The organism is Klebsiella pneumoniae subsp. pneumoniae HS11286 (genome assembly GCF_000240185.1).
GTDB lineage: Bacteria > Pseudomonadota > Gammaproteobacteria > Enterobacterales > Enterobacteriaceae > Klebsiella > Klebsiella pneumoniae.
Genome location: NC_016845.1, coordinates 172,521 through 230,191, shown reverse-complemented (window position 1 = coordinate 230,191; position 57,671 = coordinate 172,521). Strand labels below are relative to the sequence as shown.

At 56.0% G+C, this 57,671-nt stretch carries 50 protein-coding genes and 3 rRNA genes (2 of these 53 cut by a window edge); 9 read left to right on the top strand and 44 right to left on the bottom strand.

Annotation, left to right across the window (positions count from 1 at the left end; all coding sequences use genetic code 11):
* The 8 genes from KPHS_02010 to KPHS_01940 all read right to left on the bottom strand — a co-directional run.
* Nucleotides 1-2,838, bottom strand: partial view of a DNA-directed RNA polymerase subunit beta gene (locus KPHS_02010; protein YP_005224501.1) — the 5' portion only. Its footprint begins 1,191 nt before the window's first position; only the first 2,838 of its 4,029 coding nucleotides appear in the window; it begins with the start codon at nt 2,836-2,838; the stop codon falls past the left edge of the window.
* A 324-nt stretch (nt 2,839-3,162) separates the two neighbouring features.
* On the bottom strand, nt 3,163-3,528 hold the full coding sequence (locus tag KPHS_02000; protein ID YP_005224500.1) for a 50S ribosomal protein L7/L12: 366 nt from the start codon (nt 3,526-3,528) through the stop codon (nt 3,163-3,165).
* Nucleotides 3,529-3,594: 66 nt separating this feature from the next.
* Nucleotides 3,595-4,092, bottom strand: coding sequence for a 50S ribosomal protein L10 (locus KPHS_01990; RefSeq protein ID YP_005224499.1), 498 nt, complete (start codon nt 4,090-4,092; stop codon nt 3,595-3,597).
* A gap of 413 nt (nt 4,093-4,505) precedes the next feature.
* Complete coding sequence (locus KPHS_01980; protein YP_005224498.1) at nt 4,506-5,210, bottom strand: 50S ribosomal protein L1; 705 nt, start codon at nt 5,208-5,210, stop codon at nt 4,506-4,508.
* Between the two features lie 3 nt (nt 5,211-5,213).
* The gene (locus KPHS_01970; RefSeq protein YP_005224497.1) at nt 5,214-5,642 is read right to left on the bottom strand and encodes a 50S ribosomal protein L11; all 429 of its coding nucleotides are present in this window, start codon (nt 5,640-5,642) and stop codon (nt 5,214-5,216) included.
* A gap of 156 nt (nt 5,643-5,798) precedes the next feature.
* Nucleotides 5,799-6,344: a transcription antitermination protein NusG gene (locus KPHS_01960; protein ID YP_005224496.1), complete on the bottom strand. Its 546-nt coding sequence runs from the start codon at nt 6,342-6,344 to the stop codon at nt 5,799-5,801.
* Between the two features lies 1 nt (nt 6,345).
* On the bottom strand, nt 6,346-6,729 hold the full coding sequence (locus tag KPHS_01950; protein YP_005224495.1) for a preprotein translocase subunit SecE: 384 nt from the start codon (nt 6,727-6,729) through the stop codon (nt 6,346-6,348).
* A 336-nt stretch (nt 6,730-7,065) separates the two neighbouring features.
* Nucleotides 7,066-8,250, bottom strand: coding sequence for an elongation factor Tu (locus tag KPHS_01940; RefSeq protein ID YP_005224494.1), 1,185 nt, complete (start codon nt 8,248-8,250; stop codon nt 7,066-7,068).
* Between the two features lie 1,069 nt (nt 8,251-9,319).
* Here KPHS_01940 and KPHS_01930 point away from each other — a divergent pair.
* Nucleotides 9,320-10,186, top strand: a complete 867-nt coding sequence (locus tag KPHS_01930) for a pantothenate kinase (protein ID YP_005224493.1) — start codon at nt 9,320-9,322, stop codon at nt 10,184-10,186.
* A 25-nt stretch (nt 10,187-10,211) separates the two neighbouring features.
* On the opposite strand, the gene KPHS_01920 is transcribed toward KPHS_01930, so the two are convergent.
* The 9 genes from KPHS_01920 to KPHS_01870 all read right to left on the bottom strand — a co-directional run bounded on the left by KPHS_01920 (nt 10,212) and on the right by KPHS_01870 (nt 22,065).
* The gene (locus KPHS_01920; RefSeq protein YP_005224492.1) at nt 10,212-11,174 is read right to left on the bottom strand and encodes a biotin--protein ligase; all 963 of its coding nucleotides are present in this window, start codon (nt 11,172-11,174) and stop codon (nt 10,212-10,214) included.
* Nucleotides 11,171-12,199, bottom strand: a complete 1,029-nt coding sequence (locus tag KPHS_01910) for a UDP-N-acetylmuramate dehydrogenase (protein ID YP_005224491.1) — start codon at nt 12,197-12,199, stop codon at nt 11,171-11,173. Before KPHS_01910 ends, KPHS_01920 begins: the two co-directional genes overlap by 4 nt.
* 416 nt (nt 12,200-12,615) lie before the next feature.
* Nucleotides 12,616-12,730 (bottom strand): 5S ribosomal RNA (locus KPHS_r00040).
* Nucleotides 12,731-12,829: 99 nt separating this feature from the next.
* Nucleotides 12,830-15,728, bottom strand: a 23S ribosomal RNA gene (locus KPHS_r00130).
* A 435-nt stretch (nt 15,729-16,163) separates the two neighbouring features.
* Nucleotides 16,164-17,690, bottom strand: a 16S ribosomal RNA gene (locus tag KPHS_r00210).
* Together the 16S, 23S and 5S rRNA genes form the textbook arrangement of a ribosomal RNA operon.
* Nucleotides 17,691-18,084: 394 nt before the next feature.
* Nucleotides 18,085-18,618: a protoporphyrinogen oxidase gene (locus tag KPHS_01900; protein YP_005224490.1), complete on the bottom strand. Its 534-nt coding sequence runs from the start codon at nt 18,616-18,618 to the stop codon at nt 18,085-18,087.
* A gap of 11 nt (nt 18,619-18,629) precedes the next feature.
* Nucleotides 18,630-20,081, bottom strand: a complete 1,452-nt coding sequence (locus KPHS_01890; RefSeq protein YP_005224489.1) for a potassium transport protein — start codon at nt 20,079-20,081, stop codon at nt 18,630-18,632.
* A gap of 38 nt (nt 20,082-20,119) precedes the next feature.
* On the bottom strand, nt 20,120-20,734 hold the full coding sequence (locus KPHS_01880) for an IMPACT family protein (RefSeq protein YP_005224488.1): 615 nt from the start codon (nt 20,732-20,734) through the stop codon (nt 20,120-20,122).
* Nucleotides 20,734-22,065 carry a proline dipeptidase gene (locus tag KPHS_01870; protein YP_005224487.1) on the bottom strand — a complete coding sequence of 444 codons (1,332 nt, stop codon included), beginning with the start codon at nt 22,063-22,065 and terminating at the stop codon, nt 20,734-20,736. The genes KPHS_01880 and KPHS_01870 overlap by 1 nt, the downstream gene beginning before the upstream one ends.
* 191 nt (nt 22,066-22,256) lie before the next feature.
* Here KPHS_01870 and KPHS_01860 point away from each other — a divergent pair, with 191 nt between their 5' ends.
* Both KPHS_01860 and KPHS_01850 read left to right on the top strand, forming a co-directional pair.
* Complete coding sequence (locus tag KPHS_01860) at nt 22,257-24,446, top strand: 3-hydroxyacyl-CoA dehydrogenase/3-hydroxybutyryl-CoA epimerase/delta(3)-cis-delta(2)-trans-enoyl-CoA isomerase/enoyl-CoA hydratase (RefSeq protein YP_005224486.1); 2,190 nt, start codon at nt 22,257-22,259, stop codon at nt 24,444-24,446.
* Between the two features lie 9 nt (nt 24,447-24,455).
* Entirely contained in the window at nt 24,456-25,619 is a 1,164-nt protein-coding gene (locus KPHS_01850; RefSeq protein YP_005224485.1) for an acetyl-CoA acetyltransferase, read from the top strand.
* A gap of 107 nt (nt 25,620-25,726) precedes the next feature.
* Here the strand turns inward: KPHS_01850 and KPHS_01840 are convergent, their stop codons facing one another.
* From KPHS_01840 to KPHS_01820, 3 genes are read right to left on the bottom strand one after another with little or no spacing between them, the layout of a single operon-like run.
* Complete coding sequence (locus KPHS_01840) at nt 25,727-26,428, bottom strand: FMN reductase (protein YP_005224484.1); 702 nt, start codon at nt 26,426-26,428, stop codon at nt 25,727-25,729.
* Between the two features lie 49 nt (nt 26,429-26,477).
* Nucleotides 26,478-27,953: a 3-octaprenyl-4-hydroxybenzoate carboxy-lyase gene (locus KPHS_01830; RefSeq protein YP_005224483.1), complete on the bottom strand. Its 1,476-nt coding sequence runs from the start codon at nt 27,951-27,953 to the stop codon at nt 26,478-26,480.
* 19 nt (nt 27,954-27,972) lie between these two features.
* Nucleotides 27,973-28,092, bottom strand: a complete 120-nt coding sequence (locus KPHS_01820) for a hypothetical protein (protein YP_005224482.1) — start codon at nt 28,090-28,092, stop codon at nt 27,973-27,975.
* A gap of 39 nt (nt 28,093-28,131) precedes the next feature.
* Between KPHS_01820 and KPHS_01810 the strand changes: the two genes are divergently transcribed.
* Nucleotides 28,132-28,620, top strand: coding sequence for a transcriptional activator RfaH (locus KPHS_01810; RefSeq protein ID YP_005224481.1), 489 nt, complete (start codon nt 28,132-28,134; stop codon nt 28,618-28,620).
* Here the strand turns inward: KPHS_01810 and KPHS_01800 are convergent.
* From KPHS_01800 to KPHS_01720, 9 genes are all read right to left on the bottom strand, one after another.
* Complete coding sequence (locus tag KPHS_01800) at nt 28,617-29,420, bottom strand: deoxyribonuclease TatD (protein ID YP_005224480.1); 804 nt, start codon at nt 29,418-29,420, stop codon at nt 28,617-28,619. The two genes, KPHS_01810 and KPHS_01800, sit on opposite strands and share 4 nt — an antisense overlap.
* Nucleotides 29,421-29,452: 32 nt before the next feature.
* Nucleotides 29,453-30,232, bottom strand: a complete 780-nt coding sequence (locus tag KPHS_01790; protein YP_005224479.1) for a TatABCE protein translocation system subunit — start codon at nt 30,230-30,232, stop codon at nt 29,453-29,455.
* A gap of 2 nt (nt 30,233-30,234) precedes the next feature.
* A complete protein-coding gene (locus KPHS_01780; RefSeq protein ID YP_005224478.1) occupies nt 30,235-30,771 on the bottom strand; it encodes a sec-independent protein translocase TatB in 537 nt (178 codons plus the stop codon).
* Between the two features lie 3 nt (nt 30,772-30,774).
* Nucleotides 30,775-31,026: a twin arginine translocase protein A gene (locus KPHS_01770; protein ID YP_005224477.1), complete on the bottom strand. Its 252-nt coding sequence runs from the start codon at nt 31,024-31,026 to the stop codon at nt 30,775-30,777.
* A 129-nt stretch (nt 31,027-31,155) separates the two neighbouring features.
* On the bottom strand, nt 31,156-32,796 hold the full coding sequence (locus KPHS_01760; protein YP_005224476.1) for a putative ubiquinone biosynthesis protein UbiB: 1,641 nt from the start codon (nt 32,794-32,796) through the stop codon (nt 31,156-31,158).
* Nucleotides 32,793-33,398, bottom strand: a complete 606-nt coding sequence (locus KPHS_01750) for an SCP2 domain-containing protein (RefSeq protein ID YP_005224475.1) — start codon at nt 33,396-33,398, stop codon at nt 32,793-32,795. Before KPHS_01750 ends, KPHS_01760 begins: the two co-directional genes overlap by 4 nt.
* A 13-nt stretch (nt 33,399-33,411) precedes the next feature.
* Nucleotides 33,412-34,167 carry a ubiquinone/menaquinone biosynthesis methyltransferase gene (locus tag KPHS_01740; RefSeq protein ID YP_005224474.1) on the bottom strand — a complete coding sequence of 252 codons (756 nt, stop codon included), beginning with the start codon at nt 34,165-34,167 and terminating at the stop codon, nt 33,412-33,414.
* Nucleotides 34,168-34,237: 70 nt separating this feature from the next.
* Nucleotides 34,238-35,686 (bottom strand): DNA recombination protein RmuC, encoded by a 1,449-nt coding sequence (locus KPHS_01730; protein ID YP_005224473.1) that lies wholly within the window; start codon nt 35,684-35,686, stop codon nt 34,238-34,240.
* A 135-nt stretch (nt 35,687-35,821) separates the two neighbouring features.
* Nucleotides 35,822-36,583: a uridine phosphorylase gene (locus KPHS_01720; protein ID YP_005224472.1), complete on the bottom strand. Its 762-nt coding sequence runs from the start codon at nt 36,581-36,583 to the stop codon at nt 35,822-35,824.
* Nucleotides 36,584-36,855: 272 nt separating this feature from the next.
* Between KPHS_01720 and KPHS_01710 the strand changes: the two genes are divergently transcribed.
* Nucleotides 36,856-37,668 (top strand): putative dienelactone hydrolase, encoded by an 813-nt coding sequence (locus tag KPHS_01710; protein ID YP_005224471.1) that lies wholly within the window; start codon nt 36,856-36,858, stop codon nt 37,666-37,668.
* 58 nt (nt 37,669-37,726) lie between these two features.
* Here KPHS_01710 and KPHS_01700 read toward each other — a convergent pair whose 3' ends face one another.
* From KPHS_01700 to KPHS_01670, 4 genes are all read right to left on the bottom strand, one after another.
* Entirely contained in the window at nt 37,727-39,991 is a 2,265-nt protein-coding gene (locus KPHS_01700) for a 5-methyltetrahydropteroyltriglutamate/homocysteine S-methyltransferase (RefSeq protein YP_005224470.1), read from the bottom strand.
* A gap of 1,088 nt (nt 39,992-41,079) precedes the next feature.
* On the bottom strand, nt 41,080-41,979 hold the full coding sequence (locus KPHS_01690) for a putative transport protein (protein YP_005224469.1): 900 nt from the start codon (nt 41,977-41,979) through the stop codon (nt 41,080-41,082).
* An 88-nt stretch (nt 41,980-42,067) separates the two neighbouring features.
* Nucleotides 42,068-42,868, bottom strand: a complete 801-nt coding sequence (locus tag KPHS_01680; protein YP_005224468.1) for a putative sugar phosphatase — start codon at nt 42,866-42,868, stop codon at nt 42,068-42,070.
* A gap of 44 nt (nt 42,869-42,912) precedes the next feature.
* Entirely contained in the window at nt 42,913-43,905 is a 993-nt protein-coding gene (locus KPHS_01670) for a lysophospholipase L2 (protein YP_005224467.1), read from the bottom strand.
* A 109-nt stretch (nt 43,906-44,014) separates the two neighbouring features.
* Between KPHS_01670 and KPHS_01660 the strand changes: the two genes are divergently transcribed.
* Both KPHS_01660 and KPHS_01650 read left to right on the top strand, forming a co-directional pair.
* Nucleotides 44,015-44,635 (top strand): homoserine/homoserine lactone efflux protein, encoded by a 621-nt coding sequence (locus KPHS_01660; RefSeq protein ID YP_005224466.1) that lies wholly within the window; start codon nt 44,015-44,017, stop codon nt 44,633-44,635.
* A gap of 162 nt (nt 44,636-44,797) precedes the next feature.
* Nucleotides 44,798-45,706, top strand: coding sequence for an ISNCY family transposase (locus KPHS_01650; RefSeq protein ID YP_005224465.1), 909 nt, complete (start codon nt 44,798-44,800; stop codon nt 45,704-45,706).
* A 44-nt stretch (nt 45,707-45,750) separates the two neighbouring features.
* Here KPHS_01650 and KPHS_01640 read toward each other — a convergent pair whose 3' ends face one another.
* The 3 genes from KPHS_01640 to KPHS_01620 all read right to left on the bottom strand — a co-directional run bounded on the left by KPHS_01640 (nt 45,751) and on the right by KPHS_01620 (nt 49,187).
* Nucleotides 45,751-46,371 (bottom strand): threonine efflux system, encoded by a 621-nt coding sequence (locus KPHS_01640; RefSeq protein ID YP_005224464.1) that lies wholly within the window; start codon nt 46,369-46,371, stop codon nt 45,751-45,753.
* 61 nt (nt 46,372-46,432) lie between these two features.
* Nucleotides 46,433-48,259 (bottom strand): ATP-dependent DNA helicase, encoded by a 1,827-nt coding sequence (locus KPHS_01630; protein YP_005224463.1) that lies wholly within the window; start codon nt 48,257-48,259, stop codon nt 46,433-46,435.
* 67 nt (nt 48,260-48,326) lie between these two features.
* Complete coding sequence (locus KPHS_01620; protein YP_005224462.1) at nt 48,327-49,187, bottom strand: phospholipase A; 861 nt, start codon at nt 49,185-49,187, stop codon at nt 48,327-48,329.
* A gap of 152 nt (nt 49,188-49,339) precedes the next feature.
* Here KPHS_01620 and KPHS_01610 point away from each other — a divergent pair, with 152 nt between their 5' ends.
* Together KPHS_01610 and KPHS_01600 are read left to right on the top strand one after the other, a co-directional pair.
* Nucleotides 49,340-49,804: a thioesterase family protein gene (locus tag KPHS_01610; RefSeq protein YP_005224461.1), complete on the top strand. Its 465-nt coding sequence runs from the start codon at nt 49,340-49,342 to the stop codon at nt 49,802-49,804.
* A 48-nt stretch (nt 49,805-49,852) separates the two neighbouring features.
* The gene (locus KPHS_01600; protein ID YP_005224460.1) at nt 49,853-50,746 is read left to right on the top strand and encodes a chloramphenicol resistance; all 894 of its coding nucleotides are present in this window, start codon (nt 49,853-49,855) and stop codon (nt 50,744-50,746) included.
* 42 nt (nt 50,747-50,788) lie between these two features.
* Here the strand turns inward: KPHS_01600 and KPHS_01590 are convergent, their stop codons facing one another.
* From KPHS_01590 to KPHS_01520, 8 genes are all read right to left on the bottom strand, one after another.
* Complete coding sequence (locus KPHS_01590; RefSeq protein ID YP_005224459.1) at nt 50,789-51,739, bottom strand: magnesium and cobalt transport protein; 951 nt, start codon at nt 51,737-51,739, stop codon at nt 50,789-50,791.
* A 242-nt stretch (nt 51,740-51,981) separates the two neighbouring features.
* Nucleotides 51,982-52,134 (bottom strand): 50S ribosomal protein L15, encoded by a 153-nt coding sequence (locus KPHS_01580; protein ID YP_005224458.1) that lies wholly within the window; start codon nt 52,132-52,134, stop codon nt 51,982-51,984.
* A complete protein-coding gene (locus KPHS_01570) occupies nt 52,095-54,257 on the bottom strand; it encodes a DNA-dependent helicase II (protein ID YP_005224457.1) in 2,163 nt (720 codons plus the stop codon). Before KPHS_01570 ends, KPHS_01580 begins: the two co-directional genes overlap by 40 nt.
* Before the next feature lie 63 nt (nt 54,258-54,320).
* A complete protein-coding gene (locus tag KPHS_01560; RefSeq protein ID YP_005224456.1) occupies nt 54,321-55,037 on the bottom strand; it encodes a flavin mononucleotide phosphatase in 717 nt (238 codons plus the stop codon).
* Nucleotides 55,037-55,939 carry a tyrosine recombinase gene (locus tag KPHS_01550; protein YP_005224455.1) on the bottom strand — a complete coding sequence of 301 codons (903 nt, stop codon included), beginning with the start codon at nt 55,937-55,939 and terminating at the stop codon, nt 55,037-55,039. The genes KPHS_01560 and KPHS_01550 overlap by 1 nt, the downstream gene beginning before the upstream one ends.
* Nucleotides 55,936-56,643, bottom strand: a complete 708-nt coding sequence (locus KPHS_01540; protein ID YP_005224454.1) for a DUF484 domain-containing protein — start codon at nt 56,641-56,643, stop codon at nt 55,936-55,938. The genes KPHS_01550 and KPHS_01540 overlap by 4 nt, the downstream gene beginning before the upstream one ends.
* Nucleotides 56,640-57,464, bottom strand: a complete 825-nt coding sequence (locus KPHS_01530; RefSeq protein YP_005224453.1) for a diaminopimelate epimerase — start codon at nt 57,462-57,464, stop codon at nt 56,640-56,642. The genes KPHS_01540 and KPHS_01530 overlap by 4 nt, the downstream gene beginning before the upstream one ends.
* 35 nt (nt 57,465-57,499) lie before the next feature.
* Nucleotides 57,500-57,671: the 3' portion of a lipoprotein gene (locus tag KPHS_01520; RefSeq protein ID YP_005224452.1), read on the bottom strand. The gene runs 32 nt beyond the window's last position; 172 of the gene's 204 nt are visible here — the last part of the coding sequence; its start codon lies beyond the right edge, outside the window; it ends in the stop codon at nt 57,500-57,502.

The following is a 57,671-nucleotide window of genomic DNA, read 5'->3' as shown; positions in this document are numbered from 1 at the left end:
CAGAGCACGTTTGTCTTTTTCTACGCCGTCACGGGTAAAGACCTGAACGTCGATAACGGTACCAGAGACACCGTTCGGTACGCGCAGAGAAGAGTCTTTAACGTCAGACGCTTTCTCACCGAAGATCGCGCGCAGCAGTTTCTCTTCCGGCGTCAGCTGGGTTTCACCTTTCGGCGTTACCTTACCAACCAGAATGTCGCCGCCGGTCACTTCCGCACCGATATAAACGATACCGGACTCATCCAGTTTAGAGAGCGCAGCTTCACCCACGTTCGGGATATCAGCGGTGATCTCTTCCGGCCCCAGCTTGGTGTCACGGGACACGCACGCCAGTTCCTGAATGTGGATAGTGGTGAAACGGTCTTCCTGGACAACACGCTCGGAAACGAGGATGGAGTCTTCGAAGTTGTAACCGTTCCACGGCATGAACGCTACACGCATGTTCTGACCCAGCGCCAGCTCACCGAGGTCGGTGGACGGGCCGTCTGCCAGCACGTCGCCGCGCTCAATAGGTTCGCCCAGGGACACGCAAGGCATCTGGTTGATGCAGGTGTTCTGGTTAGAACGGGTGTACTTGGTCAGGTTATAGATGTCGATACCTGCTTCGCCCGGGTACATCTCGTCTTCGTTAACTTTGATAACGATACGGGAAGCATCCACGTACTGAACGGTACCGCCACGTTTAGCCACGGCAGTAACACCGGAGTCAACGGCAACAGCACGTTCCATACCGGTACCAACCAGCGGCTTATCAGCGCGCAGAGTCGGAACCGCCTGACGTTGCATGTTCGCACCCATCAATGCACGGTTGGCGTCATCGTGTTCCAGGAACGGGATCAGGGACGCACCGACGGATACCACCTGCTGGGTGGATACGTCCATGTAGTCAACCTGGTCGCGGCTGAACAAGCTGGATTCGCCTTTGCTACGGCAGGTAACCAGATCTTCTACGAAGTGGCCGTTTTCATCCAGGTTGGAGTTCGCCTGAGCGATAACGTAGTTGCCTTCTTCGATAGCAGACAGGTAGTGAATTTCGTCAGTAACCACACCGTTGGTCACTTTACGATACGGCGTCTCAAGGAAGCCATATTCGTTGGTCTGCGCGTACACGGACAGGGAGTTAATCAGACCGATGTTCGGACCTTCAGGCGTTTCGATCGGACATACGCGACCGTAGTGGGTCGGGTGTACGTCTCGAACTTCGAAGCCTGCGCGCTCACGGGTCAGACCGCCTGGGCCGAGTGCGGAGATACGACGTTTGTGCGTAATCTCAGACAGCGGGTTGTTCTGGTCCATAAACTGAGACAGCTGGCTGGAACCAAAGAACTCTTTCACTGCTGCGGAAATCGGCTTGGCGTTGATCATATCCTGAGGCATCAGGGTATCCAGATCGCCAAGAGACAGACGCTCTTTCACCGCACGCTCTACACGTACCAGGCCAACGCGGAACTGGTTTTCCGCCATTTCGCCAACGGAACGGATACGACGGTTGCCGAGGTGGTCGATATCGTCCACTTCGCCTTTACCGTTACGGATATCGATGAGCTTCTTCATCACTTCGATGATGTCGTCTTTGCTCAGGATACCGGAACCTTCGATTTCGTCGCGCAGCAGAGAACGGTTGAACTTCATACGACCAACCGCGGACAGATCGTAGCGGTCTTCAGAGAAGAACAGGTTCTCAAACAGACTTTCAGCGGCTTCACGAGTCGGCGGCTCGCCAGGGCGCATCATGCGGTAGATTTCTACCAGCGCGCTCAGACGATCGTTAGTCGGGTCGACGCGTACCGTTTCAGAGATGTACGGGCCGTGGTCCAGATCGTTGGTGAACAGCGTTTCGATACGCTTGTGGCCAGACTGGCTCAGCTTAGCCAGCAGATCCAGACTCAGCTCCATGTTCGCCGGGCAGATCAGTTCGCCAGTCGCTTCATCGATATAGTCTTTAGCCGCCACTTTGCCCGCGATATATTCAACCGGCACTTCGATATGCTTGATATCGTCTTTTTCCAGCTGACGGATATGACGAGCCGTGATGCGACGGCCTTTCTCAACGTACACTTTGCCGTTGGCTTCGATATCGAAGGAGGCAGTTTCACCGCGCAGACGCTCCGGAATCAGCTCCATCTGCAGCTTGTTGTCGCGAATTTCAAAGACCACTTTTTCGAAGAACAGGTCAAGGATCTGCTCAGTGGTGTAATTCAGCGCGCGCAGGATGATGGTAGCCGGCAGCTTACGACGACGGTCGATACGAACGAACAGGTTGTCTTTCGGGTCGAATTCGAAGTCCAGCCAGGAACCGCGGTAAGGGATGATACGTGCGTTATACAGAACCTTACCGGAGGAGTGGGTCTTACCTTTGTCACTGTCAAAGAAGACGCCCGGGCTACGGTGCAGCTGAGAAACGATAACACGCTCGGTACCGTTGATAACAAAGGTACCGTTGTCGGTCATGAGCGGAATTTCGCCCATGTAGACTTCTTGTTCTTTAATGTCTTTGACGGTGCCTTCTGGCGCTTCGCGCTCGTAGATCACCAGACGCAGTTTTACGCGCAGCGGTGCAGAATAAGTCACGCCACGGATCTGACATTCTTTAACGTCAAAAACCGGTTCGCCCAGACGGTAGCTGACGTATTGCAGCTCGGAATTACCGCTGTAGCTCTGAATCGGGAATACGGAACGGAAAGCAGCTTCCAGACCATACTGCCCTTCAGGATCTTGCTCGATAAACTTCTGGAACGAGTCAAGCTGGATAGAAAGGAGATATGGCACATCCAGAACTTGTGGACGTTTACCAAAATCCTTACGAATACGTTTTTTCTCGGTATAGGAGTAAACCATAGGGTTCCTCAGCTCGCTGACAAGTCGACCCATCTGCCCGCAGAGGGCAGTTTTTTATGCAACACTATTTTGTTGACCGGAAAATGGAACACTTTCCGCAATGCCTGTTGCTATCACGCTTAAACCATTTCATTGCGATTTACACAGCCCAGGAACCCTAACCTGTCGCAGTATATTAAGTCGTCGATAGAAACAAGCATTGAGAGGCAAACCAGTAGTCAAACAGCGTGAAACGCTACTGGCGCCTTACAGCGCAAAAAGGCTGGTGACCAAAAAGTCACCAGCCTCAGCCTGATTTCTCAGGCTGCAACCGGAAGGGTTGGCTTATTTAACTTCAACTTCAGCGCCAGCTTCTTCCAGAGATTTTTTCAGAGCTTCAGCGTCGTCTTTGCTGATGCCTTCTTTCAGTGCAGCCGGAGCAGATTCTACCAGGTCTTTAGCTTCTTTCAGACCCAGGCCAGTTGCGCCACGTACTGCTTTGATAACAGCAACTTTGTTAGCGCCAGCAGCTTTCAGAATTACGTCGAATTCAGTTTTTTCTTCAGCAGCTTCAACCGGGCCAGCAGCTACAGCTACAGCAGCAGCAGCGGAAACACCGAATTTTTCTTCCATTGCAGAGATCAGCTCAACAACGTCCATTACGGACATAGCGGATACTGCTTCAATGATTTGATCTTTAGTGATAGACATTTAAATTGTTCCTGAATATCAGAATAAGTTTATACGTAAGCGAATGCTTTACAAAGATAACTGCGATTAAGCAGCTTCTTTCGCATCGCGTACAGCAGCCAGAGTACGAACCAGTTTGCCAGCCGAAGCTTCTTTCATGGTTGCCATCAGGCGTGCAATTGCTTCTTCGTAGGTCGGCAGAGTTGCCAGGCGGTCGATCTGCGACGCCGGGATCAGCTCACCTTCAAAGGCAGCGGCTTTGACCTCAAATTTTGCATTCGCTTTCGCGAACTCTTTGAACAGACGAGCAGCAGCGCCCGGGTGTTCCATAGAGTATGCAATCAGGGTCGGACCAACAAACGTGTCTTTCAGGCACTCGAACTGAGTACCTTCAACGACGCGGCGCAGCAGGGTGTTACGAACAACACGCATGTATACGCCAGCTTCACGACCTGCTTTACGCAGTTCAGTCATTTTATCTACAGTTACGCCACGGGAATCCGCAACTACTGCAGACAGCGCGCCTTTGGCTACTTCGCTGACTTCAGCAACAATCGCTTGTTTGTCTTGAAGATTTAAAGCCATTAGCTTTGCTCCTGGATGTTTGCCAGAGCCTATGCTCTGGAACTCACTTCACTCAATTCAACGAAAAGAGCGTCTAAATACGGTGAGCAGAAACAAGCCAGAATATCCAAAAATAATCTTAGCGTTCTGTCACCGTCTACGCAGGGGATTAAGTTTCTTGCGAAACACCTGCGGTCTTCGACGGAGGCCTGGATAGGCCAGGCTCCAACGAACAAATTCTTCCTATGACTTCGTCCTTCGAACCGCAGCGGCGTTAGCTGCTCTCGTTCACACCGGTCATGTAGTTAACTACACTCCCGGTGATTCACTCGATTGCTGCCTTGCTGCAATTCAAATGACTCGCATAGCGTCTGTCTTATTGACAGAATCGTGGGGGTAAGATTGTAGACAAAATCACCGCCCACGTAAAGGCATTAGTTTGCAGAAGCGTTCAGGCCAGCCTGATCTACTGCAACACCTGCACCCATAGTGGTGGAGATGCTAACTTTCTTGATGTACACGCCTTTCGCCTGAGTCGGTTTTGCTTTTTTCAGCGCAACCAGCAGAGCTTCCAGGTTTTCTTTCAGTTTGTCAGCGTCAAAGTCCACTTTACCGATGGTGGTGTGGATGATGCCGTTTTTGTCGTTACGGTAACGAACCTGACCTGCTTTCGCGTTTTTAACCGCTTCAGCAACGTTCGGAGTTACGGTACCTACTTTCGGGTTCGGCATCAGGCCACGCGGACCCAGAACCTGGCCCAGCTGGCCAACAACGCGCATTGCATCCGGGGAAGCAATAACAACGTCAAAGTTCATTTCGCCTTTTTTGATCTGCTCAGCCAGATCTTCCATACCTACCAGCTCAGCGCCTGCAGCTTTAGCAGCTTCAGCGTTTGCGCCCTGGGTAAATACGGCTACGCGAACGGAACGGCCAGTACCGTGCGGCAGTACAGTTGCGCCACGGACGTTCTGGTCAGATTTACGAGCGTCGATGCCGAGGTTAACGGCAACGTCTACGCTTTCGGTAAATTTAGCGGTGGCCAGCTCTTTCAGCAGAGCAATGGCTTCGTTGATGTCGTACTGTTTAGTTGCATCAACTTTCTCACGGATCACGCGCATGCGCTTGGTCAGTTTAGCCATTTCTTAGTCCTCCACTACCAGGCCCATGGAACGTGCAGTACCTTCGATGGAGCGAGTCATCGCTTCAATGTCGGCACCAGTCATGTCGGCAGCTTTGGTCTGCGCGATTTCCTGCAGCTGAGCGCGGGAGATTTTACCCACTTTATCTTTGTTCGGCTTACCGGAACCAGACTTGATGCCTGCAGCTTTCTTCAGCAGAACAGCAGCCGGCGGAGTCTTGGTAACAAAGGTAAAGGAACGGTCAGCGTAAACGGTGATAACAACCGGGATCGGCAGACCTTTCTCCAGGGAATCAGTTTTAGCGTTGAACGCTTTGCAGAATTCCATGATGTTCACGCCCTGCTGACCCAGTGCTGGGCCGACCGGCGGGCTCGGGTTCGCCATACCAGCTGCAACCTGCAGCTTGACGTAGGCTTGGACTTTCTTAGCCATTCTTAAATCCTCAAATTGGGTATTAACGCTTCAGAGAAGCTCCCCGTGATTAAACATCGTTTTACGGGCCGGGCCCATAAAAACAAAAGGCGCGAAATTGTATGCCAATTTCGCGCCCTATGCAACGATTAAATCGCTGCTTTTTTGATCGCCGGCTTACGCCTTCTCAACCTGGCTGAAGTCCAGTTCTACCGGGGTCGCACGACCGAAGATAGAAACGGAAACTTTCAGGCGGGACTTCTCATAGTCCACTTCTTCCACCACGCCGTTAAAGTCAGCGAACGGACCGTCGTTAACGCGAACCATTTCACCCGGTTCAAACAGCGTTTTCGGACGCGGCTTATCGCCAACCTGCTGCAGACGATTCATGATGGCGTCGACTTCTTTGTCGCTGATCGGCGCCGGACGGTCAGAGGTGCCGCCGATGAAGCCCATCACGCGCGGTACGCTGCGCACCAGGTGCCAGCTTGCGTCGTTCATGACCATCTGAACCAGGACATAGCCCGGGAAGAATTTACGTTCGCTTTTGCGACGCTGGCCGCCACGGATCTCAACCACTTCTTCGGTCGGGACCATGACTTCGCCAAATAACTCTTCCATGTTGTGTAATTTGATATGTTCACGCAGCGACGTGGCTACGCGACCTTCAAAACCGGAAAACGCCTGAACGACGTACCAGCGCTTTTTAGGAGCTTCAGACATCTCAGAACCTCAGGCCAGTGATAAAGGAGACCAGGCGAACCAGAATACCATCCAGTCCCCACAGGATCAGTGACATTACTGCAGTCACGGCAGCAACAATCAGCGTAGTATGCAGCGTTTCCTGGCGAGTCGGCCAAATCACTTTACGAACTTCGGTTCTCGCTTCGCGAGCAAAAGCAACGGTCGCCTTACCTTTCGTCGTCAACAGCGCGACGCCACCGGCAGCAGCAATAAGAATAACCACGGCCAGCGCACGCACCGCCAGCATAATGTCACGATAAAGGAAGTTGCCCACGATCGCCACGATCAGCAGCACGGCAACGATAATCCACTTCATCGCTTCCAGGCCGCGCCCGCTCCCTTGAGCTTCGGTATTCGCACTCATAAACCAACCTGTCAGAAGTATTCTACAAACAATTTCACCCCGCGGGGGCGAGGCGATCCAAACCGAAATTAAGTTTCGGATTATACACTTAACTATTCAAATTGCTTCAATGTTGACGGTGGTGTCACCCCTGCCCTGCTGTTGCAAAGAAGGAGTTGATTAGCCGTCGCCCTGAGGCTCGAATGGTTTGGTGTATAAACGCCCTCTTCAGAGCCTGTCTCAGCAATGATTATGACAAATAAAATCACTGATGAGCCAGGTTCTGGTGTGAAAGCGTGCAAAAAGGGCATCAAATGATGCCCTTTTATTGCGCATTGCGTCAAATGTTATCAGCGATTAGCCGAGAACTTTAGCAACCACGCCCGCGCCAACGGTACGACCGCCTTCACGGATTGCGAAACGCAGACCGTCGTCCATCGCGATCGGGTGGATCAGGGTAACAACCATTTTGATGTTGTCGCCCGGCATTACCATCTCTACGCCTTCCGGCAGTTCGATGGTGCCAGTCACGTCAGTAGTACGGAAGTAGAACTGCGGACGGTAGCCTTTGAAGAACGGAGTATGACGGCCGCCTTCGTCTTTGGACAGGATGTACACTTCAGATTCGAACTTGGTGTGCGGGTTGATGGTGCCCGGCTTAGCCAGTACCTGACCACGTTCGATTTCTTCACGTTTGATACCACGCAGCAGAACACCTACGTTCTCACCAGCACGGCCTTCGTCCAGCAGTTTGCGGAACATTTCAACGCCAGTACAGGTGGTTTTCGCGGTTTCTTTGATACCAACGATTTCAACTTCTTCACCTACTTTGATGATACCGCGCTCTACACGACCGGTAACAACGGTACCACGACCAGAGATGGAGAATACGTCTTCGATCGGCAGCAGGAACGGCTTGTCAATCGCACGCTCTGGTTCCGGGATATAGGTATCCAGGTGGCCAGCCAGTTCGATGATTTTCGCTTCCCACTCTGCGTCGCCTTCCAGCGCTTTCAGAGCAGAACCACGAACGATCGGGGTGTCGTCGCCCGGGAAATCGTACTGAGACAGCAGTTCACGAACTTCCATCTCAACCAGTTCCAGCAGCTCTTCGTCATCAACCATGTCGCATTTGTTCAGGAACACGATGATGTACGGAACGCCTACCTGACGACCCAGCAGGATGTGCTCACGAGTCTGCGGCATCGGGCCGTCAGTCGCAGCAACAACCAGGATCGCGCCGTCCATCTGCGCAGCACCGGTGATCATGTTTTTAACATAGTCGGCGTGGCCCGGGCAGTCTACGTGCGCGTAGTGGCGAGTCGGGGTGTCATATTCAACGTGAGAGGTGTTGATGGTGATACCACGAGCTTTTTCTTCCGGCGCGTTATCGATCTGGTCGAATGCGCGAGCGGAACCACCGTAGGTTTTAGCCAGTACGGTAGTGATGGCAGCGGTCAGCGTTGTTTTACCATGGTCAACGTGGCCGATAGTACCGACGTTAACGTGCGGTTTTGTACGTTCAAACTTTTCTTTAGACATCGATTGTCCCTCTAAGACACGGATAAATCGGTGATATCACCACATCAACCAGGCAACATGCCCGACTTGTTGAATGAACATAACAGAAGAGAAACAGGGAAGGAGAGAAAAGAAGTGGTGCTGATACCCAGAGTCGAACTGGGGACCTCACCCTTACCAAGGGTGCGCTCTACCAACTGAGCCATATCAGCACGTCTGGAGCGGGCAGCGGGAATCGAACCCGCATCATCAGCTTGGAAGGCTGAGGTAATAGCCATTATACGATGCCCGCATCCTGAAACTCGGCTACCCAGTTCTTTCTGTAATACTAAAGAGACTGCTCTCTTTAGTATTGAGCTGATTAGTTTACCCAACCAACTCCGGCTCCGCAAAGCGTCGCCAGAAAGTGGTGGTGGGGGAAGGATTCGAACCTTCGAAGTCGATGACGGCAGATTTACAGTCTGCTCCCTTTGGCCGCTCGGGAACCCCACCCAAATTGTTATGGTGCCGACTACCGGAATCGAACTGGTGACCTACTGATTACAAGTCAGTTGCTCTACCTACTGAGCTAAGTCGGCATCAAGTAGCGCGCATTCTAGGGAGAGGAGCGAGTTCATGCAACTAAAAATTTGCATAAAACGTTCTCTTGCTCACATTTTGTGCTCTCACGCGAAAAAACGGTGTAATTTCAAGCAGCGGAGTGCAAATATTCGCCAATAATTCGGCGCTTCAGGCGCTGTCCGATCATCTCCGGTTACCTCTATCGCATGCTGACCGCTGACGGAAAGGATTCAGGCCGCTAGCCTAGCCTGTTAGCAAAGGCCATGCTTTGCAAAGAATAAGAAACTTATTCTTCTCTTGTGATGCTGGCGCGAGAAAGCAGCATTCAATGAGTTTTTTTCTTATTATTCCCGGCAATCTGGTGTTACCCTCCTGCCCATTGTCCTGATTAACTCGTGTGAAGCATCACCGTTTCAAGGTATTCGGTGATAGTAAGAACATGCTTATGAGCCAAAAAGAGCAGACGTTAATGACACCGTACCTACAATTTAACCGCCACCAATGGGCTGCACTTCGTGATTCTGTCCCGATGACGTTAACCGAGGAAGAAATCACGCGGTTAAAAGGCATCAACGAAGATCTCTCTCTGGAAGAGGTTGCCGAGATCTATTTGCCGCTGTCGCGTTTGCTCAACTTCTATATCAGTTCTAACCTGCGTCGCCAGGCTGTTCTCGAACAATTTCTTGGCACCAATGGTCAGCGAATTCCCTATATTATCAGTATCGCTGGCAGCGTTGCGGTAGGAAAAAGCACCACCGCCCGCGTTCTGCAAGCTTTGCTTAGTCGTTGGCCGGAGCATCGCCATGTCGAACTCATTACCACCGACGGTTTTTTGCACCCTAACTCGGTTTTAAAAGAACGTGGGTTAATGAAGAAAAAAGGCTTTCCGCAGTCCTATGATATGCATCGCCTGGTGAAGTTTGTCTCCGATCTCAAATCAGGGGTACCGCAGGCAACCGCGCCAGTTTATTCCCATCTGATTTATGATGTTATTCCCAATGGTGACAAAACCGTCGCGCAACCGGATATTTTAATTCTTGAAGGGCTGAATGTTCTGCAAAGTGGAATGGATTATCCGCACGATCCCCATCATGTATTCGTTTCCGATTTTGTCGACTTTTCTATTTATGTCGATGCCCCGGAAGAATTATTGAAAAGCTGGTATATCAACCGCTTTCTTAAATTCCGGGAAGGGGCGTTTACCGATCCGGATTCCTATTTCCATAATTACGCTAAGCTCTCGAAGGAAGAAGCGGTAGATATTGCCACTTCGCTATGGAATGAAATCAACCTAATGAATCTTAAAGAAAATATCCTTCCAACTCGCGAGCGCGCCAGCCTGATCATGACTAAGAGCGCCAATCACTCAGTGAATCAGGTACGCTTACGTAAATAAAATAAGGGAGCCGAAGCTCCCTTTTTTATTCTGCACTGCGCAATGATATTTCACCACCCACCCAAGCTTTTATTACACCATCCTGCTCCAGCAATAGTGCGCCCTGGGCGTCAATGCCACGCGAAATGCCGTAAATTTCTTTATCACCGATAATCAGTTTCACCGGGCGATGAATAAAGTTATCCAGTTTTTCCCAGCGCGGTAGATAGGGAGCCAATCCTTCCTGCTCGAACAGCTCCAGTCCCAGGCGCAGCTCTTTAATCAGGCGCGCGGCGAGGAGGTTACGGTCGATGACCACCCCCGCTTCCTGAAGGCTGATCCACCCCTGATTGACGACATCAGACTCCACGCGACGCATCACAAGGTTGATACCCGCGCCGCTGACGATTTGTGCGGCATCGCCCGTTTTCCCCGTCAGTTCTACGAGGATCCCTGACAGCTTACGATCCTGCAGGTAAATATCGTTTGGCCATTTCACGCGAACCTGTTCGGCCCCGAGCTGCTGCAGAACTTCAGCGATCACAATACCGATCACCAGGCTTAGGCCAATAGCCGCTGCCGGGCCCTGCTCCAGACGCCAGTACATGGAGAGATAGAGATTCGCGCCAAAGGGCGAAAACCATTTTCTGCCTCGCCGGCCTCGCCCTGCTTGCTGATATTCAGCCACACAGGCATCTCCGGACGTCAGCTCATCAAGCCTGTCCAACAAATACTGGTTAGTAGAGTCGATGACGGGAAGGACTGTCACTCGGCCATGGTCTATCTCTTGAGAAATCTTTTTCTCATCTAATAGATGAATAGGCTCCGGCAGGCTGTAACCCTTGCCCGGCACAGTAAACACATCGACGCCCCAGTCACGTAAGGTCTGGATGTGCTTATTAATCGCCGCCCGGCTCATGCCTAACTGCTCACCAAGCTGTTCGCCAGAGTGAAACTCACCATCAGCAAGGATAGAAATTAGCGTTAAAGGGATAGTATGGTCTTTCACGCAATGCTCTCCTCTGCGTTGACTTCACCATGCGTGCCAATGAAGCGCACCTCGGGCTGAAGCCATACATCGAATTTCGCACCCACCCGCTGGCGAACATAATGAGCAAGTTTCACCACATCCTCGCTGGTCGCTCGATCTTCATTAATCAGTACCAGCGCCTGCTGCCGATGGACGGCAGCGCCGCCGATGCGTTGTCCTTTGAGCTCACATTGATCGATTAGCCAGCCAGCGGCCAGCTTGACGCTGCCATTTGCCTGCGGATAGTGCGGTGCATGAGGGAACTGCGCCAGCAGCGCTTCCGCAACCTGAGCGCTGACGATCGGGTTCTTAAAAAAGCTGCCGGCATTACCGTTAATCTTTGGATCCGGCAATTTAGTCATTCGCATATGACAGACCGCATCAAATACCTGCTGCGGCGTGACGGTCTGCGGATCGAGACGCGTTAAATCACCGTAACTCAGTACAGGCTGCCATGTTTTCGCTAACGATAAGCCAATCGCAACGATGGCATAGCGGTCCTGATATTCATGTTTGAAGATACTGTCGCGATAGCCAAAACGGCATTCCGCGGCTGAAAGACGTTGCTTACGCCCGGTTTCCAGCTCAATGCAGTCAACATATTCGCAAACCCGCTGTAGCTCAACGCCGTAGGCGCCAATATTCTGGATCGGCGAAGATCCTGCGCAGCCAGGGATTAACGCCAGATTTTCCAGACCTGGCATCGCATGCTGTAGCGTGAACTGCACCAGTTGATGCCAGTTTTCGCCGGCGCCGACGTGCAAGCGCCAGGCTTCCGGCGTTTCGCTCACCTCGATCCCCATAATCCGGTTGAGGATCACCGTACCGGCATAGTCGTTCAGAAACAGGACATTACTGCCTTCCCCAAGGATCAGCGTGGGTTCGCCTGCCGCGGCAGCGGTTTGCCAGGCGCTTAGCAACTGTTGCTCAGTTTCGGCGCGTACTATCGTCTTGGCGAAGCGTTCAATGCCAAAGGTATTCCAGGGTTTGAGGGAGTGGTTCATAGTGGCTTCCTGATGCAAAATCGGCGTTAGTTTATCGTATCTGGCGGGGGAAGGCTTGTCTGATTACAGGGGCAATGATATTGCGTGGCGTTACCGGTAGTGATGTGGTGTACCGGTGCGGGCGACAGAACGCGACAGGCCCGTAGCCCCGGTAGGCGCAGCGCCACCGGGGAGACATACCGGCACGCTGGCCGGACGACAGAAACGCAAAAAGCCCATCCGACAGGATGGGCTCTTCACTTGTTTGATGCCTGGCAGTTTATGGCGGGCGTCCTGCCCGCCACCCTCCGGGCCGTTGCTGCGCAACGTTCAAATCCGCTCCCGGCTGATTTGTCCTACTCTGGAGAGCGCTCACCGACAAACAACAGATAAAACAAAAAGCCCGGTCTTTCGACCGGGCTTTCTGCTTTATTTGATGCCTGGCAGTTCCCTACTCTCACATGGGGAGACCCCACACTACCATCGGCGCTACGGCGTTTCACTTCTGAGTTCGGCATGGGGTCAGGTGGGACCACCGCGCTAGTGCCGCCAGGCAAATTCTGTTTTATCAATACGTCTCACCGACGTATCGATTAATCTGTATCAGAGCTGAAAATTCTCTCAAATCCGCCAAAACATCTTCGGCGTTGTAAGGTTAAGCCTCACGGTTCATTAGTACCGGTTAGCTCAACGCATCGCTGCGCTTACACACCCGGCCTATCAACGTCATCGTCTTAACGTTCCTTCAGGAGACTTATAGTCTCAGGGAGAACTCATCTCGGGGCAAGTTTCGTGCTTAGATGCTTTCAGCACTTATCTCTTCCGCATTTAGCTACCGGGCAGTGCCATTGGCATGACAACCCGAACACCAGTGATGCGTCCACTCCGGTCCTCTCGTACTAGGAGCAGCCCCCCTCAATTCTCCAGCGCCCACGGCAGATAGGGACCGAACTGTCTCACGACGTTCTAAACCCAGCTCGCGTACCACTTTAAATGGCGAACAGCCATACCCTTGGGACCTACTTCAGCCCCAGGATGTGATGAGCCGACATCGAGGTGCCAAACACCGCCGTCGATATGAACTCTTGGGCGGTATCAGCCTGTTATCCCCGGAGTACCTTTTATCCGTTGAGCGATGGCCCTTCCATTCAGAACCACCGGATCACTATGACCTGCTTTCGCACCTGCTCGCGCCGTCACGCTCGCAGTCAAGCTAGCTTATGCCATTGCACTAACCTCCTGATGTCCGACCAGGATTAGCTAACCTTCGTGCTCCTCCGTTACGCTTTGGGAGGAGACCGCCCCAGTCAAACTACCCACCAGACACTGTCCGCAACCCCGGTCAGGGGCCAACGTTAGAACATCAAACATTAAAGGGTGGTATTTCAAGGTTGGCTCCACGCAGACTGGCGTCCACGCTTCAAAGCCTCCCACCTATCCTACACATCAAGGCTCAATGTTCAGTGTCAAGCTATAGTAAAGGTTCACGGGGTCTTTCCGTCTTGCCGCGGGTACACTGCATCTTCACAGCGAGTTCAATTTCACTGAGTCTCGGGTGGAGACAGCCTGGCCATCATTACGCCATTCGTGCAGGTCGGAACTTACCCGACAAGGAATTTCGCTACCTTAGGACCGTTATAGTTACGGCCGCCGTTTACCGGGGCTTCGATCAAGAGCTTCTCCTTACGGATAACCCCATCAATTAACCTTCCGGCACCGGGCAGGCGTCACACCGTATACGTCCACTTTCGTGTTTGCACAGTGCTGTGTTTTTAATAAACAGTTGCAGCCAGCTGGTATCTTCGACTGGTCTCAGCTCCATCCGCAGGGACTTCACCTACACACCAGCGTGCCTTCTCCCGAAGTTACGGCACCATTTTGCCTAGTTCCTTCACCCGAGTTCTCTCAAGCGCCTTGGTATTCTCTACCTGACCACCTGTGTCGGTTTGGGGTACGATTTGATGTTACCTGATGCTTAGAGGCTTTTCCTGGAAGCAGGGCATTTGTTACTTCAGCACCGTAGTGCCTCGTCATCACACCTCAGCCTTGATTATCCGGATTTGCCTGGACAATCAGCCTACATGCTTAAACCGGGACAACCGTCGCCCGGCTAACATAGCCTTCTCCGTCCCCCCTTCGCAGTAACACCAAGTACAGGAATATTAACCTGTTTCCCATCGACTACGCCTTTCGGCCTCGCCTTAGGGGTCGACTCACCCTGCCCCGATTAACGTTGGACAGGAACCCTTGGTCTTCCGGCGAGCGGGCTTTTCACCCGCTTTATCGTTACTTATGTCAGCATTCGCACTTCTGATACCTCCAGCATGCCTCACAGCACACCTTCGCAGGCTTACAGAACGCTCCCCTACCCAACAACACATAGTGTCGCTGCCGCAGCTTCGGTGCATGGTTTAGCCCCGTTACATCTTCCGCGCAGGCCGACTCGACCAGTGAGCTATTACGCTTTCTTTAAATGATGGCTGCTTCTAAGCCAACATCCTGGCTGTCTGTGCCTTCCCACATCGTTTCCCACTTAACCATGACTTTGGGACCTTAGCTGGCGGTCTGGGTTGTTTCCCTCTTCACGACGGACGTTAGCACCCGCCGTGTGTCTCCCGTGATAACATTCTTCGGTATTCGTAGTTTGCATCGGGTTGGTAAGTCGGGATGACCCCCTAGCCGAAACAGTGCTCTACCCCCGAAGATGAGTTCACGAGGCGCTACCTAAATAGCTTTCGGGGAGAACCAGCTATCTCCCGGTTTGATTGGCCTTTCACCCCCAGCCACAAGTCATCCGCTAATTTTTCAACATTAGTCGGTTCGGTCCTCCAGTTAGTGTTACCCAACCTTCAACCTGCCCATGGCTAGATCACCGGGTTTCGGGTCTATACCCTGCAACTTAACGCCCAGTTAAGACTCGGTTTCCCTGCGGCTCCCCTATACGGTTAACCTTGCTACAGAATATAAGTCGCTGACCCATTATACAAAAGGTACGCAGTCACACCCGAAGGTGCTCCCACTGCTTGTACGTACACGGTTTCAGGTTCTTTTTCACTCCCCTCGCCGGGGTTCTTTTCGCCTTTCCCTCACGGTACTGGTTCACTATCGGTCAGTCAGGAGTATTTAGCCTTGGAGGATGGTCCCCCCATATTCAGACAGGATACCACGTGTCCCGCCCTACTCTTCGAGTTCACAGCCTGTGCATTTTGGTGTACGGGACTATCACCCTGTACCGTCGGACTTTCCAGACCGTTCCACTAACACACAAGCTGATTCAGACTCTGGGCTGCTCCCCGTTCGCTCGCCGCTACTGGGGGAATCTCGGTTGATTTCTTTTCCTCGGGGTACTTAGATGTTTCAGTTCCCCCGGTTCGCCTCGTTAACCTATGTATTCAGTTAACGATAGTGTGACGAATCACACTGGGTTTCCCCATTCGGACATCGCCGGTTATAACGGTTCATATCACCTTACCGACGCTTTTCGCAGATTAGCACGTCCTTCATCGCCTCTGACTGCCAGGGCATCCACCGTGTACGCTTAGTCGCTTAACCTCACAACCCGAAGATGTTTCACTTCTGATTGCGAAAATTTGAGAGACTCGAACACACATTAACTGTGTGTCGTTTCAATTTTCAGCTTGATCCAGATTTTTAAAGAGCAAAACTTCGCAGTGCACCTTTTCAGGTTCACTCTGAAGTTTTCTTGTGTTCGCAGTAAAGATGGTGGAGCTATGCGGGATCGAACCGCAGACCTCCTGCGTGCAAAGCAGGCGCTCTCCCAGCTGAGCTATAGCCCCATCGTTTGCAACCTCTTCAAATTTGCTTCGCAAATTTGGTAGGCCTGAGTGGACTTGAACCACCGACCTCACCCTTATCAGGGGTGCGCTCTAACCACCTGAGCTACAAGCCTGTAGAGGTTTTTACTGCTGTTTTTTCATCAGACAATCTGTGTGAGCACTACAAAGGCAGGTTCTTTAAGGTAAGGAGGTGATCCAACCGCAGGTTCCCCTACGGTTACCTTGTTACGACTTCACCCCAGTCATGAATCACAAAGTGGTAAGCGCCCTCCCGAAGGTTAAGCTACCTACTTCTTTTGCAACCCACTCCCATGGTGTGACGGGCGGTGTGTACAAGGCCCGGGAACGTATTCACCGTAGCATTCTGATCTACGATTACTAGCGATTCCGACTTCATGGAGTCGAGTTGCAGACTCCAATCCGGACTACGACATACTTTATGAGGTCCGCTTGCTCTCGCGAGGTCGCTTCTCTTTGTATATGCCATTGTAGCACGTGTGTAGCCCTGGTCGTAAGGGCCATGATGACTTGACGTCATCCCCACCTTCCTCCAGTTTATCACTGGCAGTCTCCTTTGAGTTCCCGGCCGGACCGCTGGCAACAAAGGATAAGGGTTGCGCTCGTTGCGGGACTTAACCCAACATTTCACAACACGAGCTGACGACAGCCATGCAGCACCTGTCTCACAGTTCCCGAAGGCACCAATCCATCTCTGGAAAGTTCTGTGGATGTCAAGACCAGGTAAGGTTCTTCGCGTTGCATCGAATTAAACCACATGCTCCACCGCTTGTGCGGGCCCCCGTCAATTCATTTGAGTTTTAACCTTGCGGCCGTACTCCCCAGGCGGTCGATTTAACGCGTTAGCTCCGGAAGCCACGCCTCAAGGGCACAACCTCCAAATCGACATCGTTTACGGCGTGGACTACCAGGGTATCTAATCCTGTTTGCTCCCCACGCTTTCGCACCTGAGCGTCAGTCTTTGTCCAGGGGGCCGCCTTCGCCACCGGTATTCCTCCAGATCTCTACGCATTTCACCGCTACACCTGGAATTCTACCCCCCTCTACAAGACTCTAGCCTGCCAGTTTCGAATGCAGTTCCCAGGTTGAGCCCGGGGATTTCACATCCGACTTGACAGACCGCCTGCGTGCGCTTTACGCCCAGTAATTCCGATTAACGCTTGCACCCTCCGTATTACCGCGGCTGCTGGCACGGAGTTAGCCGGTGCTTCTTCTGCGGGTAACGTCAATCGACAAGGTTATTAACCTTACGCCTTCCTCCCCGCTGAAAGTGCTTTACAACCCGAAGGCCTTCTTCACACACGCGGCATGGCTGCATCAGGCTTGCGCCCATTGTGCAATATTCCCCACTGCTGCCTCCCGTAGGAGTCTGGACCGTGTCTCAGTTCCAGTGTGGCTGGTCATCCTCTCAGACCAGCTAGGGATCGTCGCCTAGGTGAGCCGTTACCCCACCTACTAGCTAATCCCATCTGGGCACATCTGATGGCATGAGGCCCGAAGGTCCCCCACTTTGGTCTTGCGACGTTATGCGGTATTAGCTACCGTTTCCAGTAGTTATCCCCCTCCATCAGGCAGTTTCCCAGACATTACTCACCCGTCCGCCGCTCGTCACCCGAGAGCAAGCTCTCTGTGCTACCGCTCGACTTGCATGTGTTAGGCCTGCCGCCAGCGTTCAATCTGAGCCATGATCAAACTCTTCAATTTAAGTTTGATGCTCAAAGAATTAAACTTCGTAATGAATTACGTGTTCACTCTTGAGACTTGGTATTCATTTTTCGTCCGAGGACGTTAAGAATCCATGTCACTTTGAGTGCCCACACAGATTGTCTGATAAATTGTTAAAGAGCAGTGCCGCTTCGTTTTCGCTGCGGCTCGGGGTGTGCATATTACGCTTTCCCGCTGCAGAGTCAAGCATTTATTTTTGCTTTTCTCTGCGAGGTTCTCACCGGAACCCCGCTGACCCGGCGGCTTGCTTGCCGTTGTTCCGTGTCAGTGGAGGCGCATTATAGGGAGTAATTCTGAGGTGACAAGGGGAAATGCAAAAAAACTTTTCGTTCGCTCGATTTTCCATCACAACGCGAGTTTTACGCGCTATTTGCGCGCCATTTGTGCGATTTCCCGAGCAAACCGGGATACCTGTTGCCAGTCGGTATAGACCACTTCTTTGCGGGTATCCGTTTCACCCCCGGTCATTTTCATAATCAGGCGGATCATAAACCGATCGTACCAGCTGTAGCGCGGGTAGCGCAGCGCGCCGGCAAATACCGCGCAGCTCTGCGGCTGCCACGGCGAGTTCAGCAGAAACTTACGCGTATAGCTGTTGGTCTGCGGCGTGCGCTTCTCGGGTTTACGCGCCACCAGGTTAACCGAAAAGAATGCCCCCGGCAGCGCCTGCAATGCTGCCAGATGCTTTTTCACAAAGCGGTCCACCGCCGGATGAAAGTGCCCATAGCGAATCGACGCGCCAATGACCACCCGATCGTAGTGATGCCATTCGACGACATCGGTACGGTTCAGGTTCAGGGTGTCCGCATCGATGCCCAGCTCTTTAAGCTCAGAGGCGAGAAACGAAGCGATTTCACGGGTCTGCCCGTCGCGGGTGGAGAAGAGAATTAAAGTTTTCACGAGCACTCCTGTTATTCGCGCCAGAAAGTGGGGGTAAAGAGCACCAGTAAGGTGAACACTTCCAGACGACCAAACAGCATATTAGCAATCAGGATCCATTTCGCGACCGGGTTCATGGTGGCAAAGTTATCCGCGACGACGCCGAGCCCAGGCCCGAGGTTGTTCAATGTCGCCACCACGGAGGCGAAAGCAGAGAAGTCATCCACCCCGGTGGCGATAATCGCCAGCATACTAATGATAAAGACCAGCGCATAGGCGGAGAAGAATCCCCATACCGCTTCCAGAATACGTTCCGGCAGCGCGCGGTTACCTAATTTAATGCTATACACCGCATTCGGGTGCACCAAACGCTTCAGCTCACGGTTGCCCTGCTTGAACAGCAACAGGATACGGATCACTTTTAATCCACCGCCCGTGGAGCCAGCGCAGCCGCCGATAAATGCGGAGCACAGCAACAGCACCGGAAGGAACAGCGGCCAGCGTGCAATGCTATCGGTGGTGAACCCCGCGGTGGTCGCCATCGACACCACCTGGAAAAACGCCTGGTTCAGCGTCGTCAACACCGAGCCGTACACGTTATGAAGCCATAGCACCAGCGTACAGACGATGACCAGCGTCAACTGGACGCCAATGAACATCCTAAATTCGGGGTCGCGCCAGTACACCTTCAGGCTGCGTCCGCTCAACAACGAAAAATGCAGACCGTAGTTACAGCCGGAGATCAGCAGGAAGATGGCAATGATGGAGTTGATCATCGGGCTGTTGAAATAGCCGACGCTGGCATCGTGAGTCGAGAAACCGCCGATGGCGATGGTGGCGAAACTGTGCCCGATCGCATCGAACGCCGGCATACCGGCAAACCAGAGCGCCAATGCGCAGGCGATCGTGAGTAACACATAGATGAGCCACAATGTCTTCGCCGTCTCGGCAATACGCGGACGCATCTTGTTATCCTTCAGCGGGCCGGGCATTTCCGCGCGGTAGAGCTGCATCCCCCCGACGCCGAGGATAGGCAGAATCGCTACCGCCAGCACAATGATCCCCATGCCGCCGAACCACTGCAGCATCTGGCGATAAAAGAGGATAGCGTGCGGAAGCGAGTCCAGCCCCACCAGAGTGGTCGCCCCGGTCGTCGTCAGGCCGGAAAATGACTCGAAGAAGGCATCCGTCACCGTCAGGTTCGGCTGTTCGGAGAAGATAAAGGGCAAGGCCCCCACGCTCCCCAGCACGGTCCAGAACAGCACCACGATCAGAAACCCTTCACGAGATTTCAGTTCGCCTTTTTGCTTACGGTTCGGCCACCACAGCATGGAGCCGATCGCCAGAGCGACAAAGAAGGTTTGAGTGAAGGCCCGTCCCGCGCCATCGCGATATATCAGGGCCACTAATCCCGGGACGATCATCGTCCCCGAAAACAAGATGACCAGCAGTCCAACGATTCGGGTTATGGCGCGAAAATGCATCTCTGGCGCTTCCTTTGATAGGCAAAAAACAGAGGGGATTATTCGTTAATCTTCAGTAATTGCAATGAACCACGACTAAAATCAGCCAGTCTTGCTGAAAAAGCCGCCACTTCGGCCTGGGGAAGCGCCACGCGCAGCCGAACTGACGCCAGATATTCGCTTTCAACGACGTTTCCGGAGAATTGGGCGAGCAGCGCTTCGACGCCGGCCAGTTGCCCATACTCACACTGCAAAGTATATGCCGTTAACGGCGTCTTGCGCAGCGTCGTCAGCTGCGCCAGCGCCTGATGCACCCCGCCGCCATAGGCCTTAACCAGACCACCGGTGCCCAGCAGGATACCACCGTAGTAACGCACGACGACAGCGGTTATCTCGCCGACGCCGCTTCCCATCAGCTGTGCCAGCATCGGTTTACCCGCCGTTCCCGCCGGTTCGCCATCGTCTGAAAACCCCAGCTGTTGCGAATCATCAGGCGGCCCCGCGACCCACGCCACGCAGTGGTGGCGGGCATCAGGGTGATCCGCTCTGACGGACTCGACAAAAGCTTTTGCCGCCGCCACGCCGTCGGTATGCGCCAACAGCGTGATAAAACGGCTTTTTTTAATCTCCTCAACGACGGTAACCGGCGCCGCCGGGATTAACCAGCTCTCCATCAGGCCAGCTTCAGATCGCGCGTCATATTTTCGATACTGTTTTCGTGAATCACCACGTTATCTTCGATACGGATCCCACCGAACGGCTTCATGGCGTCAATTTTTTGCCAGTTAAAGTGCTTGCTGAACGGGCCTTCACGCCACGGCGCCAGTAACGACTCGATGAAGTAGATGCCGGGTTCAATAGTTAACACCATCCGCGGCTCGATAATACGGGTGCAGCGCAGATACGGGTATTTCGACGGCGCCGCCAGATGCGTACCGGTGTCATCCTGCATAAAGCCAGCGACATCATGCACCTGCAGACCCAGCGGATGGCCAATCCCGTGCGGCATAAACGGCCCGGTCAGGTCATTCTCCACCATCGCCTCTTCGCTCATGTCGGTAACCAACTGGTGTTTACGCAACAGCTTCGCGATACGCTGATGGAACTGGATATGGTAATCAATGTAACTGGTACCGGCCTTCATGGTACTAATCAGCGCCTGCTGCTCATCGTTAACGTCTTTGATCAGATGGGCAAAGTCGTTATCGCCGTGCGCCGCCCAGGTGCGCGTCAGATCTGCGGCATAGCCGTTATATTCCGCACCGGCGTCGAGCAGGAAACTGCGCATCTCCGCCGGGGCACGATGGTCCAGTTTGGTGTAGTGCAGGACGGAGGCATGCTCATTCAGCGCGACAATATTGCTGTAAGGCACGTCGGTATCACGATGGCCGGTGGCGGTGAGATAGGCCTGGTTGATATCGAATTCGCTCATCCCCGACTGGAAAGCTTCGTAGGCCGCACGATGACCATTCACCGCCGACTTCTGCGCTTCACGCATGCAGGCCAGCTCGTAATCGGTTTTGTAAGCCCGGTAGTAATGCAGGTAGTCGATAACCCCTTTCGGGTTGATCTTATCCGCGGCGATACCCAGGCCCAGCGCGCGCTCAGGCACCGGGCCGATATAGCCAATATTACCGCGAGCGGCAGGCAGCTGGCTGCCGATGCCATCGGCCTTCGGTAGCGCGATCACGTCTATCTCTTCGGTCCAGAAAGAGGTCGGCAACGGCTCAACGTTATGCCAGTAATCTACCGGCAGATAGAACCACAGCTTCGGTTTATTCACACCGTCCACCAGCAGCCAGCAGTTAGGCACCTGAGTCACAGGCACCCAGGCTTTGAACTGCGGATTGACCTTGAACGGGTACGGATGGTCATCAAGGAAGACGTTAACCAGCTCGCCGGAGTGAATCAGCAGAGCATCCATTTGAAAACGGGCCAGGACGTCGCGGGTACGTTCTTGTAGGGTAACAATATGATTTTTATAGAGCGCGGCCAGGGATTCCATCTTTTATCCTTTACTTTTATGGGATCGTGATACACCGCATCTTAGCACATCGACCTGCGTGCGGGTGATTTCCGCCGGATGTGATCCGACCAGCAATTATTTAAAGAGTAATTTGCAATTCTTTAACATAAATTTCACACTCCGTCTCATCTGGTATGACCAGATCATATTGCTGGATTCAGGAGACTGACATGCTCTACAAAGGCGACACCCTGTACCTCGACTGGCTGGAAGATGGCATCGCCGAACTGGTGTTCGATGCCCCAGGTTCGGTCAACAAGCTTGATACCGCAACCGTAGCCAGCCTCGGTCATGCGCTGGACGTACTGGAAAAACAAAGCGATCTCAAAGGTCTGCTGCTGCGCTCTGAAAAAGCGGCATTTATCGTCGGCGCGGATATCACCGAATTCCTCTCGCTGTTCCTGGTCCCTGAGGAGCAGTTAAGCCAGTGGCTGCATTTTGCTAACAGCGTCTTCAATCGTCTGGAAGATCTCCCCGTCCCCACTATCTCTGCCGTCAATGGCTATGCGCTGGGCGGCGGTTGCGAATGCGTGCTGGCGACCGATTACCGCCTGGCGACGCCGGACCTGCGCATTGGGCTGCCGGAAACCAAGCTCGGCATTATGCCGGGCTTCGGCGGTTCCGTGCGTCTGCCGCGCCTGCTCGGCGCCGATAGCGCGCTGGAAATTATTGCCGCCGGGAAAGACGTCGGCGCCGATCAAGCACTGAAAATCGGCCTGGTGGATGGCGTGGTCGCTGCGGAAAAACTACGCGACGGCGCGCTGGCGATCCTACGTCAGGCCATGAATGGCGACCTGGACTGGAAAGCGAAACGTCAGCCGAAGCTGGAGCCGCTGAAGCTCAGCAAAATTGAAGCCGCCATGAGCTTCACGATTGCCAAAGGCATGGTCGCGCAAACCGCCGGGAAGCATTACCCGGCGCCGATCACCGCGGTCAAAACCATTGAAGCCGCCGCGCGTCTTGGTCGTGAAGAAGCCCTGGTGCTGGAAAATAAAAGCTTTGTCCCGCTGGCCCATACCAATGAGGCCCGCGCGCTGGTTGGTATCTTCCTGAACGACCAGTACGTCAAAGCGAAAGCGAAAAAGCTGACCAAAGATGTCGAGACGCCGAAGCATGCTGCCGTCCTGGGCGCTGGCATTATGGGCGGCGGTATCGCTTACCAGTCGGCCTGGAAGGGCGTGCCGGTGGTGATGAAAGACATCAGCGACAAATCGCTGACCCTTGGCATGACCGAAGCGGCGAAGCTGCTGAATAAACAGCTGGAACGCGGCAAAATCGACGGTCTGAAGCTGGCCGGAGTGATAAGCACCATTCAGCCAACCCTGGAATACAGCGGTTTTGATCGCGTCGACGTGGTTGTTGAAGCGGTGGTCGAAAACCCGAAAGTGAAGAAAGCCGTACTAGCGGAAACCGAGTCAAAAGTGCGCCCGGATACCGTGCTGGCGTCCAACACCTCAACGATCCCCATCAGCGAGCTGGCCAGCGTTCTGCAGCGCCCGGAAAACTTCTGCGGTATGCACTTCTTTAACCCGGTGCATCGCATGCCGCTGGTTGAAGTGATCCGCGGCGAAAAAACCTCGGATAATACCATTGCCAAAGTGGTGGCCTGGGCCAGCAAAATGGGCAAAACGCCGATCGTGGTGAATGATTGTCCCGGCTTCTTCGTCAACCGGGTACTGTTCCCCTACTTCGCCGGCTTCAGCCAGCTGCTGCGCGACGGAGCGGACTTCCGCAAAGTCGACAAAGTGATGGAGAAACAGTTTGGCTGGCCGATGGGCCCGGCTTATCTACTGGACGTGGTCGGCATCGATACCGCGCACCATGCTCAGGCGGTCATGGCGGCGGGCTTCCCGCAGCGGATGCAGAAAGATTATCGCGACGCCATCGACGCCCTGTTTGACGCCAACCGTTTCGGCCAGAAGAACGGCCTCGGCTTCTGGCGCTATAAAGACGACAGCAAAGGTAAGCCGAAGAAAGAAGAAGATGCTGCCGTCGACAGCCTGCTGGCCGACGTCAGCCAGTCGAAGCGCGATTTCAGCGATGAAGAGATTATCGCCCGCATGATGATCCCGATGGTTAACGAAGTCGTCCGCTGCCTGGAAGAAGGCATTATCGCCAGCCCGGCGGAAGCGGATATGGCGCTGGTATACGGCCTGGGCTTCCCTCCGTTCCACGGCGGCGCATTCCGCTGGCTGGACACCATCGGCAGCGCGAAGTATCTCGATATAGCGCAGCAATACCAGCACCTTGGCCCGCTGTATGAAGTGCCAGCCGGTCTGCGTGACAAAGCGCGCCATAACGAAGCGTATTATCCCCAGGTAGAGCCAGCCCGTCCGGTTGGCGCTCTGAAAACGGCTTAAGGAGTCACAATGGAACAGGTTGTCATTGTCGATGCAATTCGCACCCCGATGGGCCGTTCGAAGGGCGGCGCATTTCGCCACGTGCGCGCGGAAGACCTCTCCGCGCACCTGATGCGTAGCCTGCTGTCGCGCAATCCGTCGCTTGAGGCAAGCGCGATAGACGATATCTACTGGGGTTGCGTGCAGCAAACCCTCGAGCAGGGTTTTAACATCGCCCGAAACGCGGCGCTGCTGGCGGAGATCCCGCATTCGGTACCAGCAAATACGGTCAACCGTCTGTGCGGTTCTTCCATGCAGGCGCTGCACGATGCGGCCCGTATGATCATGACCGGCGATGCCAGCGTCTGCCTGATTGGCGGCGTCGAGCACATGGGCCATGTGCCAATGAGCCATGGCGTCGATTTCCATCCGGGCCTCAGCCGCAACGTGGCAAAGGCGGCAGGGATGATGGGGCTGACTGCGGAGATGCTGGCGCGTCTGCACGGTATTAGCCGCGAGATGCAGGATCAGTTCGCCGCGCGCTCTCACGCTCGTGCCTGGGCCGCAACCCAGTCCGGCGCATTCAAAGCGGAGATTATCCCCACCGGCGGCCACGATGCCGATGGCGTACTCAAGTCCTTTAACTATGACGAGGTGATCCGCCCGGAAACCACCGTCGAGACGCTGTCCACGCTTAAACCGGCGTTTGACCCGGTGACCGGTACGGTAACGGCGGGTACCTCTTCCGCCCTTTCCGATGGCGCAGCGGCGATGCTGCTGATGAGCGAAAGCCGCGCTCGCGAGCTGGGGCTGAAGCCGCGCGCTCGCGTCCGTTCAATGGCGGTGGTCGGCTGCGACCCGTCCATTATGGGTTATGGCCCGGTTCCGGCCTCAAAGCTGGCGCTGAAAAAAGCGGGCTTATCCACCAGCAATATCGACGTTTTTGAAATGAATGAAGCATTTGCCGCGCAGATCCTACCGTGTATTAAAGATCTGGGCTTAATGGAGCAGATCGATGAGAAGATCAACCTCAACGGCGGGGCGATCGCGCTCGGTCATCCGCTGGGCTGTTCCGGGGCGCGTATTAGCACCACGCTGATCAACCAGATGGAGCGCAAAGACGCTCAGTTCGGCCTCGCCACCATGTGTATCGGCCTGGGACAAGGGATCGCTACCGTGTTTGAGCGGGTTTAAGCGAAAGGGTATCTCAACGCCATTGCCACCAGAACCTGGCGGCTATGGCGAAGAGAGCAGGTTTAGTTGCCGTTCTTCCCGCCTGTCAGGGGCGGGTTTTTTTATTTTCAGATAAACGCAAACGCATCGCCAAACAGGCGATCTTCACGCGCGCCGCGCTCATTACAGAACAGGTCGCGAGCGATCTTGGCCATCTCAAAACGACCAGCAATGTAGATGTCATGCTCGGCCAGCGTACCGTAATCCTGCAGCACGGCGGTGAGTACCGTACCTGAGCGACCACGCCACCCTTCTTCCGGCTGTTCAACCACCGGCTCGATGCGCAGATTCGGATGCTTGATGCTTAACGCTTCCAGCTCGGCCAGATCGTACAGATGCTTAGCCTCGCGACCGCCCCAATAAATGGCGATATCGCGATCCGGGTTACGCGCCAGCGCGCTTAACAGAATAGAACGCACATAAGAGAATCCGGTACCGCCGGCGATCAGAATCAGCGGGCGATCTTCGTCATCGCGCAGCCACGCTTCGCCATGCGGAATATCAACCTCAATTTCACGCTCTTTCAGAATGCGATCCATGACCGCCATCGCGTACAGATTGAGCTCCGAGGCGCCGATATGCAGCTCGATAAATTCCTGTTCCGCCGGCGTGGAAGCCATGGAGAACGGGCGCTTGTCGCGCTCATCCATTACCACCATCAGATACTGGCCGGCACGGAAGGAAAATGCCGCTTCCGGCACTAATCGAACACGATATACGGTATCGGTAATCGCCTCCACCGAGGTCACTTTACAGCTTAAGGTTGTCATGCGTCCCCTCTGTCGGGTCAATAGAGCAAAACAGCGGCGTTAGCCCCGCTTACTGTTGTTTAAAGATGGCCAGTTCATCCCAGATGGCGTCAATACGCGCCGTAACGGCAGGATCTTTTTTGATTGGGCGACCCCATTCACGCTGGGTTTCGCCAGGCCATTTATTGGTGGCATCCAGCCCCATTTTTGAACCCAGGCCGGAAACCGGCGAGGCAAAATCCAGATAATCAATTGGCGTATTCTCTACCAGTACCGTATCACGAGCCGGGTCCATACGGGTAGTGATCGCCCAAATCACATCGTTCCAGTCGCGTGCATTGACGTCGTCATCGCAGACAATCACGAACTTGGTGTACATAAACTGGCGCAGGAACGACCAGACGCCCATCATTACGCGCTTGGCATGTCCCGCGTACTGTTTTTTCATGGTCACCACCGCCAGGCGATAGGAGCACCCTTCCGGCGGCAGATAGAAATCAACGATTTCCGGGAACTGCTTTTGCAGGATCGGGACGAAGACTTCATTCAGCGCCACGCCCAGCACCGCTGGCTCATCGGGCGGTCGGCCGGTATAGGTAGAATGATAAATCGCGTCTTCACGCTGGGTAATATGGGTTACCGTAAACACCGGGAACTGGTCTACTTCATTGTAGTAACCGGTGTGGTCGCCATACGGGCCTTCCGGCGCCATTTCACCGGCCTCAATGTAGCCTTCTAGCACAATTTCCGCGCTGGCCGGCACTTCAAGGTCATTGGAGACGCACTTAACCACTTCGGTCTTGGTGCCGCGCAGCAGGCCTGCAAAGGCATATTCCGACAGGGGATCGGGCACCGGCGTCACCGCGCCAAGAATGGTTGCCGGATCGGCGCCAAGCGCCACGGAAACCGGGAAGCGTTCGCCCGGACGCGCCGCGCACCACTCCTGGAAATCCAGCGCGCCGCCGCGATGAGACAGCCAGCGCATAATCAGTTTGTTTTTGCCGATCAGCTGCTGGCGATAAATTCCCAGGTTCTGCCGCTCTTTGTGCGGCCCGCGGGTTACCGTCAACCCCCAGGTGATCAGCGGCGCGGCATCTTCCGGCCAGCAGGTCATAATCGGGATTTTATTCAGATCGACATCATCGCCCTGGATGATTTTTTGCTGACAGGGGGCGCCACGCAGGCGTTTGGTCGGCATATTCAGCACTTGCTTGAACTGCGGCAGCTTATCAAACAGGTCGCGGAAGCCTTTTGGCGGCTCAGGTTCTTTCAGAAAGGCCAACAGTTTACCCACCTCGCGCAGCGAACTGACATCCTCCTGCCCCATCCCCAACGCCACGCGACGCGGCGTGCCGAACAGATTGCACAGCACCGGCATGGTATAGCCTTTCGGATTCTCAAACAGCAGCGCCGGGCCGCCGGCGCGCAGAGTCCGGTCGGCAATTTCGGTGATTTCCAGGTGAGGATCGACCGGCAGAGTGATACGTTTTAGTTCGCCCTGTTGTTCCAGGAGTGTCAGAAAGTCGCGAAGATCGTGATATTTCATGGAAGTGTTATTGACCTCTCTACAGGCGGCTAATTATACGGTGTTCGACGGCGCGATGCTGTAATTTTGTTAAATTAGCGTGAAAGAACGCTGAAATTTGGATTTCAATTATAATGGCTTTCGCGATTACACCAGCCATTTGTTATGCTTGCCGTTATTAGAAGTGGAATGAGTCATTATGCAAGCCTGGTACTTACTGTATTGCAAACGTGGGCAGCTACAACGAGCCCAGGAACATCTGGAACGTCAGTCAGTTAACTGCCTGATGCCGACGATTGCGCTGGAAAAAATCATTCGCGGTAAACGCACCATGGTCAGCGAACCGTTGTTCCCGAACTACCTGTTTATTGAGTTCGATCCAGAGGTGATTCATACCACCACCATCAGCGCCACTCGCGGGGTTAACAACTTCGTGCGCTTTGGCGCCCTACCCGCTATCGTCCCCTCGGCGGTCATCCATCAGCTTTCTATCTACAAACCGGAAGGGATTACCGACCCGGAAACGCCGCATGAGGGCGATAGCGTGCTAATCACCGACGGCGCGTTTGAAGGCCTGGAGGCGATCTTCACCGAGCCCGACGGCGAAGCGCGCTCTATGTTGCTGTTAAACCTGCTGAATAAGCAAGTCCTGCAGAGCGTTAAAAATACCGACTTCCAGAAAATCTAAACGCCGTTAATGTCAACGCCAAACAGCGCCCTGACGTTTGCGTCCGTTTGCGCCTCCAGCCATTGCGCCTCCTCGCCGCGCCAGGCCGCGACGCTGGCCAGGATATGCGGCAAATACGCGGGCTCGTTACGCCGCGAGGCCGGTTTCGGCTTGAGGTCGCGCGGCAGCAGATAAGGCGCATCGGTCTCCAGCAGCAGACGTTCCGCCGGGATCGCCGGCAGCAGCTCGCGCAGCTCCAGTCCCCGCCGCTCATCGCATACCCAACCGGTAATACCGATAAACAGGCCCAGATCCAGGCATTCCTGCACCTCGCTGCGGCTGCCGGTAAAGCAGTGCAGCACCGCGCCCGGGATCTTCTCAAGCCAGGGTTTAAGCAGCGTCAGAAACCGATCGTGGGCGTCGCGGCAGTGCAAAAACACCGGCATCGACAGCTCAGCGGCCAGCGCCAACTGGGCGCTGAACGCTACCTCCTGCTCGTGCGGCGTGGAAAAATTCCGGTTAAAATCCAGACCGCACTCGCCTATCGCCACCACCTGCGGCTCGCCGGCGAGGGTATAAATCGCCTCGGCGACCGCTGGCGTCCAGCTGCTACCGTCATGGGGATGAACCCCCGCCGTGGACCAGCAGCCGGAATAGCGGCTCGCCAGTTTCTGCGCCTGCTGGCTCTCCGCCAAATTTGTGCCGGTCAGCAGCATGCCGTTAACCCCCGCCGCCAGGGCGCGCGCCACTACCTCATCATGATCGCGGGAAAACTGCGAACTGGTCAGATTAACGCCGATATCAAACATGATCGCTCCCATATGCCAACCGCCCTGACGGGCGGTTGGCGGTATTACTCTTCTCTGTGCTCTGCGGCTTCAGCTTCGGCCGCGGCGTCGTCATCGCGCGTCAGGCGCTTCCCGGTGTAGAAGCGGGCAAAGAACACCCCGACTTCAAACAGACAGTACATCGGAATGGCCAGCAGTGTCTGCGAGAATACGTCCGGCGGCGTCAGCAGCATGCCCACCACGAAGGCACCCACCAGCACATACGGCCTTTTTTTACGCAAGTCTTCCGGCGTGGTAACGCCCATCCAGCAGAGCAACACAATGGCGACCGGCACCTCAAAGGAGACCCCGAATGCCATAAACAGCGCCATCACGAAGTCGAGATAGCTGCGAATATCGGTCGAGACCAGCACCCCTTCCGGCGCCGCATGGGTCAGGAAGCCGAACGCCAGCGGAAACACGACAAAATAGGCGAAAGCCATGCCGATATAGAACAGCAGGGTACTGGATACCAGTAAAGGCACCACCAGCCGGCGTTCGTGCTTATACAACGCCGGCGCGACGAAGGCCCATACCTGGTAAAGAATAATCGGCACCGACAGGATCACCGACACCATGAAGGTCAACTTTATCGGCGTAAAGAAAGGTGAAGCGACATCGGTGGCGATCATCGTCGCGCCCACAGGCATCTTACTGATAAGCGGGGCCGAGACCAGCTGGTAGATATCATTGGCGAAATAGACCAGCGCCAGGAAGATCACCAGAATAGCAATGATGCTGTTGAGCAGACGCTTGCGCAGCTCAATCAGATGCGAAATTAGCGGTTGTGTATCGTCTACGCCCATGTTTACGGTTTATCACTCGATGCGGGGGAAGAATGGGGAACTGCCGCCGTAGCGGACGTTTTCTCTGCCTGAAGGTCAGCCGGTGAAGCAGATTGCTCGTCGGCAACGGGATCTGGCGCATGAGCCGGAGCGCTGGCCTGATGTTCTGCCGTCGCCGGCGTGACGTCCTGGCGCTGCGCTTCGCTGCCTTTGACCACCGGATTAAGGATGGTATTGGCTTCGTCGCTGGCTTTTTCGGGATCGTGGGCGCTATAGGAGCGCTTCATCGACTCCGCGGCCTCGCGCAGTTCATCCATCGAGGCTTTCAGCTCCGGCGTCAGGTTATTCAGGCTAGCCTTTTCCACCTTCTTCAGGCTCTCCTGGAACTCCTGCAGTTTTAGCTCCTGGGCCAGCTCATTTTGTACCGTGGTCGCCAGCGAGCGTAACGTACGGATCCAGCCAACTACCGTTTTAACCGCTACGGGAAGCCGCTGTGGCCCCAGAACAATGAGGCCAATCACAAACACCAGCAGTAGTTCACTAAAACCAATATCGAACACGAGTTACACCTGCTCTTTGTCGTGGCGTTTTGTCTCGTCTTTTTTTGCATCATCCTGTTTATCGGCGATGGTTTTCGCCGTGAAATCTGCGTCTGGCGCCGACTTTTCGGGTTTATCATCATCACTCATGGCTTTTTTAAAGCCTTTGATAGATGCCCCTAAGTCAGACCCCAGCGAGCTCAGCTTCTTCGTCCCAAAAAGCAGAACTACGATGACGACAACAATTAATAACTGCCAAATACTGATACCACCCATACACGTTCCCCTATGACAGATGATGAATTGTGTGGACGCATTATACACGCCATCCTGCGAGCCGCCTCTTCGTCAGGCCGCCGACATGATTTTGCGCAAATAAGCCTGCGTCATGAAGAGGCGAACCGATCAGTGGGTTTTCCGCCAGCCAATAAGCCAGGTCACCACACCGCCGGCCATCAGCCAACCGGGCATCATTCCCCACTCAGGGCGATGGATAAAGAGCAGCGTACCACTGAGCAATAAAACCGCGCCTATACCAAACAGGTAACGGGATTGGCCCTGGCGCACATGACGCACACGCATATCCCGCACAATAGTATCGACGCTGGTCTGCAGCTGTTTGCTCTGCTGCAGGCTCTGATACACCAGCTCAGGTATTTCCGGCATTCTTTCGATCCAGAACGGCGCTTTGTCTTTAAACGCGCGCACCAGCGCCGGAATGCCGACCTGATCTTTGATCCACGACTCGAGGAAAGGCTTCGCCGTTTTCCACAAGTCTAACTGAGGATAGAGCTGCCGGCCTACCCCTTCTACGTAAAGTAATGTCTTCTGTAGTAAAACGAGCTGCGGCTGGACTTCCATATTGAAACGCCGCGCGGTATTGAACAGATTAAGCAGCACGTGGCCGAAGGAGATCTCCGCCAGCGGCTTCTCAAAGATCGGCTCGCAGACCGTGCGGATCGCGAACTCAAACTCTTCAACGTTGGTATCGGGCGGAACCCAACCGGAATCGACGTGCAGCTCGGCAACTTTACGATAATCGCGGTTGAAAAAGGCGATAAAGTTTTCCGCCAGATAGCGCTTATCTTCTTTGTTCAGTGAGCCGACAATACCGCAGTCGATGCCGATATACTGCGGATCTTCCGGATGCTCGTAGCTGACGAATATGTTGCCAGGATGCATATCGGCATGGAAGAAGCTGTCGCGGAACACCTGGGTGAAGAAGACCTGCACGCCCCGCTCCGCCAGCAGCTGCATATTGGTGCCCTGGGCCTCCAGCGCCTCCACATCGGACACCGGGATACCGTAAATGCGCTCCATTACCATCATGCTTTCGCTGCAGTAGTCGGGGTACACCTCCGGCACGTACAGCATCGGGCTGTCTTCGAAATTACGCCGCAGCTGAATAGCGTTGGCGGATTCCCGCAGCAGGTTCAGCTCATCCAGCAGCGTTTTTTCATATTCACGAACTACCTCCTGCGGGCGCAGACGACGACCGTCAGGCAGCAGACGCGGTACCCAGCGCGCCAGGCGGTAGATGAGCTTCATGTCCGCTTTAATGATCGGCAAAATATCCGGGCGGATAACCTTGATCACCACCTCTTTGCCATTCTCCTTCAGACGCGCGGTATGCACCTGGGCGATGGACGCCGAGGCTAACGGCTCAACGGAGAAATCATCAAACCAGGTCTCGACCGGCAGCCCCCCCATCGCTTTCTCTATCTGCTGCTGCGCGAGCTTCCCTTCAAAGGGCGCCACGCGGTCCTGCAACAGCGCTAGCTGATCGGCAATATGCGGCGGAAAGAGATCCCGGCGGGTGGAAAGCATCTGGCCGAATTTTATCCACACCGGCCCCAGCTCCTGGAGCGCCAGCCGAAGGCGGGCGCCAAGAGGCTGATCCTGATGGCGGTTTGGCATCCAGAACAGCATCCGCCGCCAGATACGCAGCGGCAGCGTGATCCGCATTTTGGGGATGAGCTCATCGAGCCCGTAGCTCAAAAAGGTGTGGATGATGAAATACAGGCGCCGTAATTCTCCTGGCGTCATTTGCCCTCCAGCGTTTCCAGCCGTTTTTCCAGTGCGGCCAGCGCGCGCTCAATAGCCGTTGTCTCTTCAGCAAACCAGGCCAGCTCCAGCGGCCCCGGCGCCAGGCGCCACTCTTCAGTGATCGCTTCCGCGACATAGCGCTGCTGGCGCTCTGCGCCCTTCAGCAGAAACTGAGCGCCGCCGCGCAGGACTTTACCGACGCCTTCGGCCACAATATCGCCGGTATAGGGCGCCAGCAGTTCAGCGGGATCAAACTCTGCCAGGTCGCACAGGGAGACCATATTCTGCACCACCTGCAGATCGCCCTGCACTTCCAGATCACCGCTGCGAATAAGCGCCGTGAGCTGCTGACGATTGCGCAGTTTTGGCAGCACGCTGAGCCGGGTAATCACGGTGCAATCGGCCTCTCCGTCCCAGGCGCTCAGGACGTCAACCTGGCGTTCGCTGAATACCAGCACCACGGGCGTGGCGAAATCCTGCAGCTGGACCCGCAATACCTTGCCCAGCAGGCGCTGGCGAGCGGGTTTAAGCGCTTTGTCGCGCCAGAGGAAAGTATTCAGCGCCGTTTCAATGCCAGCGGTAACCAGGGGTGTGAAAGGCATAGCGTCCCTCCTGTCAGAACTTGTAACCGCGATGCAAAGCAACGATACCCGCCGTCAGGTTGTAGTAATCCACGTTTTCGAAGCCCGCATCCTGCATCATCCCTTTCAGGGTTTCCTGGTCCGGATGCATACGAATAGATTCCGCCAGGTAGCGATAGCTGTCGCCATCTTTTGCCACCAGCTCGCCCACCTTCGGCAGGATATGGAAGGAGTAAGCGTCGTAGGCTTTGCTCAGCGGTTCGATAATGGGTTTAGAAAACTCCAGCACCAGCAGACGTCCGCCCGGCTTCAGCACGCGATACATCGAACGCAGCGCTTTCTCTTTGTCGGTCACGTTACGCAGACCGAAAGAGATGGTGATGCAGTCAAAGGTATTATCAGCAAAAGGCAGGGCTTCCGCGTTGGCCTGAACATACTCAACGTTGCCTACGATGCCGATATTGCGCAGCTTTTCGCGGCCCATTTTGAGCATAGAATCATTGATATCAGCAAGCATGACGCGGCCGGTTTCCCCTACCAGGCGGGAGAACTTGGCCGTCAAATCACCGGTACCACCAGCCAGATCCAGCACGGTCTGCCCGCGACGTACGCCGCTGCAGTCGATGGTGAAACGCTTCCACAAACGATGGATCCCAAACGACATCAGGTCGTTCATCACATCATATTTTGCGGCGACAGAATGGAATACATGCGCCACCATATCTGCTTTCTGCTCTTTAGCGACCGTCTGAAAGCCAAAGTGCGTCGTTTCTTGTGAATCCTCAACCATCTCTATGCCTGCTTGCTTTTCAAGAAAATGTTCACTGAGTGTATCAGACTCAGCGCATTTCCCATACGTTTCAGCGTGGCGGAGCCGCCTCCCGGCTACGCACCGTCTCGGCAGAGTCGGGTGAAAATGCGTCATTTTCCGGCAGGTTATCCTCATCTTCGAGACGATATTGCTCGTCCTGAGCCGTAGCTTGTTCGACTAAATCAGGATTAATCCCGCGCTTGACCTCCACGCCCAGGCCGCGAAAGGCCTCCGCCTGGGCCAGCAGATTGCCACGCCCGGAAGCGAGCTTTTTCATCGCCTGGCGATAGCTCTCTTGCGCCTTATCCAGGCTCTGGCCGATGGCGGACATATCATCCACAAACAGGCGCATTTTGTCGTAAAGGCGCCCCGCCCGCTCGGCAATCTTTTGCGCGTTACGACTCTGGTGCTCATAGCGCCACAGATTGGCGATAGTGCGCAGGGCTACCAGCAGCGTCGTCGGGCTAACCAGCATAATATTATTTTGCAACGCCTCGCTGATGAGCTCAGGCTGGCGATCGATGGCCAGCAGGAACGCCGGCTCAACGGGAATAAACATCAGCACATAGTCGAGCGAGCGCAGGCCAGGCAGCTGTTGATAATCCTTGCGTCCCAGCAGGCGAATATGGTTACGCACCGAGGCAAGGTGTTCCTGCAGCGCGACTTCGCGGGTGTAGTCGTCTTCGGCGTTGAAATAGCGCTCATAGGCGACCAGGGTCATTTTGGCGTCGATCACCACGTCCTTACCCTGCGGCAGGCGCACGATAACGTCCGGCTGCATCCGCGAGCGGTTGTCGGTCTCAATACTGACCTGAGTCTGGTACTCATAGCCTTCGCGCAGGCCGGAGGCCTCCAGCACGCGGGTTAAGACCACTTCCCCCCAGTTGCCCTGAGTTTTGTTATCCCCCTTCAGAGCTTTGGTCAGGTTCAGCGCCTCCTGTGCCATCTGCGCGTTCAACTGCTGCAGATTGCGGATCTCATGCGCCAGGGTATGTCTTTCACGCGCCTCCTGGCCAAAGCTCTCCTGCACCTGGCGGCGGAACCCGTCCAGCTGTTCGCGTAGCGGCGTCAGCAGGCCATGCAGGCTCTGGCGGTTTTGCTCATCGACCCGCCGGTTGCTGTGTTCGAAAATACGGTTGGCGAGGTTTTCAAACTGCTCGCTAAGGCGCTGCTCGCTGTTCATCATCTGGCGGATCTTATCTTCCGCATGCAGCTGGGTGGATTCGAGCCGGGTGGTGACCTCACGGAGATCGGCCTCGAGCGAGGTATTGATATCCCGTAGGCTGCGCAGCTCGTTGTTCAGCAGCTCACACTCCTCACGCCAGTGGGCCTCCTGCGCCAGTTGCTGGCGGGCGGCGCTCAGCTCAATATCCAACTCTCGCCGTTCCTCGATGAGATCGGCCCGAATTTGATCGGCGCGCGCTTTGGTCGCCAGCCAGCCGACCATTAACCCGGCTGCCAGTGCGATAACCGCGCTGATAATAATGGAGAGATCCACGACGCCCCCTGCGATAACCTGATGACACAAAATAGAATTGTGCTGTACAAACGTCCAGTTTAAAAGGAATTTCCTGCGAGAGGCGACGCAAAAAAGAAAGGCCGGAGGATCCGGCCTGACAGGGAAAGTGTTGAGTTACAGCAGACGACGCGCCGCTTCCACGACGATTTTCACCGCGTGGCTTTCGGTTTGCTTCATGGTTTCGGCGTTAGGGATCTCTTGCTGGGTACGGTTCACGATAACCCCAGCCACCATCCCGGCGCGCAGGCCCTGGCTGGCGCACATGGTCAGCAGCGTGGCGGATTCCATTTCATAGTTCATCACGCCCATTGCCTGCCACTCTTCCATTGAGCCCTTGAAGCGGCTCACGACGCGGCCGGAGAAGGTGTCGTAACGCTCCTGGCCCGGGTAGAAGGTATCCGAGGAAGCGGTTACGCCGATATGGGTGGTGGCGCCGATTGATTTCGCCGCTTCCACCAGCGCGGTGGTGCAGGCGAAGTCTGCGACGGCCGGGAATTCCATCGGCGCGAAGTGCAGGCTGGCGCCGTCCAGACGAACGGAGGCGGTAGTCACCAACACATCGCCAACGTTGATGTGCGGTTGAATCGCACCTGTGGTGCCGATACGCAGGAAGGTACGCACCCCCAGCTGCGCCAGCTCTTCCACGGCGATGGAAGTCGACGGGCCGCCGATGCCGGTAGAGCAGACGATCACTGGTTTGCCGTCCAGCTCCGCGCGCCAGGAGGTAAATTCGCGGTGAGATGCCAGTTTAACCGGCTTATCCATCAGCGCGGCGATCTTTTCCACACGCTCCGGATCGCCAGGGACGATAGCCAGCGTAGCCCCTTGTAAATCGTTCTTGGTGAGGCCGAGATGAAAAACATCAGACTTGGACATAAAAAACTCCTCTGTGGGTCGAATTATCAGCAGAAGCAAAACGGTACTGTACAGAAGCCCCTGGCAACATTTTGTGATGATAGTCACCAAGACCAATAATGGTTGCAGTTGTTTTTCAGTAAATAGTGATGCACATCACATTAACAAGTTATATTCATCATCACAGAACAAAAGATAGCCGCTTTCAGGCACTGTGCTTTATTACCGCCCGAACTAAAGGTAAAGGGTCTATAGTTACTGATGCGCTAATAAATAAGGGTACGGAGAATACCATGACCACCACCAAGCAACCTGGATTCGCACCTGCAGCTTCACCACACGCCGCAACCGCCGTTCATACGCCGGAAGAGCATATTATCGCCGGAGAGACGTCGATTCCCTCTCAGGGTGAAAACATGCCGGCCTACCACGCCCGCCCGAAAAATGCCGACGGTCCGCTGCCGATCGTTATCGTGGTACAGGAAATTTTCGGCGTGCATGAACATATTCGCGATCTTTGTCGCCGCCTGGCACAGGAAGGCTATCTGGCTATCGCGCCTGAATTGTACTTCCGTCAGGGCGATCCGAATGAGTACCACGATATCCCGACCCTGTTCAAAGAGCTGGTCAGCAAGGTGCCGGACGCGCAGGTGCTGGCGGATCTCGACCACGTCGCCAGCTGGGCGGCGCGCCACGGCGGCGATGCCCATCGTCTGCTGATCACCGGCTTCTGCTGGGGCGGACGCATTACCTGGCTGTATGCCGCGCATAACCCGCAGCTTAAAGCGGCAGTGGCCTGGTACGGTAAGCTGGTGGGAGAAAAATCACTGAATTCGCCGAAGCACCCGGTAGATATCGCCGTCGATCTCAACGCCCCGGTGCTTGGTCTGTACGGCGCTAAAGACGCCAGCATTCCGCAGGACACCGTCGAGACTATGCGTCAGGCGCTGCGGGCAGCCAACGCCACGGCGGAAATCGTGGTCTATCCCGAAGCCGATCATGCCTTTAACGCCGACTATCGCGCCAGCTATCATGAAGAGTCAGCCAAAGACGGCTGGCAGCGGATGCTCGCCTGGTTTGCTCAGTATGGCGGTAAAAAAGGGTAATCGCCCTAAGCATGAAAAAAGGAGGCAAATGCCTCCTTTTTGATTTTTCGCGTAACGATTAGGCGGACTGGCGCAGATTTCGCGCCGCTTGCACCATATTCGCCAGCGCGGCGCGGGTTTCCGGCCAGCCGCGAGTTTTCAGGCCGCAGTCCGGGTTAACCCACAGTCGCTCCACCGGGATACGCTGCGCGGCTTTCTTCAGCAGCGCTTCGATCCACTCCACGCTCGGCACGTTTGGCGAGTGAATATCATATACTCCCGGCCCGATCTCATTGGGGTACTCGAACGCTTCGAACGACTCCAGCAGCTCCATATCGGACCGCGAGGTTTCAATGGTGATCACGTCAGCGTCCAGCGCGGCAATGGAGTCCATGATGTCATTGAACTCGCAATAGCACATGTGAGTATGGATCTGCGTGTCGTCTTTGGCGACCGCAGCATTAAGGCGGAAGGCTTCCACACCCCACTGCAGATAGGCATCCCAGTCGCTGCGCTTCAGCGGTAACCCTTCGCGCAGCGCCGGCTCATCAATCTGGATGATGCCGATCCCCGCCGCCTCCAGATCCGCCACTTCATCACGCAGGGCCAGCGCAATCTGTTTCGCGATGGTTTCACGGCTGACATCCTCCCGCGGGAAGGACCAGCACAGAATGGTCACCGGTCCAGTGAGCATCCCTTTCACCGGCTTGTCGGTCAGGGACTGCGCGTACTTCGCCCAGTCGACGGTGATCGCCTGCGGACGGCTGACGTCGCCGATCACCACCGGCGGCTTCACGCAGCGGGAACCATAGCTCTGCACCCAGCCGTTTTGCGTGAAGATAAAACCGTCCAGATGTTCGCCGAAGTATTCCACCATGTCGTTCCGCTCGGCCTCCCCGTGCACCAGTACGTCTAAACCTAACCGCTCCTGCTCGACGATCGCCTGCTTAATATGTTCCGCAATCCCCGTCCGATAATGACTGGCGTCAAGGTTACCCTTTTTGAAGTCCAGGCGCAGGCCGCGGATCTCGGTCGTTTGCGGGAATGACCCGATGGTGGTGGTCGGCCATTTCGGCAGGTTAAAGCGCTGGCGCTGTGCCTGCGCGCGAACCTCATAGGGGCTGGCGCGCTGGCTGTCCTGAGCAGTGATCGCCGCCAGCCGTTTTTCCACCTCCGCGTTGTGCACGCGGGTCGAATGGCGACGGGCCTGGATTGGCGCGCTCCACTCGGTAATCGCCGCCGTATCGCCGCTGTTCAGCGCATCGCGCAGCAGCGCCAGCTCACCGCATTTCTGCAGCGCGAAGGCAAACCAGCTCTTCACTTCCGCATCAAGGCGCGTCTCCACGCTCAGATCGATCGGGCTATGTAGCAGAGAGCAGGATGACGCGACCCATAGCTCGCGCTTACCGACGAGGTCTTTAATTTGCGCATACTTTTCGGTGAGATCGGCGCGCCAGACGTTACGCCCATTGATCAAGCCCGCGGACAGCAGCCAGTCGGCCGGCAGGCGGTTGTGCAGTTCGGCAACATCATCTTTGCCGTGCACCAGATCGACGTGCAGCCCCTGGACCGGTAGCGCAGCAATGGTCGCGAGATTGTCGCTAACGCCTTCAAAATAGGTAGTCAGCAGCAGCTTCACCTGGCCCTGCAGGGCGTCATAAGCCGGTTGAAAGGCCTCCAGCCACGCTGGCGGCAGCTCCAGCACCAGCGCCGGTTCATCAATCTGCACCCAATCGATGCCGCGCTTCGCCAGTTCGGCCAGCACCTGCTGGTAAACCGGCAGGATGGCATTCAGCAGGGTCAGGCGGTCAAACGGTTCACCTTTCACTTTACCCAGCCACAGATAGGTTACCGGCCCCAGCAGCACGGGCTTGATCTTGTGGCCCAGCGCCAGCGCTTCGTCTACTTCATCCAGCAGTTGGGTCCAGCTCAGTTTGAACTGCTGGCCCTTCACGAACTCCGGCACCATATAGTGATAGTTGGTGTTAAACCATTTGGTCATTTCCGCAGCGGCGGCCGGTTCGCCAGTCGGCGCGCGGCCGCGGCCAATGCGGAACAGGGTATCGATGTCGATGGATCCGTCTTTGTTCTGATGACGAGCCGGCACGTTGCCAAGCAGCAGGCTGGTAGTCAGAACATGGTCGTACCAGGCGAAATCCCCCACCGGCAGCAGATCAACGCCCGCCTGTTTCTGCTGTTCCCAGTGACGGGCGCGCAGCTCACGGCCTACCGCCAGCAGTTCCTCGCGAGTGGCGTTGCCCGCCCAGTAGCTCTCTTGCGCTTTTTTCAGCTCGCGGCGCAGGCCAACGCGAGGAAAACCGAGGGTGTGGTTAATAATTGTCATTTTTGTTCCTCTCTTATTTCATTGAATCTGAAGAAAAAATCTCAATAGTTCGGCTTGCCGGAAGGCGGCAACGATGCGCATCCCCAGGAGCTTACTGAAGGAAGTGACTGGGGTAAGCAAGGCAGCCAACGCATCTGCAAGTCGAAATATGACGAGTTTTAGACGTCCAGATGTTTACACATCCATAATTGACAGTTACTGTATATTCCTCAAGCGCAAATTGCTCATGGCGAAGTGAAGGACTTTCATGATCGAAATTAAACATCTGAAAACGCTGCAAGCGTTGCGGAACAGCGGTTCACTGGCGGGTGCGGCAGCGGCCCTGCACCAGACCCAGTCCGCCTTGTCTCACCAGTTCAGCGATCTGGAACAGCGCCTTGGCTTTCGTCTCTTTGTGCGTAAGAGCCAGCCGCTGCGTTTTACGCCTCAGGGGGAAATCCTCTTACAGCTGGCCAACCAGGTGCTGCCGCAGATCGCTCGCGCCCTGCAGGACTGTAACGAACCACAGCAGACCCGGCTGAGGCTGGCTATCGAATGTCACAGCTGTATTCAGTGGCTGACGCCGGCGCTGGAGAATTTCCGCGCCCGCTGGCCACATGTGGAGGTCGACTTCCATTCCGGCGTCACCTTCGACCCACAGCCTGCGCTGCAGCAGGGTGAACTGGATCTGGTGATGACCTCCGATATTCTGCCGCGCAGCGGCCTGCACTACTCGCCGATGTTTGATTTTGAGGTGCGTCTGGTGCTGGCGCCCGAGCATCCGTTAGCTATGAAGACGCTGGTTACCCCGGAGGATCTGGCCGCGGAAACGCTGTTGATTTATCCCGTGCAACGCGGGCGCCTCGATATCTGGCGCCACTTCCTGCAGCCGGCCGGCATCAGCCCGCAGCTGAAAAGCGTCGATAACACGCTGTTGTTGATCCAGATGGTGGCTGCCCGGATGGGCATCGCCGCGCTGCCGCACTGGGTGGTGGAAAGCTTTGAACGCCAGGGCCTGGTGGTCACCAAAACCCTGGGTGAGGGGTTATGGAGCCGGTTGTACGCGGCCGTTCGCGATGGCGAACAGCGTCAACCGGTCACCGAAGCGTTTATTCGCTCTGCGCGGAACCACGCCTGCGATCATCTGCCGTTTGTCCGGAGTGCGGAGCGACCCAGCGGCGATGGACCCACAGCGAGGCCAGGATCACCAACGCTCCGCTAATAAAGCTCGGCCAGTGCGGCTGCTCCTGCCAGATGGCAAGGTTAACCAGCAGCCCGGCGGGGACATGGACGTTATTCATGATCCCCAGCGTGCCGGCATCCACCTGGGTGGCGCCATAGTTCCACATAAAGTAACCCAGCCCGGAAGCCACCACGCCGAGCCACACCAGCACGCTCCACTGCAGCGTGGTGGTCGGCAGCTTCTGGGCGTTGCCGAGCATAAACCACGCCGCCACCGCCACGATAAAGGCCCCGACATAGAACCAGGCAAAGGCATTGTGCTGCGGCATCGGACGCACCTCCATCAGACGCTTATACCCCACCATACCGATGGCGAAGCAGAGGTTTGACAGCTGTACCAGTAACAGCCCGGTCCAGAAATGATCGCTGACTTTGTCATAGCGGATAATCGCCGCCCCCAGCACCGCCAGCGCGGCACTCAGCAGATAGCCCCAGCGCAGCTTACGTCCGCTGAGCAGGTCGTAGATCAGTGTGATATACAGGGGAGTAAACACGGTAAACAGCAGAAATTCCGAGACCGTCAGATAGAGATAGGCGCGGAAAGCCAGCAGGTACATGATGCCTAGCTGCATCGCGCCCACCAGCATATAGAGCACGATCGTGCGCGGCGACTGGCCGCGCGTGCGCAGGAAAGGCAGGAACACCAGCGCCGCCAGGCCCACGCGCATCAGCACCGAAAAATAGCTGTCGACGCTACCGGCCAGGTATTCGCCAATCAGGCTAAAAGAAAAGGCCCACAGGATAGTGGTGATAATTAACAGCGCCACAATGGTCGTCTCGTTGGATAAAGAACAGGCATTGTAGCGAAGAGTCAGGTTGACGACTGGACACTTATTCGCCAGTCGTCAATCTTTTTCAGTCGAGGTATAGCTTACGCAGGTAGTTCGGGACAGCATCGTCGGCGTTACTGCCGATCACTTCCAGTTCCGGATGCAGATCCTTCAGCCGCTGGTGGGCGTTGGCCATGATGCAGCCTTTGCCAGCCATCGACAGCATCTCAGCGTCGTTCATACCGTCGCCGAAGGCGATGCAATCGGAAAGAGTGTAGCCGAGCATCTTCGCCACCGCCTCCAGCGCATGCCCCTTCGATACCCCACCCGCCATAACTTCCAGGCAGGTTAAGGTGGAGAAGCTGACGTTCACCCGATCGCCCCAGCGGGCGTTCATCGCCTGCTCCAGCGGCAGCAGATGCTCATGATCCTCGCAGGTAAAGAATACTTTGCTGATCCCCTGCGGATCCAGTTCGCCCGGCTCATACAGCTTGTAGTTAAACACCGCCTCCTTGAAGAAGCGCATCTCTTCCGGACGATGGCGGTTCATATACCACTCGTCTTCCCGATAAACGTTAGTGACGATTTTCGGGTCGTTACGCACGATCTCAAACAGGTCGGCGGCAATATCGCGATCGAGGTTATGGGCAAAGATTTGCTGACCATCGCTATCGTGAACGCGGGCGCCGTTAGAGGTGATCATGTACGACCGGATGCCGAGATTATCGCGGATTTGCCCGACGTCGATGTAGTGACGGCCGGTGGCGAAGACGAAATTGATCCCACGGGCGGTAAGCAGCTTCAGCGTCTCTTTGGCATACGGGGTCAGGAAATGATCGGGGGAAAGCAGCGTGCCGTCTAAATCAGACGCAACAACCTGGTACATAAAAAAGTTAACCTCTAAGCAGGGCGACGAGCGTTATCGTCGGATTAAGTATGTCGATTGAAAAACTCGACGATGGCATTGAGCGCGACTGAGCGCATAGCGTCCTTTTCAAAAAGGATCTCATGATATGCCCCTTCAATGACGAGCGGTTTACCGCCCTCACAAGGATGGCCGGCAGCGGCCCGTAATTCGCAATAGCGGTCGTGCATCAGATTATCGACCACCCGCTCCTCCTCCGCCTGTAAAAGCAGCGTCGGGGCGGTATCTTTTTCCACATTCGCCAGCACTTCGTCGCCGGCCAGCATGCCCTCACGCACCCAGTGCCAGGTCGGACCGCCGACCTGCAGCCGCGGCTCATCGGCATAGAAGCGCAGGTTGCGACGATAGCGTTGCCGACTGTGCGTCAGCACGTTAACGGCAAAAGGCAGCGCCCGCCAGCGCCCGGTGCCGATGGCATACTCTTCGCGAATGCGCTGATGGCCCTCAGCCCAGTCGAGAATATGGCGCACCATCCAGTCCGGCAGCCGAATGATAATCCCGAACATCGGCGCGCAGAGCGCTATTGCATCGCAATGCGCCCGGTAACGTTGCAGAAAAAGCGTGGCAATCGCTCCGCCCATAGAATGGGCAAGGATAAACCGTTTTCGCCAGTGTCCGGGAACCACCTGCTGCTGCCAGAGCGCGGCCAGGTCATCAACATAGTCGCTGAAGTTAACCACGTGTCCGCGGTGGGTATCTGAGAGCAGGCGGCCCGAGCGTCCCTGCCCGCGATGGTCAATGATCATCACGTCAAAGCCGCAGTGAAAGAGATCGTAGGCCACTTCAGCATACTTCACGTAGCTTTCAATGCGCCCGGGGCAAATCAACACCAGACGATCGTTATGTTGCGCGCAAAAGCGGACAAAGCGTACCGGTACATCGTCGACGCCTTTAAATTCAGCTTCTTCGCGCTGTCGCCAGAAATCCGTCAGCGGCCCCATGCTAAAGGCCGCAAACGCGTTTTCTCGTGTTTCCCAGTCCTTTTTCTGCCCAAACATCGGGTTTACACCCCTGTTAACCGCTGAAAATCGTTTTTTTACCGTGTATCACACAATGCTGACACAATAGCGTATTGTGGCATAAAAACAGACAATCAGGGAGTTTCTCATGACCATTGAGTGGTGGTTCGCCTACCTGCTGACATCAATTATTCTCAGCCTGTCGCCGGGTTCCGGAGCGATTAATACCATGACCACTTCCATTAACCACGGATACCGCGGCGCGGCGGCGTCGATTGCCGGTTTGCAGACCGGGCTGGCCATTCATATCGTGCTGGTTGGCGTTGGTCTCGGCACTCTCTTCTCCCGCTCGGTGCTGGCCTTTGAGGTGCTAAAATGGGCCGGCGCCGCCTACCTGATCTGGCTGGGTATCCAGCAATGGCGGGCGGCAGGGGCGATCGACCTGAATACGCTGGCGAAGGCGCAGACGCGCGGCAAACTGTTTCAGCGCGCGGTGTTCGTAAATCTCACCAATCCCAAAAGCATTGTTTTTCTGGCCGCCCTGTTTCCGCAGTTTATCCTGCCGCACCAGCCGCAGGTGATGCAATATCTCGTTCTGGGCGTCACCACCATCGTCGTCGATATCATTGTGATGATTGGCTATGCGACCCTGGCGCAGCGCATTTCCGCATGGATCAAAGGGCCAAAGCAGATGAAGGCGTTGAACAAAGTCTTTGGTTCACTGTTTATGCTGGTCGGGGCGCTGCTCGCCTCCGCCCGCCATGCCTGAATCATGGAATCTCGCTCGCAAAGAGAGGTTCGCCAGGTGAACGACGCTTTCTCTCTGCGCGAGCCGGCGCGCAAAGTGGGTAATTAATTTTTTTGCCCGCTGTCGGCGCTGAACCCGCCATGTCAGGATGCCGCCAGATACGTGATTCACGGATGAACGGCAATGGCGGAAACGGCGACCCCTCATGATGCAGTATTTAAAACTTTTCTCTCACGGGTAGAGACGGCGCGCGATTTTATCGAGCTCCACCTGCCTCCGTCGTTAACACAGATCTGCAAACTGGACACCCTGCGTCTGGAATCCGGCAGCTTTCTCGAAGACGATCTCAGACCTTACTACAGCGATATCCTTTATTCGCTGGAAACCACCCGCGGTGCGGGCTATGTCCATGTTCTGATCGAGCACCAGAGCGCACCCGATAAGCTGATGGCCTTTCGCTTAATGCGCTATGCCATCGCCGCCATGCAGCGGCACCTGGAGAGCGGCCATAAAACGCTGCCTCTGGTTATCCCTATTCTCTTCTATCAGGGACGACGCAGCCCCTATCCCTGGTCGATGCGCTGGCTGGATAATTTTGCCGATCCTGAGACCGCCAGCCAGCTGTATAGCGGGGCGTTTCCGCTGGTCGATATCACGGTGATCCCCGACGACGACATCATGCAGCACCGCAGCATGGCAGCCCTGACGCTGGTGCAAAAGCACATCCGCCAGCGCGATATGGCGCAATTGCTGGATAAGTTGACCCAACTCTTAATGCTGGAGCAGATGAGCGGACAACAAATCACCGTATTGGTAAACTATATGGCTCAGGCAGGGGATGCCGAAGATACTCGGACACTCTTGTACGGGCTGGCACAGCGCGTGCCGCAGCATGGAGGATTACTGATGACGCTGGCGGAAACATGGCTTGCAGAAGGTATGGAGAAAGGCGTACAGCAGGGCATAAAAGAAGGTAAACACCAGGCTCTGGTGCAGGTTGCCGAAGCGATGCGCAGTCGCGGTATTGATGACCAGGCGATTATGGAAATGACCGGTCTGTCTGAAGACGAGCTGCAGCGGCTTCGCCACTGATACTTTCCCACCCGGAAACAACCGGGTGGGAAACAGCATGCCGGTTAACGCGAGATAATCAGGTGGATGCCGAAGCCCGCAAACAGCGTACCGGCGATACCGTCGATCCACTTCGCCATCCGCTGATAGCCGCGGCGCATCCCCGGCAGGGCGAACAGGCTGGCAACCACCATAAACCAGGCCAGCGTCTCAACGATAATCAGCAGGAAAATGCCCCAGCGCGCGCCGGCGCCGACGCTGTCACCCACGAACAGCGAAAACACCGAGCCGAAGTAGATAATCGCTTTCGGATTCGCCAGATTGGTCAGCAATCCCTTCACGAAGCTGCGTCCGCTGCGGGCCAGCTCCACCTGCGGCTCCGCCGAGGCCACCTTCTCTTTTTTCAGCGCGCCACGCAGCATCTGGTAGCCCATCCAGCATAGATACAGGCCCCCGCCGACCATTATAATGTTATGCAGCCACGCCATCCGGGCGAGGATCAGGTTCAGGCCGAGCAGCGCCACTCCCGCCCAGACCATGACGCCGCAGGTGATCCCCAGCACACCCATCATCGCCTCTCTGCGCGAGCGGCTGATGGCCGTTTGTGAGACAAAGAAAAAGTCCGGCCCCGGGCTCATCAGCGCAATGATATGCACCAGCGCCACGGTGAGGAAAAGCATCAGCATAGTTAACTCGCAGGAAAATAATGAAGAGAGAAACTATTCTGGCACTTTTTCAGCCAGCTGACTACTCATCGTCGCCATCAACATGCGCCCGGATCAGCGCCATAAACGGCTTCCCGAAACGCTCGAGCTTGCGTGTCCCCACGCCGTTGACGCTGAGCATTTCGCCGGCGGTCAGCGGCGATTGTTCGGCCATCTCGATAAGCGTCGCGTCGTTGAAGACCACATATGGCGGGATGTTCTCTTCGTCGGCGATCGCTTTACGTAATTTGCGCAGCTTGGCGAACAGTTTACGGTCGTAATTGCCGCCAAAGGATTTCTGCATCGCCTTTGGCTTCAGCGCCACGATACGCGGCACGGCGAGCTGCAGCGGCACTTCGCCACGCAGCACCGGTCGCGCGGCTTCGGTCAGCTGCAGCGCGGAGTGCTGGGCGATATTCTGCGTCACCAGCCCAAGGTGGATCAGCTGGCGGATCACGCTCACCCAGTGCTCGTGACTTTGCTCCCGGCCGATACCGTAAACCGGCAGCTTATCGTGGCCCATCTCTCGGATGCGCTGGTTGTTGGCCCCGCGCAGGACCTCCACCACGTAACCCATCCCGAAACGTTGATTGACCCGGTAAATCGTTGAAAGCGCCTTGCGCGCATCCATTAAGCCATCGTACTGCTTTGGCGGGTCAAGACAGATATCGCAGTTGCCGCACGGCTCCTGACGCCCTTCGCCAAAATAGTTCAGCAGCACCAGACGGCGACAGGTCTGCGCTTCGGCAAACGCCCCCATCGCATTCAGCTTATGCCGTTCGATATCCTGTAGCGGCCCGGCGGGTTTTTCTTCCAGACAGCGGCGCAGCCACGCCATATCCGCCGGATCGTAAAACAGCATCGCTTCCGCCGGCAGACCATCACGCCCGGCGCGGCCGGTCTCCTGATAGTAGGATTCAATATTGCGCGGAATATCAAAATGCACCACAAAGCGGACGTTCGGCTTGTTAATGCCCATCCCGAAGGCCACCGTCGCCACCACGATCTGCAGATCGTCGCGCTGGAATTTCTCCTGCACCTCGGCGCGCACGTCGTTTTCCAGACCGGCATGGTAAGCCGCCGCGCTAATACCGCGGCTTTGCAGCCTGGCGGCGGTGTCTTCCACTTTCGAACGGCTGTTGCAGTAGATAATGCCCGATTTGCCGCGCTGATCCTGAACGTAGCGCATCAGCTGGTCGAGCGGCTTGAATTTCTCCATCAGCATATAGCGGATGTTTGGCCGGTCGAAGCTGCTGACCTGAATCAGCGGATCGTTAAGCCCCAGCAGGCGGACGATATCGCGGCGGGTGGTATCATCGGCGGTGGCGGTCAACGCCATAAACGGGATCTGCGGCATCCGCTGACGCAGCTGGCCCAGCGCGGCATATTCCGGACGGAAGTCATGGCCCCACTGCGAGATACAGTGCGCCTCGTCTACCGCCAGCATCGCCAGGTTCCAGTTCGCCAGATGCTCAAGAAAGTTATCCAGCATCAGCCGTTCCGGCGCGATATACAGCAGACGAACCTGCCCGCTGCGGCAGCCGGCCATCACCTCCTGCTGCTGCTCGCGGCTTTGCGTCGAGTTCAGACAAGCCGCCGCCACGCCGTTGGCCAGCAGCTGATCGACCTGGTCCTTCATCAGCGAGATCAGCGGTGAGACCACGACCGTCAGACCGCCCATGACCAGCGCCGGCACCTGATAGCACAGCGACTTGCCGCCACCGGTCGGCATGACCACCAGGCAGTCCCGGCCTTCGAGCGCCGTCTCGATAATCGTTTCCTGGCCAGGACGGAACTGCTGGTAGCCGAAGGTCTCTTGTAAAACCTGCTTAGCCAGCGATTCCTGATTCAATACTTCCGCCTGTGCCACGTTGACCCCATTTGCCTGAAAAGAAAACAGGCGCTATTTTCAGCGCCTGCGAGCCAGAGTGCAACGATTAAAACAGATCGTTGAGCATTAGCCCGACGCCGACGCGCGTTTGGTTAAAGTTATAGTCGATAAGCGACTCGCCATAGCCGCTGTAGATCTGCGTATAGGCGCGAACATGTTTGGTAATGGGATAGCTCACGCCAAGTTCCGCCCCGCCGTAGCCGGTGTTCCAGTTGTATTGCCCCTGCGCGCTGAGGATCGCCTCTCCCAGCTGGTAGCCCACCTTCAGCCGGTAATAGCCCATATATTTGGTGATATCCGGGTTATCATCGGTGTTGCCCACCACATACCAGGGCTTCACTTCCACCAGCCAGTTACCGTTTTGCGCCATCAGGCGGGCATAAAGCCGATTCCAGCTGCGCGAGGTGGGGTCGGAACGCCCATTCGAGTCGTGGTTATACCCCATCTCGATATCGCGCAGCGTCCAGCCGGCAAACTGGTAGTCGGTCGCAAAGCCCAAAAACAGCTGGGGTTCATAATTGGTTTCGCGAAACGGCGCCGACTCTTTGCTGTTAGAGAGCTGCCACCAGGATTTCTGGGTATAGGACGCGCCCAGCAGCGAATTATCGCCCAGGATACCGCGCCACAGCGGGAACGCCAGGCTTAGCTGAAACTTCACTTCATCTTTACGGGCATTTTCGGCCCAGTCATAGCTGCGGATCGCCTCTTTATTGAGGTCGCTGGTCCACGTATAGAGCAGATAGTTGCTCTCATAAGGGTAGAGCAGGAAAGGATTATCATGGTCCTGGAGCAGGTTGGCGATAATGCTGCCGCGCACTGCCGGTTTGTCGTGTACCGACGCGTCCTGCGCCATAACACCGGCCGGTAGCGCGCACAGCGCCACCAGGCAGGCCAAAGAGATACGCATGCTGGTCTCCTGAAAAATAGTTTTTATTTTTGTTTAACCTGAAGCCATTCTACCTGTTTATTAATCACCTGCCCCCTAATCCGCTCCGAAAGTGGAAATCAATATTTTAGAAGCATAAAATCAACATTTTATTAACGAATGGAACCGGTGTTATGTCTGAACTTACTGCCGAAGCAGCCCTGAAACTGGTAGGGGAGATTTTCGTCTATCACATGCCGTTTAACCGCGCCCTCGGTCTCGAACTGGAACGCTACGAAAAAGCGTTTGCCCAGCTTAGCTTTAATAATCAGCCGATGATGGTCGGCAACTGGGCGCAAAGCATTCTGCATGGCGGGGTGATCGCCTCCGCGCTGGACGTTGCCGCTGGCCTGGTCTGCGTCGGCAGTACCCTTACCCGCCATGACACCATCAACGAAGAAGAGTTGCGCCAGCGGCTTTCCCGTATGGGAACCATCGACCTGCGCGTGGACTACCTGCGTCCGGGCCGCGGCGAACGTTTTACCGCCACCAGCACCCTGCTGCGCGCCGGCAATAAAGTGGCGGTTGCCCGCGTGGAACTGCATAACGAAGCTCAGGTCTATATTGCCAGCGCAACGGCCACCTATATGGTGGGTTGATTGGCCAAAATCGAGTAACATCACTCTCTTTGGCAATGGATTTTACCGATGGATGCGAAACAGACGCGGTTGGGGATCATTCTGGCCCTCGCCGCCTACTTTATCTGGGGTATCGCGCCAGCGTACTTCAAACTTATCTACTATGTTCCCGCCGATGAAATTCTGACCCATCGCGTGATCTGGTCTTTCTTCTTCATGGTGGCGCTCATCAGCGTCAGCCGCCAGTGGCCACAGGTGAAAAAGCTGCTGAAAACGCCGCGCAAGATCTTCCTGCTGGCGCTCTCGGCAGTGCTGGTCGGCGGTAACTGGCTGTTGTTCATCTGGGCGGTGAATAACCACCATATGCTGGAAGCCAGCCTCGGCTACTTTATCAACCCGCTGGTGAATATTTTGTTGGGGATGATTTTCCTCGGCGAACGCTTTCGTCGTCTGCAGTGGCTGGCGGTGATCCTCGCCTTTTGCGGCGTGCTGGTCCAGCTGTGGACCTTTGGTTCGCTGCCGATAATCGGTCTTGGGCTGGCTTTCAGTTTTGCCTTTTACGGCCTGGTGCGAAAGAAAATTGCTGTCGATGCGCAAACCGGCATGCTGGTGGAAACGCTGTGGCTGCTGCCGGTGGCGGCAATCTGGTTGTTCGGCATCACCGACAGCCCGACCAGCCATATGGGCGAGAACCCCTGGTCGCTCAATCTGCTGCTGATGGCCGCGGGCGTGGTGACCACCATCCCTTTGCTGTGCTTTACCGGGGCGGCAACGCGTCTGCGGCTCTCCACGCTGGGCTTTTTCCAGTACATCGGCCCAACGCTGATGTTCCTGCTGGCGGTGACGTTCTACGGCGAAGTGCCGGGCAAGGATAAAATGGTGACCTTTGGCTTTATCTGGGTCGCGCTGGCGGTGTTTATCGTCGATGCGCTGTATACCCAGCGCCGGTTGCGCAGAGGCTAAGCCTGCATCAGCCAGTAAAGAAGGGAGCCGACGCTCCCTTTTTTACAACCAGTTTTTGCGCTTGAAGTAGAGATATGGCGCCAGGCCGGCCAGCATCATAAACACGATGGCTCCCGGATAACCAAAGCTCCAGTGTAGTTCGGGCATAAATTCAAAGTTCATCCCGTAACTGGAGGCCACCAGAGTTGGCGGCAGGAATACCACCGAGACCACCGAGAAGATCTTGATGATGCGGTTCTGCTCGATATTGATAAAACCCATCGCCGCCTGCATCAGGAAGTTCACCTTCTGGAACAGCGATTCGTTGTGCGGCAGCAGAGATTCGATATCGCGCAGGATCTCCCGCGCCTGCTCCAGCTGGCCCGCCGGCAGGCGCGCCTTGCGCACGAGGAAGTTCAGCGCGCGCTGGGTATCCATCAGACAGAGTCGCACCTTCCAGCCGATATCTTCCAGTTCCGCCAGCGTCGACAGCGCTTCGTCGTACTCGTCGCCCTGATGGCCTTCCATAATGACGCGGCTCAGCTTTTCCAGGTCGCTGTAGATGTTTTCAATTTCATCCGCCAGCTGCTCGATTTTGGTCTCGAACAGGTCGAGCAGCAGTTCGTAGGCGTTGCCGTCGACCAGCGTCTGGTTACGCACGCGCATACGGTAGAGGCGGAAAGCGGGTAGTTCGCGCTCGCGCAGCGTGAACAGGCGGCCTTCGCGGATGGTAAACGCCACGGTAGAGTTGCCGGCGTGATCGTCGGCATCTTCAAAAAAGAAGAACGAGTGGATGTGTAACCCGTCTTCATCTTCAAAGAAACGCGCGGAGGCTTCGATATCTTCCAGTTCCGGGCGCGTCGCCAGGTTTTGACCCAGTTCCGTCTGCACGCGGCTTCGCTCATCGTCGTCAGGCTCGACCAGATCGACCCACACCGAGCTGGCGAGGTGTTTGATCTCATCGGCTTCCAGGCGCGTTAAACGATTGTTTTCCAGTTGAAATGCGCTCAGCATGACCGGGACTCCCAATGCAAAAAAATTATCGGACAGTTCGGTGGGCACACAGAAACAAATTGGGTTTCAGACCATTAAGCCTGACTCAGCGCGACGGGAATGGGGCAGGTCGCTGACAACCGCTAAGGCTATCAGCATAAGAGGATAGCCTTAGGAGTTGTTCCTGAATGACAGGAAGTTGAGCCAGCATCTACTGGGTGTGTCCAAGGCGAATGTCCTCTTAGCGTAATCGTGCGCGCATGTTACGCCAGCGCAAAATCGGCGTCAACACGCAACGGAACGCGAAAGCGCAAATCAGGCGCCTTAACGTATAAAGGTAGCAGAATATTACAAAATAATGATATTTTTCTTAAAGTTACACTGCCTCCAGCCGGGCGTAAGCCGCCACCAGCCATTTGATTCCCTGGCCCTGAAAAGCCACCTGCAGTCGGCTGTGCTCGCCGCTGCCTTCGAGGTTGACAATAGTGCCTTCGCCAAACTTCGGATGCCGTACGCGCTGGCCTAACTTGTAGCCGGTATCGCTCTCGGCAATCGGCGCGCCCAGTCGCTGATGGTTTACCGGGCGGCTCACCGTGGCTCGCAGACGCACTTCTTCTACGCACTCCTGCGGCAGCTCGCCGATAAAGCGCGACGGGCGGTGATAAACCTCTTTCCCGTACAGACGGCGGGTTTCCGCATAGGTCAGCGTCAGCTTCTGCATGGCGCGCGTTACGCCGACGTAGGCCAGGCGACGCTCCTCCTCCAGGCGGCCGCCTTCATCTAGGGCCATCTGGCTCGGGAACATCCCTTCTTCGACGCCGACGATGAACACCTGCGGGAACTCCAGCCCTTTCGCCGAGTGCAGGGTCATCAGCTGAACCGCGTCCTGCCAGGTGTCCGCCTGCCCCTCGCCCGCTTCCAGCGCGGCGTGGGAGAGAAACGCCTGCAGCGGCATCAGATCTTCATCTTCTTCGTTGTAGCTGAACTGGCGCGTCGCCGTCACCAGCTCCTCTAAGTTTTCAATACGGGTCTGGCCCTTCTCGCCTTTCTCCTGCTCGTACATCGCGCGCAGGCCGGAGTCTTTAATCACCCGATCGGTCTGAACGTGCAGCGGCATATCGGTGGTCTCCTGCGCCAGCGCGTCAATCAGCTCCATAAAGCGCTGCAGGGCGCTGGCGGCGCGACCGGCCAGCGCTTTTTCTTTCAATAGCTCGCGACTGGCCTGCCATAGCGTCAGCTGGCGATCACGCGACGTCTGGCGCACCACGTCCAGCGTGCGGTCGCCAATGCCGCGGGTCGGCGTATTGACTACGCGCTCAAAGGCCGCGTCGTCGTTGCGGTTGGCGATAAGGCGCAGGTAAGAGAGCGCGTCTTTGATTTCCTGACGCTCGAAGAAGCGCATGCCGCCGTAGATACGGTACGGCATACTGGCCTGCAGGAGGGCCTCTTCCAGCACGCGCGACTGGGCGTTACTGCGATAGAGAATGGCGCATTGCTCCAGCGCACCGCCGTTCTCCTGCCAGGTTTTAATTCGGTTCACCACAAAGCGCGCTTCGTCGAGATCGTTGAAGGCGCAGTACAGCGAAATCGGCTCGCCGTCGGCGCCGTCGGTCCACAGCTTTTTGCCCAGGCGCCCGTTGTTGTTTTCAATCAGGGCGTTGGCAGCGCTGAGAATATTGCTGGTCGAGCGATAGTTCTGCTCCAGGCGGATGGTTTCCGCGCCGGGGAAGTCGTTAAGGAAGCGCTGAATGTTCTCGACCTGCGCGCCGCGCCATCCATAGATAGACTGATCGTCATCGCCGACGATCATCACCTTGCCGGTATCGCCCGCCAGCAGGCGGATCCAGGCGTACTGAATGTTGTTGGTATCCTGGAATTCATCGACGAGGATATTGGTGAAGCGCTCGCGGTAGTGCTGCAGGATATGCGGTTTGTTCAGCCACAGCTCGTGGGCGCGCAGCAGCAGCTCGGCGAAGTCCACCAGCCCGGCGCGGTCGCAGGCTTCCTGATAGGCCTGATAGACCTTCTGCCAGGTCTGCTCGACCGGGTTGCCGTAGCTCTGAATATGATGCGGGCGCAGTCCTTCATCTTTCTGGCTGTTGATGTACCACATTGCCTGGCGCGGCGGCCACTGTTTCTCATCGAGGTTCATCGCCTTAATCAGACGCTTCAGCAGACGCAGCTGGTCTTCGCTGTCGAGGATTTGGAAGTCCTGCGGCAGGTTGGCATCCAGATGGTGCGCGCGCAGCAAACGGTGCGCCAGGCCGTGGAAGGTGCCCACCCACATGCCGCCCTGGGTGGTGCCCATCAGCTGGCCGATACGGTGACGCATCTCCGCCGCCGCTTTGTTGGTAAAGGTCACCGCCATAATGGAATACGGGGAACAGTTCTCCACGCTCAGCAGCCAGGCGATACGGTGCACCAGAACGCGCGTCTTACCACTGCCCGCCCCTGCCAGAACCAGCATATTGGTGCGCGAGGCCGCTACGGCTTCACGCTGTTTGTCATTAAGGCTGTCGAGCAGGTAAGAAACGTCCATTGGCACCGCCGGAAGAGAAGGGGTTCCACGAACCCCTGTTAATATATACAGAGTGACTGGTGATTATATCAGCGAGGTCAGAGATGCCAACCGTGAAATTTCAATATGCGGCAGCAGGCGGCTGTCCGCGGTGTGCATCAGGTCCGCGCCTTGCGGTTTGATCCAGCAGGCCTGCATCCCACAGCGAATAGCGCCGGCCACGTCGGTGGTCAGATCATCGCCGACGTGCAGAATCTGCCCGAGCGGCACATTCAGACGCTCCGCCGCAAGGTGGTACATGTCGGCAAACGGCTTGGAGCGGCCATCCGGCCCGGCGCGCAGCACGAAGCGGAAATAGTCGCTCAGACCGAACAGTTCCGGGCGGGCGTTGCCATTGGTAATCGCCACCAGCGGCCACTTCTTCGCCAGCTTCGCCAGCGTATCGTGCGTTTCCTGCGGGACATCGACGCGGCTGCGCCAGTGGGCGAAGTGTTCCATCGCCGCATCGGCCCCCGCTTTCGCCGCTTCGGCGGAGAGCCCGGCATTACGCATACCTAACTCCAGCGCACGGTGGCGCCAGACGGTCACGTCATGATAAATCTCAGGTTCAGCAGCCAGCAGCGTCTGACGCAGCTGATTAAGCTCATGGGCGTCGAACTGGCTGAGCGAAGGATGGTAGCTGCGCACAAAGGCCAGCGACTCGTGCATCGTCCGGTCAATCACCGGGCGGTTATCGTAAAGGGTATCGTCCAGGTCAAACGTCAGCGCGGAAATCTGGCCCAGAGGTCGGTAAAAACGCATTATTTCCCCCGTTTAGCGCGCGGATGCGCGGCATCGTACACCGAGGCAAGGTGTTGAAAATCAAGATGGGTATAGATTTGGGTGGTGGAGAGGTTAGCATGCCCCAGCAGCTCCTGCACGCCGCGCAGATCGCCGCTCGACTCCAGCATATGGGTGGCAAAGGAGTGGCGCAGCTTGTGCGGGTGCACATGGCTGTTCAGCCCCTGCTTAATGCCCCACTCGGCGAATCGCTTCTGTACGTTGCGCGCCGAAATACGTTTGCCCAGCTTCGACAAAAACAGCGCGTCGTCGTCGGTACCGAACAGGCCGCGCAAATCCAGCCAGTGCTCAATCCATGCCACCGCGTTGCGACCGATCGGCAAACGACGCTCCTTGCTGCCTTTGCCCATCACCCAGACCTCACCGCTTTCGAGATCGAGGTGTTTGATATCCAGGTTGACCAGTTCGGACAAACGCAATCCCGCGCCGTACATCACCTCCAGCATCGCCCGATCGCGCACCGCCAGCGGATCGTTGAGATCGATATCCAGCAGTCGATTGACGTCATCGACGTCAATATTTTTTGGCAGGTGGCGGGGAATTTTCGGCGCGGCAATCCCCTTCGCCGGATTGGCGCTGAGCTCGCCCTGACCGACCAGCCAGTCGAAGAAACTGCGCAGCGCCGACAGGCGAAGCGCCAGGCTTGCCGGGCCTAACCCCGCGCGGCGACTACGCACCGCAAAGCTTCGCACCTGAGCGGCATCGCACTGCGACCAGCTTTTCAGGCCCGCCTCATCCGCCAGGGCGATCAGCGCGTCCAGCTGTCGCTGGTAATTCAGTAACGTGATCGGGCTGAGCTGGCGTTCAACGCCAAGATGGCGAAGAAAGCGGGCGACGGCGGAGAAGAGAGGAGAATCGGTCATGCGCGTTCAATCCAGCGCTCCAGCAGGCCGGGCAGCATCTGGGCAATCTCCTGCAACAGCTGCGTCCCCTGCCCTGGCTGATAATGCTGCGCATCGCGGCTGCTGAAGAGCATCACCCCCGGGGCATTATCGCCCCCCAGCAGCGATATCGCCACAGACCCAATGGCCTTCGCCTCCGGCAGCACCACCAGCAGCTCCGGGCCGTTCAGCGGTCCAAGATAGTGGCGCGCCTGGCCCAGACGTTGAATACGGATCGGCTCAAACGCCTGCCGGTTTAATGCCAGATGGGTAAACTTCGAGGGCGCGCCGAGGCGCCAGCAGTCAGGAAACAGGCGCACCGTGGCGCCCGCCAGCCCCAGCTCGCGTGCCCAGCGGTGAAGGCGGTTGAGCATATCGTCAAGGCTCTCCGCCGCCGCCAGCCGCGTTTGCAGCTGCAGCAGGCGCTGGAACAGGCTTTCATTAGCGACCGCCTGCTCCATCAGCAGCGACATATTTTCTTCCAGCACATGAATATGGTTACGCGCCCGCATCATGTGCCACTCCACCAGCGAAATCGTACCGCGTACCGGATGCGGGACGCGGAGATGTTCGACCTGGGCGGCATTACGAATAAAAAATTCAGGATGTTGCAACAGATAGTCCACCACTGCGCGATCGTTCAACGCGCTGGCAACCTCCTGCTGTTCTTCCCCGATTGGTTTCATAAATGAATAAATCCATCATAGACATGGGCCGCCGGGCCGGTCATAAACAGCGGCTGGCCCGGGCCTTTCCAGGCGATATCAAGACGACCGCCGGGTAATTCCACGCGTACCGTTTCCGCCAGCAGCCCCTGCTGGATCCCCACCGCCACCGCGGCGCAGGCGCCGCTGCCGCAGGCCTGGGTTTCCCCCGCGCCGCGTTCGTAGACGCGCAGACGGATATGAGACCGACCGACCACCTGCATAAAGCCGATATTGGCGCGCTCCGGAAAACGCTCATGGCTTTCCATCACCGGGCCGAGAGTTTCCACCGCTGCCGTATCCACATCATCAACCTGGATGACGCAGTGCGGATTTCCCATGGACACCACGCCGCACAATACTGTCTGCTCGGCGGCACGCATGATATAGGTCTTTTCCGCTTTGTTGGCGCGGAACGGCACCTGGGACGGCTCGAAGTTGGGCTCGCCCATGTTCACCCGCACCAGATCGTCTTCCGTTACGCTTAATACCATACGCCCGTTGGCCGTACTCACGCGGATATCACGTTTATTGGTCAGGCCTTTCAGCCGGACGAAGCGGGCAAAACAGCGCGCGCCGTTGCCGCACTGCGACACTTCGCTGCCGTCGGCGTTAAAGATCCGGTAGTGGAAATCCAGATCCGGATCGTAGGGCGGTTCGACGACCAATAGCTGATCGAACCCGACGCCAAGGTGGCGATCCGCCAGGCGGCGAATCAGCTCCGGCGAGAAAAAAACATTCTGCGTTACCGCGTCAACGACCATAAAATCGTTGCCAAGGCCATGCATTTTAGAGAACTGCATCATCTACTCCAGTTGCGCGGAACAGAACGTTATCGTTAGTAATTGACCTGGCTCGGACCACCGGTATCGCCACGATCGTTACGATCCGGCGTTGCGCTCTGAATGCCAGGGTTAACCGGTTTGGTCGGCGGCGGCGCGGTTTTGTCCGCCGGTGGGAAATAGAGAGGCCCTTTCAGACCGCAGCCGGTCAGGCTGAAGATCGCAAAC

Coding starts and splice junctions, on each gene's coding strand:
- KPHS_02000 (YP_005224500.1), bottom strand. CDS start 3,528: ATGTCTATCACTAAAGATCAAATCATTGAAGCAGTATCCGCTATGTCC.
- KPHS_01990 (YP_005224499.1), bottom strand. CDS start 4,092: ATGGCTTTAAATCTTCAAGACAAACAAGCGATTGTTGCTGAAGTCAGC.
- KPHS_01980 (YP_005224498.1), bottom strand. CDS start 5,210: ATGGCTAAACTGACCAAGCGCATGCGCGTGATCCGTGAGAAAGTTGAT.
- KPHS_01970 (YP_005224497.1), bottom strand. CDS start 5,642: ATGGCTAAGAAAGTCCAAGCCTACGTCAAGCTGCAGGTTGCAGCTGGT.
- KPHS_01960 (YP_005224496.1), bottom strand. CDS start 6,344: ATGTCTGAAGCTCCTAAAAAGCGCTGGTACGTCGTTCAGGCGTTTTCC.
- KPHS_01950 (YP_005224495.1), bottom strand. CDS start 6,729: ATGAGTGCGAATACCGAAGCTCAAGGGAGCGGGCGCGGCCTGGAAGCG.
- KPHS_01940 (YP_005224494.1), bottom strand. CDS start 8,250: ATGTCTAAAGAAAAGTTTGAACGTACAAAACCGCACGTTAACGTCGGT.
- KPHS_01930 (YP_005224493.1), top strand. CDS start 9,320: ATGACGTTAACCGAGGAAGAAATCACGCGGTTAAAAGGCATCAACGAA.
- KPHS_01910 (YP_005224491.1), bottom strand. CDS start 12,199: ATGAACCACTCCCTCAAACCCTGGAATACCTTTGGCATTGAACGCTTC.
- KPHS_01890 (YP_005224489.1), bottom strand. CDS start 20,081: ATGCATTTTCGCGCCATAACCCGAATCGTTGGACTGCTGGTCATCTTG.
- KPHS_01880 (YP_005224488.1), bottom strand. CDS start 20,734: ATGGAGAGCTGGTTAATCCCGGCGGCGCCGGTTACCGTCGTTGAGGAG.
- KPHS_01870 (YP_005224487.1), bottom strand. CDS start 22,065: ATGGAATCCCTGGCCGCGCTCTATAAAAATCATATTGTTACCCTACAA.
- KPHS_01860 (YP_005224486.1), top strand. CDS start 22,257: ATGCTCTACAAAGGCGACACCCTGTACCTCGACTGGCTGGAAGATGGC.
- KPHS_01850 (YP_005224485.1), top strand. CDS start 24,456: ATGGAACAGGTTGTCATTGTCGATGCAATTCGCACCCCGATGGGCCGT.
- KPHS_01840 (YP_005224484.1), bottom strand. CDS start 26,428: ATGACAACCTTAAGCTGTAAAGTGACCTCGGTGGAGGCGATTACCGAT.
- KPHS_01830 (YP_005224483.1), bottom strand. CDS start 27,953: ATGAAATATCACGATCTTCGCGACTTTCTGACACTCCTGGAACAACAG.
- KPHS_01820 (YP_005224482.1), bottom strand. CDS start 28,092: ATGGCTGGTGTAATCGCGAAAGCCATTATAATTGAAATCCAAATTTCA.
- KPHS_01810 (YP_005224481.1), top strand. CDS start 28,132: ATGCAAGCCTGGTACTTACTGTATTGCAAACGTGGGCAGCTACAACGA.
- KPHS_01800 (YP_005224480.1), bottom strand. CDS start 29,420: ATGGGAGCGATCATGTTTGATATCGGCGTTAATCTGACCAGTTCGCAG.
- KPHS_01790 (YP_005224479.1), bottom strand. CDS start 30,232: ATGGGCGTAGACGATACACAACCGCTAATTTCGCATCTGATTGAGCTG.
- KPHS_01770 (YP_005224477.1), bottom strand. CDS start 31,026: ATGGGTGGTATCAGTATTTGGCAGTTATTAATTGTTGTCGTCATCGTA.
- KPHS_01760 (YP_005224476.1), bottom strand. CDS start 32,796: ATGACGCCAGGAGAATTACGGCGCCTGTATTTCATCATCCACACCTTT.
- KPHS_01750 (YP_005224475.1), bottom strand. CDS start 33,398: ATGCCTTTCACACCCCTGGTTACCGCTGGCATTGAAACGGCGCTGAAT.
- KPHS_01740 (YP_005224474.1), bottom strand. CDS start 34,167: ATGGTTGAGGATTCACAAGAAACGACGCACTTTGGCTTTCAGACGGTC.
- KPHS_01720 (YP_005224472.1), bottom strand. CDS start 36,583: ATGTCCAAGTCTGATGTTTTTCATCTCGGCCTCACCAAGAACGATTTA.
- KPHS_01710 (YP_005224471.1), top strand. CDS start 36,856: ATGACCACCACCAAGCAACCTGGATTCGCACCTGCAGCTTCACCACAC.
- KPHS_01700 (YP_005224470.1), bottom strand. CDS start 39,991: ATGACAATTATTAACCACACCCTCGGTTTTCCTCGCGTTGGCCTGCGC.
- KPHS_01680 (YP_005224468.1), bottom strand. CDS start 42,868: ATGTACCAGGTTGTTGCGTCTGATTTAGACGGCACGCTGCTTTCCCCC.
- KPHS_01670 (YP_005224467.1), bottom strand. CDS start 43,905: ATGTTTGGGCAGAAAAAGGACTGGGAAACACGAGAAAACGCGTTTGCG.
- KPHS_01660 (YP_005224466.1), top strand. CDS start 44,015: ATGACCATTGAGTGGTGGTTCGCCTACCTGCTGACATCAATTATTCTC.
- KPHS_01650 (YP_005224465.1), top strand. CDS start 44,798: ATGGCGGAAACGGCGACCCCTCATGATGCAGTATTTAAAACTTTTCTC.
- KPHS_01640 (YP_005224464.1), bottom strand. CDS start 46,371: ATGCTGATGCTTTTCCTCACCGTGGCGCTGGTGCATATCATTGCGCTG.
- KPHS_01620 (YP_005224462.1), bottom strand. CDS start 49,187: ATGCGTATCTCTTTGGCCTGCCTGGTGGCGCTGTGCGCGCTACCGGCC.
- KPHS_01610 (YP_005224461.1), top strand. CDS start 49,340: ATGTCTGAACTTACTGCCGAAGCAGCCCTGAAACTGGTAGGGGAGATT.
- KPHS_01600 (YP_005224460.1), top strand. CDS start 49,853: ATGGATGCGAAACAGACGCGGTTGGGGATCATTCTGGCCCTCGCCGCC.
- KPHS_01590 (YP_005224459.1), bottom strand. CDS start 51,739: ATGCTGAGCGCATTTCAACTGGAAAACAATCGTTTAACGCGCCTGGAA.
- KPHS_01580 (YP_005224458.1), bottom strand. CDS start 52,134: ATGGCTGGTGGCGGCTTACGCCCGGCTGGAGGCAGTGTAACTTTAAGA.
- KPHS_01570 (YP_005224457.1), bottom strand. CDS start 54,257: ATGGACGTTTCTTACCTGCTCGACAGCCTTAATGACAAACAGCGTGAA.
- KPHS_01560 (YP_005224456.1), bottom strand. CDS start 55,037: ATGCGTTTTTACCGACCTCTGGGCCAGATTTCCGCGCTGACGTTTGAC.
- KPHS_01550 (YP_005224455.1), bottom strand. CDS start 55,939: ATGACCGATTCTCCTCTCTTCTCCGCCGTCGCCCGCTTTCTTCGCCAT.
- KPHS_01540 (YP_005224454.1), bottom strand. CDS start 56,643: ATGAAACCAATCGGGGAAGAACAGCAGGAGGTTGCCAGCGCGTTGAAC.
- KPHS_01530 (YP_005224453.1), bottom strand. CDS start 57,464: ATGCAGTTCTCTAAAATGCATGGCCTTGGCAACGATTTTATGGTCGTT.